Annotated in this window: 69 protein-coding genes and 1 pseudogene (1 of these 70 only partly in view); 14 read left to right on the forward strand and 56 right to left on the reverse strand. The window is 45.9% G+C overall.

What is annotated here, in order from left to right; translation table 11 throughout:
• Positions 1–509 precede the first annotated feature (509 nt).
• The 7 genes from BLS03_RS20310 to dusA form a co-directional block, all read right to left on the reverse strand.
• Positions 510–1286, reverse strand: coding sequence for a phosphoadenylyl-sulfate reductase (locus BLS03_RS20310; protein ID WP_093278331.1), 777 nt, complete (start codon positions 1284–1286; stop codon positions 510–512).
• Complete coding sequence (gene cysI / locus BLS03_RS20315) at positions 1279–2997, reverse strand: assimilatory sulfite reductase (NADPH) hemoprotein subunit (RefSeq protein ID WP_093278335.1); 1719 nt, start codon at positions 2995–2997, stop codon at positions 1279–1281. Before cysI ends, BLS03_RS20310 begins: the two co-directional genes overlap by 8 nt.
• A complete protein-coding gene (locus BLS03_RS20320; RefSeq protein WP_425445121.1) occupies positions 2997–4832 on the reverse strand; it encodes an assimilatory sulfite reductase (NADPH) flavoprotein subunit in 1836 nt (611 codons plus the stop codon). Before BLS03_RS20320 ends, cysI begins: the two co-directional genes overlap by 1 nt.
• Positions 4833–4955: 123 nt before the next feature.
• Positions 4956–5186 (reverse strand): hypothetical protein, encoded by a 231-nt coding sequence (locus tag BLS03_RS20325; RefSeq protein WP_093278341.1) that lies wholly within the window; start codon positions 5184–5186, stop codon positions 4956–4958.
• A gap of 144 nt (positions 5187–5330) precedes the next feature.
• On the reverse strand, positions 5331–5993 hold the full coding sequence (locus BLS03_RS20330; RefSeq protein WP_093278344.1) for a TIGR04219 family outer membrane beta-barrel protein: 663 nt from the start codon (positions 5991–5993) through the stop codon (positions 5331–5333).
• A 94-nt stretch (positions 5994–6087) separates the two neighbouring features.
• Complete coding sequence (gene pspG / locus BLS03_RS20335; RefSeq protein WP_093278346.1) at positions 6088–6300, reverse strand: envelope stress response protein PspG; 213 nt, start codon at positions 6298–6300, stop codon at positions 6088–6090.
• 159 nt (positions 6301–6459) lie between these two features.
• Positions 6460–7464, reverse strand: a complete 1005-nt coding sequence (gene dusA / locus BLS03_RS20340) for a tRNA dihydrouridine(20/20a) synthase DusA (RefSeq protein WP_093278351.1) — start codon at positions 7462–7464, stop codon at positions 6460–6462.
• Between the two features lie 179 nt (positions 7465–7643).
• Between dusA and BLS03_RS25960 the strand changes: the two genes are divergently transcribed.
• Positions 7644–7832: a S24 family peptidase gene (locus tag BLS03_RS25960; RefSeq protein ID WP_425445122.1), complete on the forward strand. Its 189-nt coding sequence runs from the start codon at positions 7644–7646 to the stop codon at positions 7830–7832.
• A 62-nt stretch (positions 7833–7894) separates the two neighbouring features.
• On the opposite strand, the gene BLS03_RS20350 is transcribed toward BLS03_RS25960, so the two are convergent.
• The 3 genes and pseudogenes from BLS03_RS20350 to BLS03_RS20360 form a co-directional block, all read right to left on the reverse strand.
• Positions 7895–9592: an AIPR family protein gene (locus tag BLS03_RS20350; protein WP_093278354.1), complete on the reverse strand. Its 1698-nt coding sequence runs from the start codon at positions 9590–9592 to the stop codon at positions 7895–7897.
• A 680-nt stretch (positions 9593–10272) separates the two neighbouring features.
• Positions 10273–10508: pseudogene (locus BLS03_RS25965) on the reverse strand (hypothetical protein).
• A 13-nt stretch (positions 10509–10521) separates the two neighbouring features.
• Positions 10522–11244, reverse strand: coding sequence for a 7-cyano-7-deazaguanine synthase (locus tag BLS03_RS20360; protein ID WP_176765652.1), 723 nt, complete (start codon positions 11242–11244; stop codon positions 10522–10524).
• Between the two features lie 429 nt (positions 11245–11673).
• Between BLS03_RS20360 and zur the strand changes: the two genes are divergently transcribed.
• Together zur and BLS03_RS20370 are read left to right on the forward strand one after the other, a co-directional pair.
• Positions 11674–12132, forward strand: a complete 459-nt coding sequence (zur, locus tag BLS03_RS20365) for a zinc uptake transcriptional repressor Zur (protein ID WP_176765654.1) — start codon at positions 11674–11676, stop codon at positions 12130–12132.
• 18 nt (positions 12133–12150) lie between these two features.
• Positions 12151–12612, forward strand: coding sequence for a chemotaxis protein CheX (locus BLS03_RS20370; protein WP_093278360.1), 462 nt, complete (start codon positions 12151–12153; stop codon positions 12610–12612).
• Between the two features lie 69 nt (positions 12613–12681).
• On the opposite strand, the gene BLS03_RS20375 is transcribed toward BLS03_RS20370, so the two are convergent.
• From BLS03_RS20375 to cobA, 3 genes are read right to left on the reverse strand one after another with little or no spacing between them, the layout of a single operon-like run.
• Entirely contained in the window at positions 12682–13239 is a 558-nt protein-coding gene (locus BLS03_RS20375) for an adenylyl-sulfate kinase (RefSeq protein WP_093278362.1), read from the reverse strand.
• Between the two features lie 12 nt (positions 13240–13251).
• Positions 13252–14976 carry an SLC13 family permease gene (locus BLS03_RS20380; RefSeq protein ID WP_093278364.1) on the reverse strand — a complete coding sequence of 575 codons (1725 nt, stop codon included), beginning with the start codon at positions 14974–14976 and terminating at the stop codon, positions 13252–13254.
• 24 nt (positions 14977–15000) lie between these two features.
• Positions 15001–15855 (reverse strand): uroporphyrinogen-III C-methyltransferase, encoded by an 855-nt coding sequence (gene cobA, locus BLS03_RS20385; RefSeq protein WP_093278483.1) that lies wholly within the window; start codon positions 15853–15855, stop codon positions 15001–15003.
• A 268-nt stretch (positions 15856–16123) separates the two neighbouring features.
• Between cobA and cpdB the strand changes: the two genes are divergently transcribed.
• The 3 genes from cpdB (at position 16124) to BLS03_RS20400 (ending at position 19228) form a co-directional block, all read left to right on the forward strand.
• The gene (cpdB, locus tag BLS03_RS20390; protein ID WP_093278366.1) at positions 16124–18085 is read left to right on the forward strand and encodes a 2',3'-cyclic-nucleotide 2'-phosphodiesterase; all 1962 of its coding nucleotides are present in this window, start codon (positions 16124–16126) and stop codon (positions 18083–18085) included.
• 70 nt (positions 18086–18155) lie between these two features.
• Positions 18156–18731, forward strand: a complete 576-nt coding sequence (locus tag BLS03_RS20395; RefSeq protein WP_143015668.1) for a cyclic nucleotide-binding domain-containing protein — start codon at positions 18156–18158, stop codon at positions 18729–18731.
• Between the two features lie 41 nt (positions 18732–18772).
• Complete coding sequence (locus BLS03_RS20400) at positions 18773–19228, forward strand: GNAT family N-acetyltransferase (RefSeq protein ID WP_093278373.1); 456 nt, start codon at positions 18773–18775, stop codon at positions 19226–19228.
• Between the two features lie 11 nt (positions 19229–19239).
• Here BLS03_RS20400 and BLS03_RS20405 read toward each other — a convergent pair whose 3' ends face one another.
• The gene (locus tag BLS03_RS20405; RefSeq protein ID WP_093278375.1) at positions 19240–19800 is read right to left on the reverse strand and encodes a LysM-like peptidoglycan-binding domain-containing protein; all 561 of its coding nucleotides are present in this window, start codon (positions 19798–19800) and stop codon (positions 19240–19242) included.
• 237 nt (positions 19801–20037) lie between these two features.
• Between BLS03_RS20405 and bamJ the strand changes: the two genes are divergently transcribed.
• Positions 20038–20658, forward strand: a complete 621-nt coding sequence (bamJ, locus tag BLS03_RS20410) for a BamJ family beta-barrel-assembly machinery protein (RefSeq protein WP_093278377.1) — start codon at positions 20038–20040, stop codon at positions 20656–20658.
• A gap of 101 nt (positions 20659–20759) precedes the next feature.
• Positions 20760–21260, forward strand: a complete 501-nt coding sequence (locus BLS03_RS20415; protein WP_176765653.1) for a DUF2780 domain-containing protein — start codon at positions 20760–20762, stop codon at positions 21258–21260.
• 69 nt (positions 21261–21329) lie between these two features.
• On the opposite strand, the gene rplQ is transcribed toward BLS03_RS20415, so the two are convergent.
• The 37 genes from rplQ to kefG form a co-directional block, all read right to left on the reverse strand.
• Positions 21330–21710 carry a 50S ribosomal protein L17 gene (gene rplQ, locus BLS03_RS20420; RefSeq protein ID WP_093278381.1) on the reverse strand — a complete coding sequence of 127 codons (381 nt, stop codon included), beginning with the start codon at positions 21708–21710 and terminating at the stop codon, positions 21330–21332.
• A gap of 26 nt (positions 21711–21736) precedes the next feature.
• Entirely contained in the window at positions 21737–22729 is a 993-nt protein-coding gene (locus tag BLS03_RS20425) for a DNA-directed RNA polymerase subunit alpha (protein ID WP_093278383.1), read from the reverse strand.
• Positions 22730–22753: 24 nt separating this feature from the next.
• The gene (gene rpsD, locus BLS03_RS20430; RefSeq protein ID WP_093278385.1) at positions 22754–23374 is read right to left on the reverse strand and encodes a 30S ribosomal protein S4; all 621 of its coding nucleotides are present in this window, start codon (positions 23372–23374) and stop codon (positions 22754–22756) included.
• A gap of 27 nt (positions 23375–23401) precedes the next feature.
• Entirely contained in the window at positions 23402–23791 is a 390-nt protein-coding gene (gene rpsK / locus BLS03_RS20435) for a 30S ribosomal protein S11 (RefSeq protein ID WP_001118870.1), read from the reverse strand.
• An 18-nt stretch (positions 23792–23809) separates the two neighbouring features.
• Positions 23810–24166, reverse strand: a complete 357-nt coding sequence (gene rpsM / locus BLS03_RS20440; protein ID WP_093278387.1) for a 30S ribosomal protein S13 — start codon at positions 24164–24166, stop codon at positions 23810–23812.
• A 148-nt stretch (positions 24167–24314) separates the two neighbouring features.
• Positions 24315–24428 (reverse strand): 50S ribosomal protein L36, encoded by a 114-nt coding sequence (rpmJ, locus tag BLS03_RS20445; protein ID WP_000868186.1) that lies wholly within the window; start codon positions 24426–24428, stop codon positions 24315–24317.
• 39 nt (positions 24429–24467) lie between these two features.
• Positions 24468–25802 (reverse strand): preprotein translocase subunit SecY, encoded by a 1335-nt coding sequence (gene secY, locus BLS03_RS20450; protein ID WP_093278389.1) that lies wholly within the window; start codon positions 25800–25802, stop codon positions 24468–24470.
• 20 nt (positions 25803–25822) lie between these two features.
• Positions 25823–26257: a 50S ribosomal protein L15 gene (gene rplO / locus BLS03_RS20455; protein WP_093278391.1), complete on the reverse strand. Its 435-nt coding sequence runs from the start codon at positions 26255–26257 to the stop codon at positions 25823–25825.
• Between the two features lie 5 nt (positions 26258–26262).
• On the reverse strand, positions 26263–26439 hold the full coding sequence (gene rpmD / locus BLS03_RS20460) for a 50S ribosomal protein L30 (RefSeq protein WP_005379565.1): 177 nt from the start codon (positions 26437–26439) through the stop codon (positions 26263–26265).
• A 7-nt stretch (positions 26440–26446) separates the two neighbouring features.
• Complete coding sequence (gene rpsE / locus BLS03_RS20465) at positions 26447–26947, reverse strand: 30S ribosomal protein S5 (RefSeq protein WP_093278393.1); 501 nt, start codon at positions 26945–26947, stop codon at positions 26447–26449.
• A 14-nt stretch (positions 26948–26961) separates the two neighbouring features.
• Positions 26962–27315 (reverse strand): 50S ribosomal protein L18, encoded by a 354-nt coding sequence (gene rplR, locus BLS03_RS20470; RefSeq protein WP_093278395.1) that lies wholly within the window; start codon positions 27313–27315, stop codon positions 26962–26964.
• A 9-nt stretch (positions 27316–27324) separates the two neighbouring features.
• Positions 27325–27858: a 50S ribosomal protein L6 gene (rplF, locus tag BLS03_RS20475; RefSeq protein WP_093278397.1), complete on the reverse strand. Its 534-nt coding sequence runs from the start codon at positions 27856–27858 to the stop codon at positions 27325–27327.
• A gap of 10 nt (positions 27859–27868) precedes the next feature.
• Complete coding sequence (gene rpsH, locus BLS03_RS20480; RefSeq protein WP_093278399.1) at positions 27869–28261, reverse strand: 30S ribosomal protein S8; 393 nt, start codon at positions 28259–28261, stop codon at positions 27869–27871.
• A 29-nt stretch (positions 28262–28290) separates the two neighbouring features.
• Positions 28291–28596 carry a 30S ribosomal protein S14 gene (rpsN, locus tag BLS03_RS20485; RefSeq protein WP_093278401.1) on the reverse strand — a complete coding sequence of 102 codons (306 nt, stop codon included), beginning with the start codon at positions 28594–28596 and terminating at the stop codon, positions 28291–28293.
• 17 nt (positions 28597–28613) lie between these two features.
• A complete protein-coding gene (gene rplE / locus BLS03_RS20490; RefSeq protein WP_093278403.1) occupies positions 28614–29153 on the reverse strand; it encodes a 50S ribosomal protein L5 in 540 nt (179 codons plus the stop codon).
• A 14-nt stretch (positions 29154–29167) separates the two neighbouring features.
• Positions 29168–29482 carry a 50S ribosomal protein L24 gene (gene rplX, locus BLS03_RS20495; protein ID WP_093278405.1) on the reverse strand — a complete coding sequence of 105 codons (315 nt, stop codon included), beginning with the start codon at positions 29480–29482 and terminating at the stop codon, positions 29168–29170.
• A gap of 13 nt (positions 29483–29495) precedes the next feature.
• Positions 29496–29867 carry a 50S ribosomal protein L14 gene (gene rplN, locus BLS03_RS20500; protein WP_021704470.1) on the reverse strand — a complete coding sequence of 124 codons (372 nt, stop codon included), beginning with the start codon at positions 29865–29867 and terminating at the stop codon, positions 29496–29498.
• Between the two features lie 161 nt (positions 29868–30028).
• Positions 30029–30283: a 30S ribosomal protein S17 gene (gene rpsQ, locus BLS03_RS20505; RefSeq protein WP_093278407.1), complete on the reverse strand. Its 255-nt coding sequence runs from the start codon at positions 30281–30283 to the stop codon at positions 30029–30031.
• The gene (rpmC, locus tag BLS03_RS20510; protein WP_093278409.1) at positions 30283–30474 is read right to left on the reverse strand and encodes a 50S ribosomal protein L29; all 192 of its coding nucleotides are present in this window, start codon (positions 30472–30474) and stop codon (positions 30283–30285) included. The genes rpsQ and rpmC overlap by 1 nt, the downstream gene beginning before the upstream one ends.
• Positions 30474–30884, reverse strand: a complete 411-nt coding sequence (gene rplP / locus BLS03_RS20515) for a 50S ribosomal protein L16 (protein ID WP_093278411.1) — start codon at positions 30882–30884, stop codon at positions 30474–30476. Before rplP ends, rpmC begins: the two co-directional genes overlap by 1 nt.
• Positions 30885–30895: 11 nt before the next feature.
• Positions 30896–31594, reverse strand: coding sequence for a 30S ribosomal protein S3 (gene rpsC / locus BLS03_RS20520; protein ID WP_038864899.1), 699 nt, complete (start codon positions 31592–31594; stop codon positions 30896–30898).
• Positions 31595–31613: 19 nt separating this feature from the next.
• Complete coding sequence (gene rplV, locus BLS03_RS20525; RefSeq protein ID WP_014230666.1) at positions 31614–31946, reverse strand: 50S ribosomal protein L22; 333 nt, start codon at positions 31944–31946, stop codon at positions 31614–31616.
• 11 nt (positions 31947–31957) lie between these two features.
• Entirely contained in the window at positions 31958–32236 is a 279-nt protein-coding gene (gene rpsS / locus BLS03_RS20530; protein WP_010318762.1) for a 30S ribosomal protein S19, read from the reverse strand.
• Positions 32237–32256: 20 nt separating this feature from the next.
• A complete protein-coding gene (gene rplB, locus BLS03_RS20535) occupies positions 32257–33081 on the reverse strand; it encodes a 50S ribosomal protein L2 (protein WP_093278413.1) in 825 nt (274 codons plus the stop codon).
• A 16-nt stretch (positions 33082–33097) separates the two neighbouring features.
• A complete protein-coding gene (gene rplW / locus BLS03_RS20540) occupies positions 33098–33400 on the reverse strand; it encodes a 50S ribosomal protein L23 (protein ID WP_093278415.1) in 303 nt (100 codons plus the stop codon).
• Positions 33397–33999, reverse strand: a complete 603-nt coding sequence (gene rplD, locus BLS03_RS20545) for a 50S ribosomal protein L4 (protein ID WP_093278417.1) — start codon at positions 33997–33999, stop codon at positions 33397–33399. Before rplD ends, rplW begins: the two co-directional genes overlap by 4 nt.
• 16 nt (positions 34000–34015) lie before the next feature.
• The gene (gene rplC / locus BLS03_RS20550) at positions 34016–34645 is read right to left on the reverse strand and encodes a 50S ribosomal protein L3 (protein ID WP_093278418.1); all 630 of its coding nucleotides are present in this window, start codon (positions 34643–34645) and stop codon (positions 34016–34018) included.
• A gap of 14 nt (positions 34646–34659) precedes the next feature.
• Positions 34660–34971: a 30S ribosomal protein S10 gene (gene rpsJ / locus BLS03_RS20555; protein ID WP_001181007.1), complete on the reverse strand. Its 312-nt coding sequence runs from the start codon at positions 34969–34971 to the stop codon at positions 34660–34662.
• A 412-nt stretch (positions 34972–35383) separates the two neighbouring features.
• On the reverse strand, positions 35384–36124 hold the full coding sequence (gene rlmB, locus BLS03_RS20560; RefSeq protein WP_093278420.1) for a 23S rRNA (guanosine(2251)-2'-O)-methyltransferase RlmB: 741 nt from the start codon (positions 36122–36124) through the stop codon (positions 35384–35386).
• Between the two features lie 17 nt (positions 36125–36141).
• Positions 36142–38583, reverse strand: a complete 2442-nt coding sequence (gene rnr, locus BLS03_RS20565) for a ribonuclease R (RefSeq protein ID WP_093278422.1) — start codon at positions 38581–38583, stop codon at positions 36142–36144.
• Positions 38584–38759: 176 nt separating this feature from the next.
• Entirely contained in the window at positions 38760–39395 is a 636-nt protein-coding gene (motX, locus tag BLS03_RS20570) for a flagellar protein MotX (RefSeq protein WP_093278424.1), read from the reverse strand.
• Positions 39396–39599: 204 nt separating this feature from the next.
• Positions 39600–40916: an adenylosuccinate synthase gene (locus BLS03_RS20575; protein ID WP_093278426.1), complete on the reverse strand. Its 1317-nt coding sequence runs from the start codon at positions 40914–40916 to the stop codon at positions 39600–39602.
• A 137-nt stretch (positions 40917–41053) separates the two neighbouring features.
• The gene (locus BLS03_RS20580) at positions 41054–41995 is read right to left on the reverse strand and encodes an isoaspartyl peptidase/L-asparaginase family protein (protein WP_093278428.1); all 942 of its coding nucleotides are present in this window, start codon (positions 41993–41995) and stop codon (positions 41054–41056) included.
• A 182-nt stretch (positions 41996–42177) separates the two neighbouring features.
• The gene (slyD, locus tag BLS03_RS20585; protein WP_093278429.1) at positions 42178–42741 is read right to left on the reverse strand and encodes a peptidylprolyl isomerase; all 564 of its coding nucleotides are present in this window, start codon (positions 42739–42741) and stop codon (positions 42178–42180) included.
• 87 nt (positions 42742–42828) lie between these two features.
• Positions 42829–43026, reverse strand: a complete 198-nt coding sequence (locus BLS03_RS20590; RefSeq protein WP_093278431.1) for a YheV family putative zinc ribbon protein — start codon at positions 43024–43026, stop codon at positions 42829–42831.
• 16 nt (positions 43027–43042) lie between these two features.
• On the reverse strand, positions 43043–44839 hold the full coding sequence (gene kefB / locus BLS03_RS20595) for a glutathione-regulated potassium-efflux system protein KefB (protein WP_093278432.1): 1797 nt from the start codon (positions 44837–44839) through the stop codon (positions 43043–43045).
• A gap of 1 nt (position 44840) precedes the next feature.
• Complete coding sequence (kefG, locus tag BLS03_RS20600) at positions 44841–45401, reverse strand: glutathione-regulated potassium-efflux system ancillary protein KefG (RefSeq protein ID WP_093278435.1); 561 nt, start codon at positions 45399–45401, stop codon at positions 44841–44843.
• Positions 45402–45546: 145 nt separating this feature from the next.
• On the opposite strand from kefG, the gene BLS03_RS20605 reads away from it, so the two are divergent.
• From BLS03_RS20605 to crp, 6 genes are all read left to right on the forward strand, one after another.
• Entirely contained in the window at positions 45547–47469 is a 1923-nt protein-coding gene (locus BLS03_RS20605; RefSeq protein ID WP_093278437.1) for an ABC transporter ATP-binding protein, read from the forward strand.
• Positions 47466–47957 carry a TIGR02444 family protein gene (locus BLS03_RS20610; protein WP_093278439.1) on the forward strand — a complete coding sequence of 164 codons (492 nt, stop codon included), beginning with the start codon at positions 47466–47468 and terminating at the stop codon, positions 47955–47957. The genes BLS03_RS20605 and BLS03_RS20610 overlap by 4 nt, the downstream gene beginning before the upstream one ends.
• Complete coding sequence (locus BLS03_RS20615) at positions 47954–48928, forward strand: hydrolase (RefSeq protein WP_093278441.1); 975 nt, start codon at positions 47954–47956, stop codon at positions 48926–48928. The genes BLS03_RS20610 and BLS03_RS20615 overlap by 4 nt, the downstream gene beginning before the upstream one ends.
• A 41-nt stretch (positions 48929–48969) precedes the next feature.
• Complete coding sequence (locus tag BLS03_RS20620; protein WP_093278443.1) at positions 48970–49179, forward strand: YheU family protein; 210 nt, start codon at positions 48970–48972, stop codon at positions 49177–49179.
• A 178-nt stretch (positions 49180–49357) separates the two neighbouring features.
• Complete coding sequence (locus BLS03_RS20625; RefSeq protein ID WP_093278445.1) at positions 49358–50227, forward strand: phosphoribulokinase; 870 nt, start codon at positions 49358–49360, stop codon at positions 50225–50227.
• 241 nt (positions 50228–50468) lie between these two features.
• A complete protein-coding gene (gene crp / locus BLS03_RS20630) occupies positions 50469–51101 on the forward strand; it encodes a cAMP-activated global transcriptional regulator CRP (protein WP_004410522.1) in 633 nt (210 codons plus the stop codon).
• 73 nt (positions 51102–51174) lie between these two features.
• On the opposite strand, the gene BLS03_RS20635 is transcribed toward crp, so the two are convergent.
• From BLS03_RS20635 to kduI, 5 genes are all read right to left on the reverse strand, one after another.
• Positions 51175–51942 carry an IclR family transcriptional regulator gene (locus BLS03_RS20635; protein WP_093278446.1) on the reverse strand — a complete coding sequence of 256 codons (768 nt, stop codon included), beginning with the start codon at positions 51940–51942 and terminating at the stop codon, positions 51175–51177.
• Between the two features lie 144 nt (positions 51943–52086).
• Entirely contained in the window at positions 52087–53388 is a 1302-nt protein-coding gene (locus BLS03_RS20640) for a TRAP transporter large permease (protein WP_425445123.1), read from the reverse strand.
• Between the two features lie 15 nt (positions 53389–53403).
• Positions 53404–53934, reverse strand: coding sequence for a TRAP transporter small permease (locus BLS03_RS20645; protein ID WP_093278450.1), 531 nt, complete (start codon positions 53932–53934; stop codon positions 53404–53406).
• Positions 53935–53993: 59 nt separating this feature from the next.
• Positions 53994–54983 (reverse strand): TRAP transporter substrate-binding protein, encoded by a 990-nt coding sequence (locus BLS03_RS20650; protein ID WP_093278452.1) that lies wholly within the window; start codon positions 54981–54983, stop codon positions 53994–53996.
• Positions 54984–55035: 52 nt separating this feature from the next.
• Positions 55036–55407, reverse strand: the 3' end of a protein-coding gene (gene kduI, locus BLS03_RS20655; protein ID WP_093278453.1) for a 5-dehydro-4-deoxy-D-glucuronate isomerase. The gene runs 468 nt beyond the window's last position; only the last 372 of its 840 coding nucleotides appear in the window; its start codon lies off the right edge, out of view; the stop codon is at positions 55036–55038.

Raw genomic sequence — 55407 nt, forward strand, 5'->3', positions numbered from 1 at the left:
GTTCATTGAAACCAATTTGAAACCGAAGTTTCTAATTTGATTATCATCAACGAGTGCCCACACAGATTGATAGGTTTATATTGTTAAAGAGCTTTCTTCTTTGTGACCGGAGTCACTTCGGAAGAGGCGGCCATTCTAGCGAGATAATCTTCAGTGTCAAACACTTTTTGCTTTTTATTTTACTTTTTCGAAAGTAAAGGCAATTGACTATTTCGTTTTGCTATTTGACCTGTCTGACTGGCTTAAACTCTTGTGAGCCCTTGCCCTGTCGACGAGGTGGCATTATAGAGATCGTAATCACATTGGCAAGGGAAAAATTAGAAAAATTGCAAAAATAACGTCTAACCGCGCAATAAGCGTCCAAAGCGTTATTTATTCAACTTTACCCCAATAATAGAAACAAGATACTCACAGACTTATCCACAATTGGTATAAAAATAAAAGGCCGCTTTAATAGCGACCTCTCTCTTTACACAGATTCTAATCCAATCTTGCTCTATATAAGAGGATCAAATCCCTGATCCATGTTGCTCACCGTCATCTTCATGAAGACCACACTCTCGTTTCAAGCCAAAGAAACGGGTTTCTTCTTCACTCATACCCGGCTCCCACTTTCTCGTCGTGTGGGTATCACCAACAGATAGATAGCCTTCATCCCAAAGCGGATGATATTTCAGTCCGTGCTCTTCTAAGTAATAGTGGACGTCTTTATTCGTCCAATCGATAACTGGCAGAAACTTAAACACACCATTTTGAACAGACAATACCGGTAAGTTTTCTCGAGACTTCGATTGCTCGCGGCGTAAACCAGAGAACCATGTTCCGACTTGCAGCTCATTTAGAGCCTGACGCATAGGTTCAACTTTATTGATCTTGTTGTATTTCTCGATCCCTTCTAAACCTTGCTCCCACAGTTTTCCATAACGCGCTTCTTGCCAATTTGGACTTTGCTGCGCTCGGTACACTTTGAGATTGAGATTTAGCTGTTCAGTCAACTCATCAATAAAGCGATACGTTTCTGCAAACAGATACCCAGTGTCAGTCAGGATCACTGGCATATCCGGCTGCACTTGTGTAACCAAGTGAAGCATTACCGCGGCTTGAATACCGAAACTGCTCGATACGGCATGTTGGCCTTCCAGATTTTCTATTGCCCATTTGACGCGCTCTTGGGCAGTCATTTCCTCAAGCTCTGAGTTTATCTCTGCAAGATGGAGCGCTTGCTCCGTCTTTGTCATTGAAAGCAACTCTTTAAGCTGAGGTTTAACAGCTACAGAATTATGCATGGAAATCCCTTTTGGAGATCACGACTTCTTCGATGATCCCAGTTCTAATAGTGAAATCACCAAATGCTTCTTCTGGTTGACGCTCAGTTGCCCAGCGGCCTACCAGTTGATCGATCTCTTCTAAGATCTGCGCATCGGTAATATTCTCTTTGTACATTTTTGGCACGCGAGTACCAGCTCGGTTACCACCTAAATGAAGGTTGTAACGTCCTGGCGCTTTCCCTACTAGACCGATTTCAGCCAGCATGGCGCGGCCACACCCGTTTGGACATCCTGTGACACGAAGAATGATGTTCTCTTCTTTTGGCAAATCGTGTTTCTCAAGAATTTGCTCAACGTCAGTAACAAATTGCGGCAGAAAACGTTCAGCTTCAGCCATGGCAAGTGGACACGTAGGAAAAGCAACACACGCCATCGAGTTTTTACGCTGCTCACTGACGGAGTCGTCCATCAAACCATGATCACGAGCGATTTTTTCAATCGCTTCTTTCTGTTCTGTAGGTACACCAGCAACGATAAGGTTCTGGTTGGCGGTCATGCGAAAATCACCTTGGTGAATTTTGGCAATTTCAGCCACGCCGGTTTTAAGCGGTTTGCCAGGGTAATCAAGCAAACGACCATTCTCGATAAACAGTGCTAAGTGGTGCTTACCATCGATGCCTTCAACCCAACCGATGCGATCGCCGCGGCTAGTAAACTCATACGGACGTGATGCTTCAAAAGCAATGCCAGCACGTTTCTCTACTTCGGCTTTAAATACATCAATACCGACACGGTCGAGAGTGTATTTGGTTTTCGCGTTCTTACGATTTGAACGGTTACCCCAATCCCGCTGCGTCGTCACCACGGCTGCAGCCACATCTAGCGTTTTTTCTAGAGGAATAAAGCCAAAGTCATCGGCGCGGCGCGGGTATGTCGAAGTATCACCGTGAGTCATTGCCAAACCACCGCCAACTAAAACGTTAAAACCCACCAGCTTGCCATTGTCAGCAATCGCAACGAAGTTAAGATCATTTGCATGAACATCGATATCGTTATGCGGTGGAATGACTACCGTGGTTTTGAACTTACGCGGCAGATAAGTGCTACCCAAGATTGGCTCTTCATCTGTGGTTTCAACTTTTTCACCGTCTAGCCAAATCTCTGCGTAAGCGCGAGTTTTGGGTAGCAGATGTTCACTGATTTTTGCCGCCCACTCATAGGCTTCTTGGTGTAGCTCTGACTCTACTGGGTTTGAGGTACACAATACGTTACGGTTCACGTCACCAGCGGTTGCGATAGAATCAATGCCAATGCTATTGAGGGTTTGGTGCATCAATTTAATATTTGGTTTCAATACGCCGTGAAATTGGAATGTTTGACGCGTCGTTAAACGAATACTGCCGTAGAGTGAGTGTTCGGTTGCAAACTTATCGATCGCTAGCCATTGCTCTGGCTTGATGATGCCACCAGGCATACGAGCTCGAAGCATGACATTATGCAGCGGCTCCAACTTCTGTTTGGTACGCTCCGCACGAATATCGCGGTCATCCTGCTGATACATACCGTGAAAACGGATCAGCTGGAAGTTGTCTGCGGTAAAGCCACCAGTGATGCGATCTTGCAGATCTTGCTCGATCGTGCCGCGTAGAAAGTTGCTCTCTTTCTTTAGGCGTTCGTTATCGGAAAGTGGACCAAGCACTTGCCCTAATACTTCTTGCTGTTCACTCATTAGTACACATCCCTTTGATAACGTTTTTCTTTACGTAAGCTATTAATAAATTCTTCTGCATCTTCGCGAGCTAAATTGCCCTGCGCGACAGTCACTTCGATAAGCGCTTCATGTACATCTTTGGCCATGCGCGTCGCATCACCACATACATAGATGTAGGCGCCGTCTTGAATCCACTGCCAAACTTGCTCGGCGTTTTCGAGGATTCGCTGTTGAACATACACTTTTTCTGCTTGGTCACGGCTAAATGCCACGTCCAACTTGCTCAACACTCCGGATTTCAAATACTTTTGCCATTCCACTTGATAGAGGAAGTCTTGAGTAAAGGTACGGTCGCCAAAGAACAACCAGTTTTTACCTTCCGCATCTCGGCTTTCACGCTCTTGAATAAAGCTGCGGAACGGTGCAATACCTGTACCTGGGCCAATCATGATAACCGGCGTGTTGTCATCAGCTGGTAATTTGAAGTTGTTGTTGTGCTCGATAAACACTTTCACTTCATCGCCTTCTTCCAAACGATGGGAAAGGAAGCTTGAAGCACCACCAAAGCGCGCTTTGTCACCGTGCTGGTACTCGACCACACCCAAAGTGAGGTGGACTTCATCTTCGACTTCCGCCTGTGATGAAGCAATAGAGTAAAGACGAGGTGTCAATCGGCGCAGCAAACTTACCAATTGCTCTGCACTCAGTTTGGTTTGTTGCTCAGTAAGCACATCCACGACTTGGGTATTGCCTGCGTATTCGCGCAGTGCGTCTTTATCTTCCACCAGCTCCAGTAACTTTTTACTTTGCGATAGCTCAGCAAACTTAGTCACCAGTTGCGGGTTTGCCGCGGTAATTTCATATTTGCAAACCAAAGCACTATGAATAGAGAGGCTTTCACCGTCGACGTCGACACTCTCAACGCCAGACAACCCAACCGCAGCCAAAATTTCATTCGCCAGTTCTGGGCTGTTTTCATACCAAACACCCAACGCATCACCCGGCTGATAGCTAATGCCAGAACCATCAAGATCAATTTCGATATGACGCACGTCTTTGCCAGAGTCACGACCGGTGATTTTCTGGTTAGTCAGCAACGTCGCGGTATAAGGATTCTGCTTAGTATATTGAGAGCCTTCTGACGCTGCGCTTTGGCCAACAGGTAATTGCACAACTTCCGCTTCAGCACCAGCAAGCGCCTGTTTGACTTTTTCAAGTGCCGCAGCGCGCCAAGTTTGCGCATCGGCTTCATAATCAACATCGCAATCAACGCGATCGATAAATGGCGTTGCACCTTGTTTGGCTAAGAACGCATCGAAATCTTTACCGGTTTGACAGAAGAACTCGTAGCTTGAATCACCCAGACCAATCACACCGTATTGCAGGTTTGGCAACTTAGGGGCTTTTTTCGATTGCAAAAATTCATGCAGTTCAAGCGCGTTATCCGGTGCTTCACCTTCACCATTAGTCGAAGCCACGATAATAACGTGGGTTTCTTTAGCTAGGTTCTTGCCTTTGTAATCGCTGGCGTCAAAAAGCTCAGCATGAATACCTGCAGCTTTCGCTTCATGTTCTAACGCTTCAGCAACACCTTTGGCGTTACCTGTTTGCGAGGCATAAATAATCGTTAACTTACCCGCAGGCTGAGCTGACGAGGCAACTTGAGCGTTAGCCACACCCGCCACACCAGTAGGTTGTGCTTGGCTGATTCCCCAGAAATAACCACTGACCCATGCCAGTTGTTGTGGAGAAAGTTGAGAAACCGTTTGTTGCAGCTGGTTTAGCTGCTGATCATTAAGCGGGCTTGCTAGAGCCGGCATTTGTTGTAATTGCGTGTTTCCGGTGGAAGACATGGTCACGACATCCCTTTTCATTGCGTGACGATAGATTAACCACTTCAGTTAATAACAAGAAAGAATAGAAGAGAATGTTTTATAACGATTAGAATTAAAAAGCGCGGTAAGAGTGAGCAGTATTTATTTGTTTTCCACTCTAACTTGTTTGAAACCGACCGCCATGGCCGATTTTGAGGCAAGATCCAGGTCGAGGTATTGACACTCTTCTCCCTGTGAATCCGTTAACAGTACAAAGCCACCTTTGGAGTGGCGAAACTCGACAATCCAACTTCCTTCCAAAGCAGAAGGCTCGATGATGGCTTCGATAAGCAGATTTTCGCGGTACAAATTTCTCAGTTCGTTGATCGTCATAGAATCCCTTATCCCTGTTTCGATCTGTGCTTAATAAGCATGGCTAATTGCTAAAAACTTGCTGAAAAATTTTTGTCTATATAAGAAATAGGTATAAAAAAACGCCACTTTAGAGAGTGACGTTTTAATAACTTCCAGCTGATCTTAAAACTGATATCGCATTCCAACAAACCAACCGTCAACAAAGACATAGGAATCACCGAGCGTCGGTGATGAAAACTTCTCAGATTGTAAGTCGATGACACGATAACCGCCACGCATGACTAGCTCATGCCCCTCTGTTGGCATTCGATACTGGAGCGCGGCAATAAAGTCGGTACTTTTAAAGCCATTGTTATCAGCAAAGTTCACCTCACCGACGATATCTGCTGGCGTATTAGGCACATTAAGCTCAGCAGCCAGAAACCAAGTCATCTCAGTTTCATCAAAATCACTGCGCTGATTGTTGTAGGCATTGCGGTATTCAGTATCCGATAAATTCATCAGCGATACACCAGCGTTAAAATGCATCAGCTCATGATCTAAAACTCGGTAATAAAGAGTCAGGTCGTATTTATCAAAAGCCAAGTAGTTGCTATCTACGGTGGTGTAACGAAACCGAGCGTTTGGCACAAAAGCAAAGTCATTTTCTAGCGTAATGTAGCCACTAGGCGCAGCATCGTGATCACGACGAATTTCGTTAATCTTAGTATCGCCAAACCACATATCAGCACCAACGCTGACTTCAAAATGCTCCGCCGCACAAGCTGGAAAAGCAAGCCACGCTCCCAACGCGCCCGTCATCCACAATATCGACTTTGATTTCATGTACGCTCCTACCTAAACGCGGGATCTACCCAGTTTTTGTTTTGTGCTAGATAGTAGCATCGTTACCAATCTCACTTATTACAAATCCCACGATTTACCTGCGTGGCTGATAGACACATTTTTTGAAAAACCACACACCTAGCACGATCACAATCAACCATGGCAGCAACTTCATAGCCGCGCCGACCATACCGATAATGGCCATAACAAACAAAGCCAAACCTGTAGCAGCAAAAATCGTAAACATGGTTACGCCAGTCACCAGCAAAGTGGCCACAAATACCAAAATAAAGATAATCTCGAACATGATGGTTTCTCCTTGTTATCGCTACTTGTATTGCATGAACCAAGCCAAAAGAATGATCATCATAATTACCTGAAAAATAATATAAAAAAACGGAGCCAGTAAACTTAGCTCCGTTTGATTATTTTTAATTAGGTAAATTTAACCATCTAATGGTGAAATTCACACATCCAGCTCTTGAGGAATTTTTGCCAAAGCTGCTTGGACGACTTCAATACCAGAGCCCGGTTTATGCGCGTTTTCACTGATGTAGCGACGCCATTGGCGTGCGCCTGGCATGTTCTGGAATAACCCCAGCATATGGCGAGTGATGTGACCGAGGTAAGCCCCTTGCGATAACTGTTGCTCAATGTATGGATACATCTCTTCCACGACTTGGCGACGCTTTTTCACTGGCGCATCAGAGCCAAACAACTGCTGGTCAACCTCAGCCAGAATATAAGGGTTTTGATACGCTTCGCGTCCTACCATAACACCATCAAGGTGCTGTAGATGCAATTTGGCTTGTTCAAGCGTAGTAATGCCACCATTAACGGCAATCACCAACTCGGGAAAATCTTTTTTGATCTGATAGGCACGTGGGTAATCAAGTGGTGGGATCTCGCGGTTCTGTTTTGGACTCAAACCGGATAGCCAAGCCTTACGAGCATGGATAGTAAATTGTTCACACCCGCCCTTTTCAGCAACGGTTGAAACAAACTGGGTGAGAAACTCGTAAGAATCTTGCTCATCGATTCCAATACGGGTTTTTACCGTCACTGGAATATCAACCACAGCTTTCATCTCAGCAACACACTCGGCCACCAGCTCAGGCTCAGCCATTAAACATGCGCCAAAACGACCATTTTGAACTCGATCTGACGGGCAGCCAACATTCAAGTTAACTTCATCGTAGCCACGCTCCTGCGCCAATTTCGCACAGTGCGCTAAATCTTGCGGATTAGAGCCGCCAAGCTGAAGTGCCACCGGATGTTCTTCTCGGTTATAAGCAAGAAAATCCCCTTTGCCATGAATAATCGCACCCGTCGTCACCATTTCGGTATAAAGCAGTGTTTGCTGCGATAACAGGCGATGGAAGTAACGACAATGGCGATCTGTCCAATCCAACATAGGTGCTACAGAAAAACGGCAAGGTTCGAATTGCTTGATTTTATCGGGGTTAGACACTGATTTACCTCAATATTTTTTGTTCAGTTATTGCCGTCAATCTCATGGAATTTCCCTAAAATTCGCTTACTTCACGCATTGCGAACTCCGCGGTAAAACGACAGAGTAAAAATTGTGGGCGCATTATACACGGAGAATCCAATACTTTTAAAAGGAAAGCTCTTACTAAATCATTTGGCGTGAAAAGAGTTGAGCAATTCACTGGAGATTCTATTTATGTATTCCGTTATGACGGTCAGTTGATGGTGAAGCGTTTGCAGTTCTCAAAGGACGGATTGGCCATGGTCAGTGATAACGACACTTACAAGGATAGAGCCTTACAAAGTCCGAAATCAACAACAATGATTTTGAGATTATTGGCGAGGTAGTTTGGTCAGGACAAAGGATGTAAAAGCAAGTGAAGGGGTATAACCCCCCTTCACTCAAGCGATCATGAATTAATATAGCTATCCATATTTTCCTTTAATTTATTAATAATCCCTTGCCCTTTAGCGAGTTTATCCCCACCACCTAATCCTTTATAGACACTAACTACAATATCGTAAGACTTTTCCAAAACTTCATCATTAATGTCTTTAGGATTTATTTCAGAAAGAGAACGGAATCCGGGAAATTTATTATTAGCAAGTAAAACAGCACAAAGATAAACAATATAGAATTTAATATTGTTTTTATCAGATGTAATTAACTCATCTTTATTCCTCAGAATGCGCTCTACTTCTTTTCCTATCAATGCAGCCACATAGTAAGATTTAACATCATTATTGTCTTTATTATATAACTTTTGATAAGACTCATTATCTTCAAGCAAAGTAGATGGTCTAGCTCTAGCAAAATCAGGCTTCTGCATCGTAATAGCCATCAAACATTGAGCTAAGAAAGGAATACTCACAATATCACTAGGCTTCTTACCATCATTCTTATAATAATTTTTCCTTCGATCATAAAAGAGACCTCTTGGTTTTAGGTAATCTTCAATATCTCGATGAATAGCATCCGTTGCACGAAGTGAGGCCTTAGGGATAGGAGTTTGACTGTTAGTAGCCCTAATGATTTTGTCTCTGCTAGCTTCATTATCTGGAACTATAACTCTTACAAGTATATTCCTAGAATCTTGATATTCCTTATTTTTTTCAGAGAAGAATCTATAGAGCTCTGTAGATGTTTGAAGCCCATTAACTATTTCAGGGTTGTGTATGATCAACTCTTTTCCACCAGGGGCTGAAACATCACTTGCTAGAACTGTTACCCCATTATTCAGCCACCAAAAATCTTCAGCAGAATCACCTAATTCCAAAGTTTCTTTTATATCAAGATTAACATTACTTCGCCCTTGATAGTCTCGGACATTAGATTCAAAAATATGCCTAATAACTTTTCCATCATCATCTGTAATAAAATCATGATAATTGCGTAAAGCAACCAACGAAATGAAGACTTTACCTTGGGAAGATAATGGGTTCTCAGCCAGTTTCAGAGTAAAGACCTCATTTTCTTTTTTTCTATATATTTCAAGAAGCTTGGTTGCTCCAATGGTATCAAAGGATACTTCAGCTTCAGTTAAAATATCAGAGACATCAGCTTTAAGTTCAGCGATCTGAGCTTCAACATTAGGATGAACATGAATACCTTTACTCACATAATAATACCGAACTTTCAGTTTTGGTTTTTTTGTCAATAATGAAAAATATGTCTCCTTAAAAAGACTGAATTTTGATAGTACTATCTCATTATATCTACCTTTAAAGCTATCAGGATTAAAATCCAAATCTAATAGGTTTTTACTCAATTTCCCTAATTTAAGAACCGCATCTTCACCAAAAGACTTCTCATTTTTACTCTGAATTATTACTAACTCTATGACCGCATTTCTTTTATAATTTTCTGCTACGTTTGAGTCCTCATCGATCAAGTCATCATTAACAAAAACATAAATAGAGTCAGCTCCACCATCAAGAGAAGTCCCACAGATCCCCTTTTCTATTTCATCATAGCTTAAGTCATAATTTCTTAATAATTGAGATGATGTATAAAACTCAAAAAAACTATCTTCCGTTTTATATTCAGAATTGTTTGAATACTCTTGCTGAACAATTTGGTCGATTAATACCTGATCATTTTTAGACATTTAAAATCCAGACAATTAATTAATATATTATTAATATAATATCTAAAATGACAGCCAATATGCAACTGAAAGCACCTGATATGTGATTCATTTAAAATTATATTTGTGTAGAGCTACCTTGGTTTGAAGCTAATCCCCCTATAAAACCTAACCTATTGTTTTAATAGTCTATACGATCCAACCGAGTATGGGAGCGACGGAGAAGCGGCAAGGTTCGAATTGCTTGATTTTATCGGGGTTAGACACTGATTTACCTCAATATTTTTTGTTCAGTTATTGCCGTCAATCTCATGGAATTTCCCTAAAATTCGCTTACTTCACGCATTGCGAACTCCGCGGTAAAACGACAGAGTAAAAATTGTGGGCGCATTATACACAGAGAATCCAAGACTTTTAAAAGGAAAGCTCTTACTAAATCATTTGGCGTGAAAAGAGTGCTCGAACTAGAGAAGCAAGGGGGACTCGGTGTCGATAGGTCAGTACCCTCCGCGTATTACTTGATAAGTACATGAGTGGCCGAGATTTATGGGATAACTCAGGGCGCACCAAACGCTATGTCATCCGTATGCTCAGGGAGTGTGGGAGCCAGCCCTTCACATCGGTTTTGAGGGTGACGCCGACACCTATCCCATTAAATAGGACGCTGACTGCCGCAACAATCAGCGTTTGATACTCGGCCATTAGTCGAATTCTTTACGAAACGTTTCCCAAAGCCCAAGCAACCGACACCGCAGTGCTAACAATGCCGCCATATTGCCCCCCCGTCAGTCGTTACGCTCGCGGTCAGTAGATCAGGGTGACCAGAAGCAAGGGCGATACCCGCACCAACCAGTGCTACGCCTTTTTGGGTTGAGGGTTGATGGAATAAATACAAAAAAATAAGGCCGCTTAAAGCGGCCTGTTCACTAACATTCATGTCAAAAGTAGTCTTAGAAAAATCGGCGTGCGATCTTTCGAACCGTACCAAATACAACTGGAGCCTTACTATAGAGCTTGCCACGAGTGGTAAAGCGATTTTGCATGCCTTCCTCAAGGGAATACTTGCATGGATTGCACAAGCCACAAGGCGTATCGTTGATTGGAGAGAAACAAAACCAGGACATATTCAGTATGTCTAAATCCCCATCTTTCTTACATTCCTCTGCCATGTCGACTTTGGTGTAATTCAAAATCGGATACTTCAAAGAACCAAAGATAAGCTCCTCATCTGAGTCTCGCGCACCATCAGGATTATTCGCTCTTTGAGCCTCTAACTTGTTAACAAAAAACTCAGCTTTGTCATCACGATGAATGCATAACTCTAAATTACTGATCTGCTTTGAAAGCGCCGATAGCCATATATATTGTGTTCCCATAAAGTTCTGCTTTAATAATCGACTATGTGCTTGTTTGTACTTAGGTTCAGCCACTAAAGAATCAATATTGATATACTTAATCTCATTTACCGTGCCGTTAGAGTACTTAGCAGACAAAGCAGCGCGTATTTTCTGCATTTGTTTGATTTCTTTGAGACTTGACTGTCGGCTGGTATCAATAACGTAATACGGTTGAACAATGTTTCCTTGCTTAACGGCCTGAATGACTCGAAAAGACGAATCCCACCCTCCCGTCCAAAGTACGTTGACGCATTCGTTACTACTTTCGTTATTCATTGTAAAATTTCCCCATCCACACATTATGAAATCAAACTCATACTAAAATTCTCATTGTGGGAATCCGCTAAGACTAGTCTGATTTTTCATCTCAATTTCTGAAGTCAGTAAATCTATTTCATCGCGCAAGAACCAAAATTGTTCACGAATCAGTCCAGCGACAAACCTTGCTGATGTTTGAATAGAGCGGCAAGTGGAAGGCGATGTATGATATTGAGGGATTGGTTAGATATAATGTTCTAACTGATGCGATCTTGTCGGTATCGTTTTGGTCGTGAATAGAGTAACGTATAGGATTCTCTTGGTATCAACGACGTACGTGTTTTAATACTATTTTCGAAGGTTGTAATTTGATCTTAATGAGAAAATTATTGTTTCGATACCAACTCTCATACGAAAATAGTATATGATTAACGTAGTCCAATAGTGATGGTGAAAATTTTGGACCAACAGCTAACAAAGCAAATTGAAGACATATGTGCGGCACGCGGAGTCAGGCTGACACCGCAGAGAAAACGTGTATTTGAGCTTATCTGCGCCAGTAAAAAAGCGTCCAGCGCCTATGAACTTTTGGACGAACTTAAGCTGAGTGAACCTCAAGCTAAACCGCCAACAGTCTATAGAGCTCTCGATTTTTTAATGGAGCAAGGGTTCATTCATCGAGTGGAGTCGACCAACAGCTTTATCTCATGTTGTTCCTGTAATGCCCATAAACATTATTCTCACTTACTGATATGTGATCGCTGTGCAAACGTTACCGAGATACAAAATGATAACTTGGTGGCTTTGTTAGAACAGAACGCAGAGAAGCATCAATTTCAAATCACGAATCATGTGATTGAATCTCATGGTGTATGTGCCTCTTGCTCCTCTGAAAAAACACAATAAAGCTAAAGAAGAAGATTTATGCGCGCTGAATTTGTAAACCCATTTTTAGCTTCTTTGATGAATGTGCTAAAAACAATGGCTTCACTTGAGCTGAAACCTCAAAAACCAAGAGTTAAGAAAGACGAAATTGCTCGTGGCGATGTGTCTGGTTTAATTGGTTTGGTCGGCCCAAAGACAAAAGGCTCGATGTCGATTACATTCGATGAAAGCCTAGCCTTGGAAATCATGGAAAATATGTTGGGTGAAAGGCCCAATGGGTTAAATGACGAAGTAACCGACATGGTAGGTGAAATCACCAACATGGTTACGGGTGGCGCAAAACGTATTCTGGCCGAAAGTGGCTTTGACTTTGATATGGCAACCCCAGTGGTGGTTTCCGGTAAAGGTCATACGATTCGCCATAAATGCGAAGGGGCTATTATTATTATGCCGTTTAGCTCTCAATGGGGTAACGCGTTTATCGAAATCTGCTTCGAATAACGTCAGTGTTAACTGTTACTCATTAAAAGCTTCCTTGTGGAAGCTTTTTTGTTTTTAAAACCCGCATTCTTAAACCACAATATTTCTACGTTGAAACTCGGCAAGGCAAGCTTCCACCATTGTGGTTATGCTCTCTTGATCAGAGAGTACGATTTCCGGCTCCGAAGACGATCTAGCCCTAGTTACTCGCCCACTTTGCGTCGGTTCAACATTAGGTTCAACGCCCCTAATCTCCACTTGCAGAAATTCATCACGCTTAAACAGATCGCGCAAATATTGAAATTCAGACTGGCTCTCCAAATTAACGGTCGCTAACACGATTAATTGGGTATCAATAAGCAGTTTGGCTAGATGCCCAATCCGACGTAGATACTCGCGGCAGTCTTGTTCGGAGAAACCCAAGTCACTGCATAAGCCGTGACGTAATGTTTGCTCATCCAGCAGAAAGTAACGACAGCCAAACGCTTTAAGCTTTTGCTCCATCCCGCGAGCAAGCGCTAACTTCTGCTCTTCCCGAGCAGCAGAAAAACACACCAGTATGGGTCGCTCGCTTTTTAATTGGGCTCGAGTCGTTTTATCGACTATTTCTGGCTCCTGAAAAGAACGCTCTGAAAGCTTATCCATCATCGTCACTTTGCTTTAAAAAGGGAAAAAGTACGGAATTAAACTCAGCACTAAAGTGGAATACGTCAGCGACATAGGAATGCCGATGCGCAAATAATCTTTAAGTCGATAATTACCGATGCTGAATACCAAAAGGTTGGTTTGATAGCCGTATGGAGAAATGAAGCTGGCGCTTGCACCGAATAACACCGCCATCACAAAAGGCATAGGATCAACGCCATAACTCATCGCCATGCTATAACCCAGCGGAAATGCCAAGGCTGCCGCGGCATTGTTTGTCACTAACTCGGTGAGAATCAGCGTGAGTAAGTAAGTCGCCACTAACGCGCCATACACACCAAAACCATCAAAAGTGTGCATGAAAAATTGACCGACGCTGGCGGATAATCCACTGGATAACATCAATTGGGCAATCGACAGCGCAGAGCCAACGATGACCATAATATCGATTGGGAAACGCCGTCTCAGTTCGCTGAGCTGAACAATACCAGCGGCAAGTAGCGCCAATAAATACAGAGATAAACCTTTAATCAGTGGCAAAACATCCAGCAGCGATACACCAATTACAGCCACAAAGCCAAGTAAAACCAACAGCGATTTTTTATCATCAAGCCGCGCGCTAGAATCAAGATCGTTAACCTGAACAAACTCTCGGCGCTGAGTTTTACGTTCACTATTAAAGCGCTTACCTGGCACCAAAACGAGAGTATCGCCAGCGCTGAGTACAACACTTCCTAACCCACCTTCAAGACGCTCATGCCCCCGGCGAATCGCGACCACTACCGCATCAAACCGCTCACGAAATCGGCTGGCTTTTAATGTGCTACTACAGATACTTGCCGAAGAACTGACCACCACTTCAATCAAATGCTGACCATTCAAGTGATGCTGTCCAAACAAAGTTAAGCCGTTAATTTCCTGCAGCGTGGCGACGCTCTCTATGTCGCCACAAAATAGCAGCCTGTCCCGAGCCTGGAGCTCAAAATCTGGCTTCACTGAAGCAACAGTCTGGCCATCTCGGATGACTTCGGCCAAAAATAGCTTACGCAGCGCACGCAAATTATTTTCCGCGATAGTCTTACCAACTAACTGAGAGCCGGGTTCTACGCGCGCTTCGAGAAAATAAGGCAGGTCATCTTGACCGCTATCATCGTTATTAGGTAACCAATAACTAAGGGGGATTAAAATAACCAGTCCGCCCGCGAGCACCGCCAAACCAATCAGCGTTGGCGTGAAAAAATGCAAACTTGGCAAGCCCGCATCTTCCACAAAGCTGTTGATGATCAAGTTCGTTGAGGTACCAATTAAGGTTAATGTGCCACCTAAAATAGCGGCATAGGAGAGAGGTAATAATAGCCTTGATGGCGCATGGGTTTGATTACGTTTTACCGCGCCAATCAATGACACCACCACCGCAGTATTATTGGTAAATGACGACAGAAGCGCGGTAGAAAGCCCCAATTTTGCCACTACGCTGCCGAGTCGCTGGCTCGATAAGCTGCGGCTCACCCAACTGATTAAGCGGGTTTTCTCTAAGGCGCAGGAAGCCAGAATCAACAGCACTAAGGTCAAAAGCGAAGGGTTAGTAAAGTTATTGGCCAAATCACTTAATTCTACCGAACCACTAAGAAAAGCAATAAAAGCGGCGCCAAAGAAGATGAAACTCGGTTTTACGCGAGTGAACACTAACATCGCGACGATGCCGAGTAATACCGCTAATACAAATTGCTGTTGCCACATAAGTGAATCCCAATAAGCGATAGATTAAGCGTATTGACGCTCGCCGCACTGCTCTTGATTAAACCACTTAAGCTTTTCAGACAAAGACACCACCTCTCCCACCACTATCAAGGAGGGCGACTGTGCATCTTTTGAGAGTTCAGCGAGCTGTGCTAATTGACCAGTAAACACTTTTTGGCTAGCTTGAGTCCCGCGCTCGATGATCGCTATCGGTGTTGAAGCTTGACGGCCGTGATCGATCAGTTGCTGCTGAATATACTCAGACTTCATCAGCCCCATGTAGATCACGAGTGTTTGCTGGCCACGAGCTAAAGTAGACCAATCCAGATCATCACTTTCCGCTTTTAAATGCCCAGTGATAAACATCGCTGATTGTGCGTAATCACGGTGTGTGAGAGGAATGCCTGCGTAAGCTGTCGCTCCAGCGGCTGCGGTAATGCCCGGCACGACTTGAAAACGCACTCCGGCATCAAACAACACCTCCAGCTCTTCCCCACCACGGCCAAAGATAAACGGATCGCCACCTTTAATGCGTACGACGCGATGGCCTTGCTTGGCAAAATCGACCAATAACTGATTGGTTTTCTCTTGAGGGACGCTGTGATGGCCTGCGCGTTTACCAACACAGACTAAAATAGTATCGGAAGGTACTAAAGCCATGATGTCGTCAGAGACCAAATAGTCGTAGAGCACCACATCGGCTTGCTGCAGAAAACGCAGCGCTTTAACGGTTAACAGATCTGGGTCACCCGGGCCGGCACCGATCAGCGCGACCTCGCCAGGCTGAAGCTGAGCAGGCGAAGAGCCAGAAACAGAAAACAAGCGGGCTTGCCCCTGACGAGAAGTCGGAAATTGCGAAAGAGTATCCTTGGTGGTCATAGCTGCGGTCCAGTCCATATGCTTGTCTGCATTATGGCGCCGTCAACATATTACCTGAAATTCTAAAATTTCATTTTTTATTCTAAATACTGATAAGCATAACGACCACAGCCTAAAAACCCTGTGGGGCAAAAATGGGAATCCGCCATGATAGATGCCGAGCAAAAGTGCGAGAGTTCACAAATTGTCACCTTTGCGAATTCTCCTTACATAACATTTTGTTAAATTGGTTCAGGTACATTCCAACAACTCTCTCGGAGCTTAGATAATGAAACTGGCAGTGAAACCTCTCTCTATAGCCGTGCTTGGCGGCATGCTAACCATGGCTGGAGGCGCGATGGCGCAAACGATCAATCTGCGCATCATTGAAACCACTGACATTCACACGAACGTGATGGATTACGACTATTACAAAGACAAAGCGTCGCTAAAAATAGGCCTCACTCGCGCGGCAACGCTTGTCAAACAAGCTCGAGAGCAAGTGCAAAATAGTGTGCTCGTTGATAACGGTGACTTGATTCAAGGCAGCCCTATGGGCGACTACATGGCATCAAAAGGCATCAAGCCTGGGGAAGTTCATCCGGTGTACAAGGCGATGAACCAATTGGGTTACGAGGTGGGCAATATCGGTAACCACGAATTTAACTATGGACTGAGCTTTTTAAAAGAAACCATTAACGATGCCAATTTCCCTTACATCAACGCCAACGTCTACGACCAAAAAACGGGGCAACATTTCTTCACTCCATATCTAATCAAAGAGTACACAGTACAAGACAGCGACGGTAAATCTCAGCAGATCAAGATCGGTTACATCGGTTTTGTGCCACCTCAAGTCATGGTGTGGGATAAAAAGAACCTTGATGGAAAAGTGTATGTTGAAGATATCAAAGCCACCGCCGAAAAGTATGTTCCTGAAATGAAAGCCAAAGGCGCTGACATCATTGTCGCGATTCCGCACTCTGGTGTTTCATCTGAGCCGTATAAGAAAGGGGCTGAAAACTCTACTTATTATCTCGCCGATGTGAAAGGCATTGACGCTATTACCTTTGGCCATTCACATGCGGTCTTTCCTGGTAAAGGTTTTGACAACATTCAAGGCGTCGATAACCAAAAAGGCACCATCAACGGAATTGCCGCTGTCATGCCAGGCCGCTGGGGCAGCCATGTTGGCGTCATTGATCTCACTCTAGAACAACAACAAGGCAAATGGCACGTCGTTGATGGACATAGTGAGGCGCGACCAATCTTTGATAGTGCGCATAATAAGGCTTTAGTCAATGCCGATGCGGGTATCGTAAAAGCCTTAGAGGCCGATCACAAAGCCACTCGTGATTTTGTCAATCAACCGATTGGCCAAGCAAACGATGTGATGTACAGCTATCTCGCTCTGGTTCAAGACGATCCCACCATTCAAATCGTCAACTTGGCACAAAAAGATTATGTCGAACAGTTTATTCAAGGCGACCCGGATCTTTCGGATCTGCCAGTTCTTTCGGCAGCCGCACCATTTAAAGTCGGCGGACGAAAAAATGATCCCAGCAACTTTACTGAAGTGGAATCTGGCCAGTTGACCTTCCGTAACGCCGCCGACCTGTACTTATATCCAAACACACTGGTGGCGCTGAAAGTTTCAGGTAAGCAAGTTCAAGAGTGGCTCGAATGCAGTGCCGGGCAGTTCAATCAAATTAAAACCGATGTGAGTGAGCCACAATCGCTGCTCGACTGGGATGGCTTTAGAACCTATAACTTCGATGTTATTGATGGTGTTAACTACCAAATCGACGTCACTCAACCGGCCAAATATGACGGAGACTGCCAACTCAAAAACGCAGAAGCTCAGCGTATCGTTAACCTGACTTACCGTGATAAGCCGATCGATCCTGCGCAAACCTTCCTGATTGCAACGAACAACTATCGTGCGTATGGCAACAAATTTGCCGGAACTGGTAGTGACTTTATTGCTTTTGATTCTCCGGATGAAAACCGCGCAGTGGTGGCAAACTACATTACTCGCGTCAGCCAAGAGCAAGGTGAAGTCACGCCGAGTGCTGATAACAACTGGTCATTCGCACCAATCAGCTCGGCGACCAAGCTTGATATTCGCTTTGAAACCTCTCCAAGTGATAAAGCTGCCCAGTTTATTAAAAACAAAGGCCAGTACCCTATGAAGCAGGTTGCCAGCGACGACAGTGGTTTCGCTGTCTACCAAATTGATCTTCAAAAGTAGTAGCAAGTTCACTAAAGTAAAAGCCACGAAATATCGTGGCTTTTTATTTAACCAATCGATTGAGATTTTCATGTACCAACAACAGATAAGCGAGATGCTGCTAAGCAGCGGCTTTAGCCAGCAACAAGCGCAAAAGCTGCTTGAAATAGGCTCCGTTTTGGAGTTACCGACACGCCACGTGCTGACGCATCAAGGGCAATCGATTGAACAGGTATACTTGCTGGTACAAGGGATTTGTTTAGAGCAATGGATTACGCAGCAACACGAGGCTGTGACCAAAACTTGCAGCTGGCCGGGAGAGTGGCTACTGCCCTCCGAGCCGTTAACTGAACAATATATTGCCTCTACACTCGTTGAGACGCTCACCCCATGCCTATTGCTGTGTTTACCGGTTGAGCACCTTATTCGTTGGCGCACACATGTTGAACCTCTCTATCAAAACTTGTTAGAGCAACGCATAAAAGCAGACCACCAAAAAACAATGTTCCAGAAATTATACTCACCTAGTGAACGTTACCATCTGCTTAGTCAGCAATTTGAGAGCGAACTGGACATGCTGAACGTATATCACTTAGCCCAATGCTTAGACACAACTGAACCCCAAATCGAACAAATCTTGCAAGCGCATCAATCGTGCAATGATTAGTTTTCATTCCTTTGTATTTCACCCATTGAGCGTCGACACTAATGATTAACTGGCAACGAATGACTTTTCAACAGCTGACAAATGTTCAGCTTTACCAACTGTTAAAACTGCGAGTGGATGTTTTCGTAGTCGAGCAGAATTGCCCTTACCCTGAGCTGGATAATAAAGATCTCGAGCAAGAGGTTTACCAACTGGTGGGCTTTATTGGCCAAGATATTATCGCCTGCGCTCGTTTACTACCACCCGGAGTCAGTTACCCGAGTGCCAGCATAGGCAGAGTCGCAACGTCAAGTCAGCATCGTGGAGGCGGATTGGGCCATGAACTGCTCAAACAAGCGATTCAGAATTGCCTTGAATTGTGGCCGGCCAGTGACATTGAGATTGGTGCCCAGCAGCACCTTGAGCAGTTCTATCAACGCCACGGCTTTGTAACAACATCAGAAATGTACCTGGAAGATGATATCCCGCACATTGATATGAAACGTTCAACCAAGTAGACGGGCTATTTTTATTTACTACGCCCAAAACCGCCGTCAGATAAACGGAAAAACATCACCGAGTGACTGCCTTTATCGAGTTGAAGAATATCTAAAGACCCATCGGCGGCAAGTTTAAATCTCACTAATTGACCTTTCTTAATATAACTTAAAGGTTTATCAGCACCTTCTACTCTAACGAGTGCATTTAAGTCAGATAACGGAAGGCCGTTATTGCGAAATACCTGCGATAAAGTGTCGCCACTTTTAACTTGGTATTCTTTCCAAGCTTTAGATTTAAGCGCGACTTGGCCGCTAATGGTTTGCTCACTTAAACCTTGTGCGTTAATACTCACTTCTACGCGTTGGTTCAGAGCAGGGGCTGAATCTGAACTCGACGGCGAAGGAAGCGGAACAAACAATAATAACGCGACGACAACCACTAACGCCGTCAGCGCACGTTGATGGAACTTGGGCAATCGCGTCCAGAGCTCACGAACTTTTTGTACGTAAGAATGCCAATCAAATTGCGATAGTTTTTGTTTTACGCTTTGAGTCATATCAGCCTTTGGCTTTTTCCTACGGCGATTCATTCCTACTTAGCCTCCACTTAGTGATTGATTACAAGTATAAAAACAGCGCAAGCTGACGTATAGCGAAATTCCGTTGATTCGGTGAATAAAAAGTAAAATCTCTCATTCATGGGTGACAAAACCCGATCTAAGTCTCATTGCTATCGATGAAAAAAATCAGCCAAGATCGACCGTTTCATCAAGGGTTGAGAACTGGTATCCTGTCCCATTCTATACGTAACACAAAGAGAGACAGTCATGTCTGAAGTAAAATTCGAAACTGTAGAACAAAAAGCAAGCTACGGCATTGGTATCCAAATGGGCCAACAACTAGCGGGCAGCGGCCTTGAAGGTCTAAGCGTTGACGCTATCGCTGCGGGTATCGCTACTGCACTTACTGGTTCAGAGCCAAGCATTGAGATTGACGAAATCAATCAAGCATTGCAAGCGATGCATCAAAAAGCGGAAGAAGCTCGTCAAGAAGCAGCAAAAGCAGCTGCAGCTGACGGCGAAGTATTCCTAAAAGACAACGCTCTACGTCCAGAAGTGACTGTACTTGATTCAGGTCTTCAATACGAAGTATTGACTGAAGGTACTGGTGAAGTTCCAACTTCTGACAAACAAGTACGTGTTCACTACCACGGTCAGCTAACTGACGGTACTGTGTTTGATAGCTCAGTATCACGCGGTCAACCTGCAGAGTTCCCAGTAACTGGCGTTATCAAAGGCTGGGTTGAAGCTCTACAAATGATGCCTGTTGGCTCTAAGTGGAAACTATACATTCCGCACGATCTTGCTTACGGCGAGCGTGGTGCTGGTGCAGCGATCCCTCCATTTGCAGCGCTTGTATTTGAAGTTGAACTTCTAGACATCCTGTAAGAAATTTCGCAAACAATTGACATCAAGCGGCGCATAGCGCCGCTTTTTTTATTTTACAGTACGAGACACATTCAATGCCTGACAAGGAAAGAGAATCTGTCATGAAACCAACCCTATTACGCTCCCTGCTAATTACATCTCTTGTAACCGCCCTACCAATTCAAGCGGCTTCCATCGACTTCAGCAACACAGATCAAACAAGTATCTCCAACGCGATCAACAGCGCTTTAGAACAAGTGCAAGGCAATACAGAGTTAACTAATGATCTCTCGAACCAACTCAATGTAAGTCCGATGCAAGCCGCTGGAGGCGCGGGTGCGCTGCTAGCCTTGGCACAAAATAATCTCGGGCAAAACGAAAATGAGCAACTTGGTGAAATTCTTCCCGGTGTCGACCAATTAACCAGTCTGAATTTATCTGGTACATCAAACTTGCTATCAAGCGTGAACTCATTGAGTGATGTGAATCGGACGTTTTCCGAACTGGGACTAGATACAGAGATGCTAGAGCAATACGCGCCGTTGCTGCTGGAATATTTAAAGCAACACAAAGCAAATCAAGACTTGCTAACGTCACTCAGCGCTCTATGGGGTGTGAAATAGATTCGAAACAGAATACTGCAGATATAAAAAAGCCGAGCATAACGCTCGGCTTTTTCAATAACGAACTGATTACTCAGCAGCTTCTTCAGCAGCTGGGCGATCAACAAGCTCAATGAAAGCCATTGGAGCTTTGTCACCAGCACGGAAGCCAGCTTTTAGGATACGAGTGTAACCGCCCTGACGAGCAGCAAAACGTGGACCTAATTCGTTGAATAGTTTTGCAACGACTTCGTTGTCACGAGTACGAGCAAATGCTAGACGACGGTTAGCAACACTGTCAGTCTTAGCTAGTGTAATCAAAGGCTCAACGACGCGACGTAGCTCTTTTGCTTTTGGCAAAGTAGTCTTGATAACTTCATGACGTACTAGAGAGCTAGCCATGTTGCTGAACATCGCTTTGCGATGACTGCTGTTGCGGTTGAGTTGACGACCACTCTTACGATGGCGCATGACCTAATCCTTCTAACTAGTATCGATTAATCTTCAGCGATAGACGCTGGCGGCCAGTTTTCTAGGCGCATACCCAGAGAAAGGCCACGTGATGCAAGTACGTCTTTAATCTCAGTAAGAGATTTTTTACCAAGGTTTGGCGTTTTAAGTAGCTCAACCTCAGTGCGCTGTACAAGATCACCGATGTAGTGAATCGCTTCTGCTTTCAGACAGTTAGCAGAGCGAACTGTTAGTTCAAGATCGTCTACAGGACGCAGTAGGATCGGATCGAATTCAGGCTTCTCTTCTTTCTCTTCTGGAACTCGTACATCACGAAGATCTACGAATGCATCCAATTGTTCAGCAAGAACTGTTGCTGCACGACGGATAGCTTCCTCAGGTTCTAGAGTACCGTTCGTTTCCATATCGATGACTAGCTTATCTAAGTCAGTACGCTGCTCTACACGAGCTGCTTCAACAGAGTAAGCAATTTTATCTACTGGGCTGTAAGTTGCGTCAACCAGTAGGCGACCAATAGGACGCTCATCTTCTTCGGTATGGATGCGAGCTGAAGCCGGAACATAACCGCGACCACGTTCCACTTTGATACGCATTGCGATCTCAGCGTTGTCATCAGTTAGGTGACAGATTACGTGTTCAGGGTTAGCGATCTCTACATCACCATCATGGGTGATGTCACCTGCAACCACAGGGCCCGAGCCTGATTTGTTCAGCGTAATGTACACTTCATCTTTGCCTTCGGCAACGCGTACAGCTAAACCTTTCAGGTTCAGAAGAATTTCAAGAATATCTTCTTGAACGCCTTCTTTCGTGCTGTATTCGTGTAGAACGCCTTCAATCTCTACTTCCGTTACCGCACAACCCGGCATAGAAGATAGGAGAATACGGCGAAGTGCATTACCCAGAGTATGGCCAAAGCCACGCTCTAACGGCTCAAGAGTTACTTTTGCGTGAGTCGTGCTGATCTGTTCGATGTCAACAAGACGTGGCTTAAGAAATTCTGTTACAGAACCCTGCATTGTGTCCTCTCTTTAGTTTAAACCTTACTTAGAGTAAAGCTCGACGATCAATTGTTCGTTGATGTCAGCTGATAGATCAGAACGTTCAGGCATACGCTTGAAAGTACCTTCCATCTTACCGGCATCTACTTCAATCCAAGTTGGTTTTTCGCGTTGTTCTGCAACTTCTAGAGCTGCTTTGATACGAGCTTGAGTTTTAGCTTTCTCACGAATAGAAACAACGTCATTAGCCGCAACTTTGAAAGAAGGAACGTTTACAACTTTACCGTTAACTAGGATAGCTTTGTGGCTAACTAGTTGGCGTGCTTCTGCGCGAGTTGCGCCGTAGCCCATGCGGTAAACTACGTTATCAAGACGACCTTCAAGAAGTTGAAGTAGGTTTTCACCAGTGTTGCCTTTTAGACGAGCTGCTTCTTTGTAGTAGTTACGGAATTGTTTTTCTAGTACGCCGTACATACGACGAACTTTTTGCTTCTCGCGAAGCTGAACGCCGTACTCAGATAGACGACCGCGACGAGCGCCGTGTACACCTGGGGCGTTATCAATTTTACACTTGGTATCGATCGCGCGAACACCAGACTTAAGGAACAAGTCAGTGCCTTCACGACGGCTAAGCTTCAGCTTAGGACCCAAATATCTTGCCATGATCTTTCTCCAATTATCCCAGAAACGTTAAACGCGACGTTTCTTAGGTGGACGACAACCGTTATGAGGGATAGGAGTCGCGTCAACAATGTTTGTGATGCGGAAACCAGCAGCGTTCAGTGCGCGAACAGTAGATTCACGACCTGGACCTGGACCCTTAACCATAACCTCTAGGTTCTTTAGGCCATATTCTTTAGCCATTTCAGCACAACGCTCAGCAGCAACTTGCGCAGCGAACGGAGTAGACTTACGAGAACCACGGAAACCGGAACCACCCGCTGTAGCCCAAGCTAGAGCGTTACCTTGACGGTCTGTGATAGTAACGATTGTGTTATTGAAAGATGCATGGATGTGCGCTACGCCATCTGCAACTTGCTTGCGTACGCGCTTACGAGCGCGAGTTGGTTGTTTAGCCATTGTACTCTACCTTCCCGATTATTTCTTGATCGGCTTACGCGGACCCTTACGGGTGCGAGCGTTGGTTTTAGTACGCTGTCCACGTAGTGGTAGACTGCGACGATGACGAAGACCACGGTAACAACCAAGGTCCATAAGACGCTTGATGTTCATAGATACTTCACGACGTAGATCACCCTCTACAGTGTACTTAGCTACACCATCACGCAGTTGATCGATCTGCTCTTCAGTTAGTTCACTGATCTTAACATCTTCAGCAATACCCGCTGTAGCTAGAATAGCTTGTGAGCGAGTTTTACCGATACCGTAGATCGCAGTTAGAGCGATTACAGCGTGTTTCTGATCAGGAATGTTAATGCCTGCTATACGGGCCACTATTCACTCCTAGTACTTTAAATAAAGAAATCCACCACAACAAAGCCCGTTGAGGATACGTTGCGGTTGCTACTTCTTTTGCACGCAAAAGGTAGGCCGAGGAATATACTCGACACTACCTTATATTTCAAGTAAAAATTTCTGCTGATTAGCCTTGGCGCTGCTTGTGCTTTGGCTCACTGCAAATCACGCGAACGACACCGTTACGCTTGATTACTTTACAGTTACGGCAGATTTTTTTAACGGAAGCACGAACTTTCATTGCTAAACTCCGTAAATGGAATCTGATGCTCGGGTCGTATTAACGACCGTAGCCTTTCAGATTTGCCTTTTTCAACACAGAATCATACTGTTGTGACATCATATGAGTCTGTACCTGTGCCATAAAGTCCATAATCACGACCACTACGATAAGTAGTGATGTACCGCCGAAGTAGAAACGTACGTTCCACGCGACCATCATGAACTCTGGAATCAGACAGATAAAGGTAATGTACAACGCACCCGCTAGGGTTAAACGCGTCATCACTTTATCAATATATTTGGCTGTCTGCTCACCTGGGCGGATTCCGGGTACGAATGCACCAGACTTCTTCAAATTATCTGCTGTTTCACGCGGGTTAAATACTAACGCCGTGTAGAAGAAACAGAAGAAAATAATCGCTGCTGCATAAAGCATTACATACAAAGGCTGACCTGGGCTAAGAGCCAAAGACACATCAGTTAACCAACCGAATGTGCTGCTCTCACCGTTCTGGCCGAACCATTGAGCCAATGTTCCTGGGAACAAGATAATACTAGATGCAAAAATCGCTGGGATCACGCCCGCCATGTTAATTTTCAATGGCAGGTGTGTACTTTGCGCTGCAAAAACCTTACGACCTTGTTGACGCTTCGCGTAGTTAACAACGATACGACGTTGACCACGCTCCATGAAAACAACGAAATAGATAACTGCGAACGCAACTACCGCGATAAGTAGCAGAAGAAGCACATGCAATTCACCTTGACGCGCTTGCTCGATTGTTTGACCGATTGCTTTAGGCAATCCAGCAACAATACCTGCAAAAATAAGTAACGAAATACCGTTACCAATTCCTCGCTCTGTGATTTGTTCACCTAACCACATTAAGAACATGGTACCAGTTACTAAACTCACGGTTGCAATCAGCGTAAACATGGTTTGGTTGATAACAACCAGATTGTCGACCATGTTTGGTAAGCCAGTTGCAATACCAATTGCTTGGAATGTTGCAAGTACAAGCGTGCCGTAGCGTGTATATTGGCTGATCTTACGACGGCCTGCTTCACCCTCTTTTTTGAGCTCCGCTAACGCTGGATGAACTACAGTCAACAATTGGACAACAATAGATGCCGAAATATACGGCATGATGCCCAATGCGAATATAGATGCACGCGAAAGAGCACCACCAGAGAACATGTTAAACATTTCAATGATGGTACCTTTTTGCTGTTCGAACAAATCGGCAAGTACAGCAGCGTCAATACCAGGAATCGGCACAAAAGAGCCTGCTCGGAAAACTAAAAGTGCACCTAATACGAATAATAAGCGCGACTTCAATTCACTCAAGCCGCTTTGAGCACTACGAAAATCTTGTCCTGGTTTCTTAGCCATCTGTACCTCAATCCTCGAGATTATTCCTCGATTTTACCGCCTGCAGCTTCGATTGCAGCTTTAGCGCCTTTAGTTACGCGTAGACCTTTAACAGTCACTGCTTTGCTGATTTCACCTGAAAGAACAACTTTAACAAATTCGATGTTCTTAGTGACAACGTTAGCAGCTTTAAGGCTGTTTAGATCAACAACATCACCTGTTACTTTCGCTAGCTCAGCTAGACGAACTTCAGCAGACACTAGGCTCTTACGAGAAGTGAAACCGAATTTAGGTAGACGTTGTTTCAAAGGCATTTGACCACCTTCGAAACCTGGACGGACTTTACCGCCAGAACGCGACTTTTGACCTTTGTGGCCACGGCCACCAGTTTTACCAAGGCCTGAACCGATACCGCGACCTACACGCTTCTTAGAAGGTTTAGAACCCGCAGCCGGTGATAGAGTATTCAAACGCATTCTGATTACTCCTCAACTTTAACCATGTAGTAAACTTTGTTGATCATTCCGCGAATACACGGAGTATCTTCAAGTTCAACTGTGTGGTTGATTTTACGAAGGCCCAGACCGCGCAAAGTAGCTTTGTGCTTCGGTAGGCGACCAATTGAGCTTTTAGTTTGAGTTACTTTAATAGTTGCCATGGTGTTCTTACTCCGAAATAGATTCAACAGTTAGACCACGTTTAGCAGCAACCATTTCTGGTGACTTAACGCTACCTAGTGCATCGATCGTTGCACGAACGATGTTGATAGGGTTCGTAGAACCGTATGCTTTAGATAGTACGTTGTGTACACCAGCAACTTCTAGTACTGCACGCATCGCACCACCTGCGATAACACCAGTACCTTCTGCAGCAGGCTGCATGTAAACTTTAGAGCCCGAATGGCGACCTTTCACTGGGTGGTGAAGAGTGCCTTCGTTAAGCGCGATAGTAGTCATGTTACGACGCGCTTTTTCCATTGCTTTTTGAATCGCAGCAGGTACTTCACGGGCTTTACCGTAACCGAAACCTACACGACCGTTACCGTCACCAACTACAGTTAGTGCAGTAAAGCTCATGATTCGACCACCTTTAACCGTTTTAGAAACACGGTTAACAGCGATTAGCTTTTCTTGCAAATCATTAGCTTGTTGTTGTTCTTTAGCCATCTTCCAACCCTACCTTAGAATTTCAGACCAGCTTCGCGAGCAGATTCTGCTAGCGCCGCTACTCGACCGTGGTATTGGAAACCAGAACGATCAAATGCAACAGCAGTAACGCCTTTTTCAAGCGCGCGCTCAGCAATAGCTTTACCTACCGCTTTAGCTGCATCGATGTTACCAGTGTATTTCACTTGCTCACGGATCGCTTTTTCTACAGTAGAAGCTTGAGCGATAACCTCAGAGCCGTTTGATGCGATAACCTGAGCGTACACGTGACGCGGAGTACGGTGTACTACTAGGCGAGTTGCACCCAGTTCAGCAATCTTACGACGTGCGCGTGTAGCACGACGGATGCGAGATGCTTTCTTATCCATAGTGTTACCTTACTTCTTCTTAGCTTCTTTAGTACGCACATTTTCATCTGCGTAACGAACGCCTTTGCCTTTATAAGGCTCTGGCTCACGATAAGAACGAATGTCAGCAGCAACTTGACCAACTAGTTGTTTGTCACAACCAGTTAAAACGATCTCAGTTTGGCTTGGACATTCAGCTTTGATACCCGCTGGCAACTCGTGCTCAACTGGGTGAGAGAAGCCTAGAGTTAAAGCTACAGAGTTGCCTTTGATAGCAGCACGGTAACCAACACCCTTAAGAACTAGCTTCTTAGTAAAGCCTTCAGTAACACCCACAACCATGTTGTTCACTAGTGCACGAGCAGTACCTGCTTGTGACCATGCGTTAACAACACCTTCGCGTGGACCGAAAGTCAGGTTATTTTCTTCCTGAGCAATAACTACTGCGTTGTTAAGAACGCTAGATAGTTCGCCTTTCGCACCTTTTACAGTGACTTCTTGGCCATTCAGTTTCACCTCTACGCCAGCTGGAATAGCGACAGGTGCTTTAGCAACACGAGACATATTCTACTCCTTACGCTACGTAGCAAAGAATTTCACCACCAAGGCCTGCTTTACGTGCAGCACGGTCAGACATAAGACCTTTGGAAGTTGAAACGATGGCAACACCAAGACCGCCCATCACAGATGGAAGCTCGTCTTTTTTCTTATAGACGCGCAGACCTGGACGAGAAACACGCTTTAGTTGCTCGATTACTGGTTTTGCTTGGAAGTACTTAAGAGTAACTTCTAGCTCAGGTTTTACTTCGCCTTCAACAGCGAAATCAGTGATGTAACCTTCAGCTTTTAATAGTGCAGCAATTGCAACTTTAAGCTTTGAAGAAGGCATCTTAACAGCAACTTTATCTGCTGCCTGACCGTTACGAATGCGGGTCAGCATATCCGAAATCGGATCTTGCATGCTCATATGTATTACTCCAAATGATTAAGTGGCAATTACCAGCTAGCCTTACGAAGTCCAGGAATCTCGCCTTTCATGCAAGCTTCACGAACTTTGATACGGCTTAGACCGAATTTACGTAGGTAACCGTGTGGACGACCAGTTTGGTTGCAACGGTTGCGCTGACGTGACGCACTTGAATCACGAGGAAGAGTTTGCAGTTTAAGAACTGCGTTCCAACGGTCTTCTTCAGATGCATTAACATCGCTGATAGTAGCTTTTAGCGCAGCACGCTTCTCAGCGAACTTAGCTACAAGCTTCGCACGCTTAGCTTCACGTGCTTTCATTGAATTTTTAGCCATAACAGTAACCCTTCACCTTACTTACGGAATGGGAAGTTAAAGGCAGCCAGCAGAGCACGGCCTTCCTCATCAGTACCAGCAGACGTCGTAATAGTGATGTCTAGACCGCGTACTCGATCAACTTTATCAAAGTCGATTTCCGGGAAGATGATTTGCTCGCGAACGCCCATGCTGTAGTTACCGCGACCGTCAAAAGACTTAGCGCTAACACCACGGAAGTCACGTACACGTGGAAGTGCAATAGAGATTAAACGCTCTAAGAAATCCCACATACGTTCGCCACGTAAGGTTACTTTACAACCAATTGGGTAGCCTTCACGAATTTTGAAACCTGCTACAGATTTACGCGCTTTAGTAACAAGTGGCTTTTGACCAGAGATCGTTGCCATGTCCGCTGCTGCGTTTTCTAGAAGTTTCTTATCGTTAATTGCTTCACCAACGCCCATGTTTAGGGTGATTTTCTCAATCCTAGGGACTTGCATGACGCTTGTGTAGCTGAATTGTTTGGTCAATTCAGCGACTACAGACGACTTGTAGTAATCATGCAGTTTCGCCATAGTAGAACTCCAAATTACTTAATTGTTTCGCCGTTAGACTTGAAGAAACGCACTTTTTTGCCTTCTTCAAAACGGAAACCGATACGGTCCGCTTTACCAGTTGCTGCGTTGAAAATTGCAACGTTAGAAACATCGATTGCTGCTTCTTGCTCAACGATACCGCCTTGGATACCTAGAGCTGGAACAGGTTTCTGGTGTTTCTTAACTAAGTTGATACCTTCAACGATAACTTTACCAGTTGCGAGAACCTTGTTTACTTTACCTTTCTTGCCTTTATCTTTACCGGCAAGAACGATCACTTCGTCATTACGACGGATTTTAGCTGCCATCTTTACGTGCTCCTTACAGAACTTCTGGAGCCAGTGAGACAATCTTCATGAATTTCGCATTACGAAGTTCACGAGTCACTGGACCAAAGATACGTGTACCGACTGGTTGCTCTGTCGTGTTGTTCAACAGTACGCAAGCATTTCGGTCGAAGCGAATGACAGAACCGTCCGGACGACGTACGCCTTTACGGGTGCGAACTACCACCGCCTTCAGTACATCACCTTTTTTAACTTTACCGCGTGGAATTGCTTCCTTAACAGTAACTTTAATGATGTCACCGATGTGTGCATAACGACGGTGAGAGCCACCCAGAACCTTAATACACATTACGCTGCGAGCGCCTGAGTTATCAGCTGCGTCCAGCATACTTTGCATTTGGATCATGTTAGTGCTCCGCTAAATATTAAAACTAGACCCATCTCGGGTCGGGCTGCCTCTTTAAAAGGGACGCGAATTGTACCACCCTTTTTCGAGATTGGGTAGTCAAAAAATAAACGGCCCCAAAAAAGTCTTGGAGCCGCTTCTTTACCGTAGAGAAACCGAGATTAAATCTTCGCTTTTTCTACTACGCGTACCAAAGTCCAAGATTTTTTCTTAGACAGTGGACGGCATTCACTGATCTCAACAGTGTCGCCAATGCCACACTCGTTGTTTTCATCGTGGGCATGTAGCTTAGTCGTTTTACGTACAAACTTCCCGTAGATAGGGTGTTTTACGAAACGCTCGATAGCAACAACAATAGACTTGTCCATTTTATCGCTAACTACACGGCCTAATTGAGTACGAATTTTGTCACTCATTATGCGCCTGCCTTCTCAGTCAAAACAGTTTTCACACGTGCGATATCGCGGCGTACAGCTTTCAGAGTATGAGTTTGCTGTAGTTGACCAGTTGCAGCTTGCATACGCAAGTTGAACTGTTCACGTAGCAAATTCAATAGTTCTGCATTAAGCTCTTCAACGCTCTTATCGCGTAGATCTTGTGCTTTCATCACATCACCTGCTTAGTTACAAAAGTAGTTTTGAATGGCAGTTTACGAGCCGCTAGGCGGAACGCTTCACGTGCCAACTCTTCAGGTACACCGTCCATTTCGTACATAACCTTACCAGGTTGGATTTGGGCTACCCAGTACTCAACGTTACCTTTACCCTTACCTTGACGAACTTCTAGTGGTTTTTCTGTGATAGGTTTGTCTGGGAATACACGAATCCAGATTTTACCTTGACGCTTAACGTGACGTGTCATTGCACGACGTGCCGCTTCGATCTGGCGAGCAGTAAGACGGCCACGGCCAACAGCTTTTAAGCCGTATGTACCGAAACTTACGTCTGTACCTTTTGCTAGACCACGGTTGCGACCAGTATGAACCTTACGGAACTTAGTACGTTTAGGTTGTAGCATCTGTCGACTCCTTACTTACGGCCTTTGCGCTGCTTCTTAGGCTTGTCGCCTTTAGGCTCTACAGCGTTAGCTGCTGGCATACCGCCTAGGATCTCACCTTTGAAGATCCAAGTTTTAATGCCGATTACACCGTATTGAGTGTGAGCCGAAGAAGTTGCGTAATCAATGTCAGCACGTAGAGTGTGTAGAGGCACACGGCCTTCACGGTACCACTCAGAACGTGCAATTTCAGCGCCGCCTAGACGACCGCTTACTTCCACTTTGATGCCTTTAGCACCTAGACGCATTGCGTTTTGTACCGCGCGCTTCATAGCACGACGGAACATAACACGACGCTCTAGCTGAGACGCGATGCTGTCACCCACAAGTTGTGCGTCCAGCTCAGGCTTACGTACTTCAGCGATGTTGATTTGCGCTGGTACACCTGCAATTTTCGCAACAGCTGTGCGTAGTTTTTCTACATCTTCACCTTTCTTACCGATAACAACGCCTGGACGAGCAGTGTGAATAGTCACACGGATGCTCTTAGCAGGACGCTCGATAACGATGCGTGATAAAGATGCTTTTTGTAGTTCCTTAGTAAGGAACTGACGTACCTTGAAGTCGCCGTCTAGGTTGTCAGCGAAATCTTTGGTGTTAGCAAACCATGTAGCATTCCAAGGCTTAACGATGCCTAGACGAATACCATTTGGATGTACTTTTTGACCCATTGCTTACTCTCCTAGTCTCTTAGCGATCTGCTACAACAACAGTGATGTGGCTTGAACGCTTCAAGATACGATCCGCACGACCTTTTGCACGAGGCATAATACGCTTCATGGTTGGGCCTTCATCTACGAAGATTTTAGCGACATTCAGATCGTCAATATCAGCACCTTCGTTGTGCTCCGCGTTCGCGATTGCTGACTCAAGAACTTTCTTAACTAGTTCAGCAGCTTTTTTGTTGCTGAAAGTTAGGATTTCTAGAGCTTGGTCAACAGATTTTCCACGAATTTGATCCGCAACTAAGCGAGCTTTCTGAGGCGAAATGCGAGCAAAGTTATGTTTAGCAATAGCTTCCATTTATTTACTCCTTAGCGCTTCTTAGCTTTCTTATCCGCAGCGTGGCCACGGTAAGTGCGTGTTGGTGCGAATTCACCCAGTTTGTGACCAATCATTTCATCGGTAACGAAAACTGGAACGTGCTGACGACCATTATGGACAGCGATGGTCAAACCAATCATTGATGGAATGATCATTGAACGACGGGACCAAGTCTTAATAGGCTTTTTGTCTCCGCTTTCCACCGCTTTCTCTACCTTCTTCAGCAAGTGTAGGTCAATAAATGGACCTTTCTTGAGAGAACGTGGCATGGCTTATCCTCTTATATAGATTACTTATTACGACGACGTACGATGTACTTGTCAGTGCGTTTGTTCTTACGGGTTTTGAAGCCTTTAGTTGGCATACCCCAAGGAGATACTGGGTGACGACCACCAGAAGTACGGCCTTCACCACCACCGTGTGGGTGGTCTACTGGGTTCATTACCACACCGCGAACGGTTGGACGAACACCGCGCCAGCGGTTAGCACCAGCTTTACCTAGTTCACGTAGCATGTGCTCTGAGTTACCTACTTCACCGATTGTTGCACGGCCTTCAGCAAGAACTTTGCGCATTTCGCCAGAACGTAGACGGATAGTTACGTAAGAACCATCACGAGCTACAAGCTGTGCGTATGCACCTGCAGAACGAGCTAGCTGAGCACCTTTACCAGGTTTTAGCTCAACGTTGTGAATAGTTGAACCTACAGGGATGTTACGCATTGGCAAAGCGTTACCCGCTTTGATAGGCGCATCAACACCAGACTGGATTGAATCACCAGCTTGGATACCTTTAGGTGCGATGATGTAACGACGCTCACCGTCTGCGTAAAGCACAAGTGCAATATTCGCGCTACGGTTTGGATCGTATTCAATACGCTCAACTTTCGCTGGGATGCCGTCTTTAGTACGTTTGAAGTCAATTACACGGTAGTGTTGCTTATGACCACCACCGATGTGACGTACTGTGATACGACCGTTGTTGTTACGACCGCCGTTCTTAGCGTTCTTCTCTAGAAGAGGCGCGTAAGGCTTACCTTTGTATAGGTCAGCGTTAACAACTTTAACAACGTGACGACGACCAGCCGAAGTCGGCTTACATTTAACAATAGCCATTTTTCAACTACTCCTGTTATTCCGCGCCGCCAACGAAGTCAAGGTCTTGACCTTCTTTCAAAGTAACGTACGCTTTCTTAACGTCTGAACGACGACCTTGGCGTAGACCTTGACGTTTGGTCTTACCCTTATTGATAAGGGTGTTTACAGACTTAACTTCAACTTCAAATAGCTTTTCTACAGCTGCTTTGATCTCTTTCTTAGTTGCATCTTTAGCTACTTTAAACACGATAGTGTTTGCTTTTTCAGCAGCCATAGTTGCTTTTTCAGAGATGTGCGGAGCACGTAGAACTTTTAGGATACGCTCTTCAGTGATCATGCTAGCATCTCCTCAACTTGCTTAACTGCATCAGCAGTCATTAGAACCTTGTCAAATGCGATTAGGCTTACTGGGTCGATACCAGCAACATCACGCACGTCAACTTTGTATAGGTTGCGAGCAGCTAAGAATAGATTCTCGTCTACTTCACCAGTCACGATAAGAACATCGCTTAGCTCAAGATCTTTAAGCTTAGAAACAAGTTCTTTTGTTTTTGGTGCTTCTACTGAGAAGTTATCAACAACGATTAGACGCTCTTGACGAACTAGCTCAGAGAAAATGCTTTTCATAGCACCGCGGTACATTTTTTTGTTTACTTTTTGGCTGTGATCTTGTGGTTTCGCAGCAAAAGTAACACCACCTGTACGCCAGATTGGGCTACGAATTGTACCAGCACGCGCACGGCCAGTACCTTTTTGACGCCATGGCTTAGCGCCACCGCCAGAAACTTCTGAACGTGTTTTTTGAGCACGAGTACCTTGACGAGCACCTGCTGCGTACGCAACAACTACTTGGTGAACAAGAGCTTCGTTGAACTCACGTCCGAAAGTAGTTTCGGAAACAGTTAGTGCATCAGCACCTTTAACCATCAATTCCATTACTTACTCCTAGACGTTATGCTTTCACAGCTGGTTTAACGATGACGTTACCGCCAGTTGAGCCAGGTACTGCACCTTTGATAAGAAGCAGATTGCGTTCAGCGTCAACACGTACGATCTCTAGGTTTTGAGTCGTTACACGCTCAGCACCCATGTGACCAGCCATTTTCTTGCCTTTGAACACGCGACCTGGAGTTTGACATTGGCCAATTGAACCCGGTGCACGGTGAGACAAAGAGTTACCGTGAGTCATATCTTGGGTACGGAAGTTCCAACGCTTAACAGCGCCTTGGAAACCTTTACCTTTAGATGTACCAGTAACGTCTACTTTTTTAGTTTCGTTGAATAGTTCAACAGTTAGTTCAGCACCAACTTCAAACTCTTCGCCGTTTTCTAAACGGAATTCCCAAAGACCGCGGCCTGCTTCAACACCTGCTTTCGCAAAGTGACCAGCTTCTGGCTTAGTTACACGGTTAGCTTTCTTAGCACCAGCAGTTACCTGGATTGCTGCGTAGCCGTCATTTTCAAGAGTTTTAACTTGAGAAACACGGTTCGCTTCAACCTCAACAACTGTTACTGGGATAGAAACGCCTTCTTCGGTAAATACGCGGGTCATACCCACTTTACGTCCGACTAGACCAATCATATTCTAATCTCCCCTTAACCTAGGCTAATTTGTACATCAACGCCCGCAGCAAGGTCTAGACGCATCAGTGCATCAACAGTTTTATCTGTTGGTTCAACGATGTCGATTAGACGTTTGTGAGTACGGATTTCGTACTGATCACGAGCATCTTTGTTAACGTGTGGAGAGATAAGAACTGTGAAACGCTCTTTACGAGTAGGTAGTGGGATTGGACCACGAACCTGTGCGCCAGTGCGCTTAGCTGTTTCAACGATTTCCGCAGTTGAAGCATCGATTAGTTTGTAATCGAAAGCTTTAAGGCGGATACGAATACGTTGGTTCTGCATGAGACAGAGCTCCAAATTAATAAATTACACAAACAATATCGCCACTCAAACACGCCTGAGGCGAGAGAATGCCGATTGATTTATGTGAAACCGTAGCATCCAAGATTAGGACGCATTGTCAGCTAATAGGTGATTAACCTGTTCTATCAATAAAGATAGAGAGCTAAATTTTTATTAACTGCGAACATAAGCTGAGTTTACATTACCCGATAAACACTAGGTTTTACGGCTCCTCGCTGCTCATTGGTTCACAACTGGCTTAACCAGTGCGCTGCATTATACAGATCACGGTTTCACATGCAAGCACTGGGCGAAAAATAAACGAATTATATTTGTCGCTGATTTTTACACGGCAAATAAAAAGCCATTCAGCAATACTGAATGGCTTAAAAGCTTTTTACTAAGGCTTTTATTATTTCGCGATACGCTGGCGAACCGCTTCAAATAAGCACACACCTGATGCCACTGAAACGTTCAAGCTTGAAACACTGCCTGCCATTGGAATCTTGATTAAGTCATCGCAAGTCTCGCGGGTTAAACGGCGCATACCATCCCCCTCTGCGCCCATAACGATAGCCAGCGGCCCGGTCAACTTTGCTTGATAAATATCATGGGTCGCTTCACCCGCAGTACCAACAAACCAGATATTCTTCTCTTGTAGCGCGCGCATGGTACGCGCCAGGTTTGTCACACGAACCAGAGGCACGGTTTCTGCGGCGCCACACGCCACTTTACTGACCGTTGCGGTCATCGGTGCGGACTTATCTTTTGGCACGATCACCGCCGCGACACCTGCAGCATCGGCGTTACGTAAGCATGCACCTAAGTTATGTGGGTCAGTGACACCATCGAGAATTAACAACAAAGGCGACTCATGCTTAGCCAAAATAGCGTCTAGATCATGTTCATTTAACGGCTTGGCAGGTTTCACTCGCGCAATCACACCTTGATGGTTGGCGCCGCGCGCTTTGTCATCCAACGCTTTACGTCCCATCTGTTGAATCGAAACGCCCAGCGCCTGCAATTCATTTAAAATCGGCATTAAGCGATCATCTTGGCGCCCTTTTAGCACCATCGCTTCGATAAAGCGTTCTGGTTCTCGTTCTAATACGGCTTTCACTGCGTGAATGCCGTAGATAAATTCATTACTCATTCATTCAACTCGTCTTGTTACTGCGCGTTCTTACTGGGCTTGGCTTTTTTTGGTTTACTGCCCGGCTTCTTTTTGCGCGCTTTGGTGACTTTCGGCTTTTTGTTGTCTTCGTTTTGAGGCCTTACGGTTGGCTCAATATCGGGAGACGATTTAGCGCCATTTTTACTTGAAGCGCGCTTTTTCGCCTTCGCTTTTTGCTGTGCTTCCACCGCGCGTTTTTTGGCAGTCTTACCTTGGCCGCGTAGCTTACGACTTGTGCCAACTAATTCAAAGTCTATTTGGCGATCGTCTAAGTTAACCGCCAAGACTTTCACTTTGACCGCATCGCCCAAGCGATAAATCAAACCAAAGCTTTCGCCGATAAGTCTTTGACCAATCGGATCAAACTGATAATAATCGTTCTGCAAGTTGGATATATGCACTAAACCATCAATGTGCAGATCTGTTAAGCGCACAAAGAAGCCAAAGCCAGTAACATTGGCAATCACACCATCAAGCTCTTCACCGACGTGATCTTGCATGTATTCGCACTTGAGCCAATCTGCCACTTCACGAGTCGCATCATCAGCTCGGCGTTCAGTCATCGAGCACTGCTCGCCAAACACATCCATGTCATCGAATGAATAGTGATAACCACCTGTTGGCGTCCAACGATCTTGATTACGGCCTTCATGTTTAGCAATCAAGTATTTAATCGCACGATGGAGCAGCAAGTCAGGATAACGACGAATTGGCGAGGTAAAGTGCGCGTAGCGTTTTAGTGCCAACCCAAAGTGTCCTGCATTGTCGGCACTGTAGATAGCTTGCTTCATTGAGCGCAATAGCATGGTTTGAATCAGTTCTTTATCTTGGCGCTCACCAATTTGACGAACCAAGGTCGCGTAATCCGTCGGCGATGGCTCTAACCCACCGCCTAAGTTCAAGCCAAGTTCACCAAGGAAATCGCGAAAACCTTGCAGCTTCAGTTCCCCTGGCGTTTCATGGATTCGGTATAGCGCCGGCTCTTTGGCTTTTTCAACAAATGATGCTGAGGCGATATTGGCCAAAATCATACATTCTTCGATGATCTTATGGGCATCATTACGAATCACAGGTTCAATACGGTCGATCTTACGTTCGGCATTGAAAATGAATTTGGTTTCAACCGTTTCAAACTCAATCGCGCCGCGTTGGTCGCGTGCATGCTTGAGTACCTTGTACATCTTGTGCAGCTCTTCAAGATGACCAATTAACGGCTGATAACGTTCGCGTAGCTCTTGATCACCATCAAGAATGCTACCGACTTTGTTATAAGTCAGGCGTGCATGGGAATTCATCACTGCTTCGTAGTGTTTGTAACCGGAAAGCTTACCGGTTTCAGATATGGTCATTTCACACACCATACACAAACGGTCAACTTGAGGGTTAAGCGAACACAAACCGTTAGACAGAACTTCTGGCAGCATAGGCACGACTTGCGATGGGAAATATACCGAGTTACCTCGGTTAATCGCTTCTTTATCGAGAGCGGTATCGGGTCTTACATAGTAACTGACATCTGCAATCGCAACCCATAGGCGCCAGCCGCCGCCTTTTTTGGCTTCACAGTAAACAGCATCATCAAAATCTCGTGCATCTTCGCCATCAATCGTCACCAGCGGCAAAGTTCGTAAATCGACGCGACCGACTTTCGCCTCTTCAGGCACTTCTTCCCCAAGTCCCTGAATCTGCTTCTCGACCGCTTCTGGCCATTCGTGAGGAATTTGATGGGTACGAATCGCGATTTGTGTCTCCATACCCGGCGCCATACTTTCGCCAAGCACTTCGACAACTTTACCCATCATGCCGCGCGAGCGTGCGCCGCGGTCAGTAATTTCAATCACCACCACATTGCCCATACGAGCACCAGCACGCGCATCGTTAGGGATCAGAATGTCTTGGGAAATACGGGAATCGTCGGCTACGACATACGCGTAACCTTGTTCGAGGAAAAAGCGTCCAACGATTTGCGATTTACGCTCTTCCAATACGCGGACTAGACGACCTTCTTTACGACCACGTTTGCTGTTGTCAGTCGGCTGCACCAAAACGTAATCGCCATGAATAAGCGTACGCATTTGATGATGAGGCAACATAATGTCGTCATCTTTACCAAGACTGCCGTCCGGGCGCACCCAGCCGTGACCATCTTTATGCCCAATCACATAGCCTTTAATCATTTCAAGCTTTTCTGGCAAGGCGTAGCATTGGCGACGAGTAAAGACTAACTGACCGTCGCGCTCCATGGCGCGTAAACGGCGGCGAAGTCCTTCGTATTGTTCCTCACCTTTGAGCTGTAGCGCTTCAAAAAGATCGTTACGATTCATCGGCACACCCGCTTTACCAAGGAAATCTAAAATAAACTCTCGGCTCGGGACTGGGTTTTCATAGTTCTGGGATTCACGCTCCGCAAACGGATCGCTGGGAATGTTGTCTGACATAAATACGCCTGTTAACAGGGGAAGATTTAAACTTAGTATATCTGACTCACAGCCTAAGCTACAGAATTGCTTTATAAAAGCGCCGTTAACTTGGTGAAAGATTAGACACGAGACAGCGGAAACAATAAAGCCCACCGAACGGAGTGGGCTTTAACAGCAAGCTTGAGATTGAGGAATTACCAAGCGGTATCAACACGCTTGGCGCGCGCAATAATATTTTGTGGCATGCGCTGTTCTAGCCCCTGACGCAGGCGAGAAATGCGCTTGTGCTGACGCTTATCCGCCGTGACTGAGTTGTACAGCCAGCGATAAGCATCTTCATAATCCAGTGGGCTACCGTAATCACGCAATAGCAATTCAGCCAGATGAATACGCGCGTTTAGATTGCCCATCGCCGCCGCTTCACGCAAGTAAGGAATCGCACGTTCTTTATCTTGTTGAACCAAAGTTCCGTGTGAGTAATAACGCCCGAGTTGCTCAAGTGCAACGGGCAAACCTTGGTGCGCGGCGTTTTCCATGTAATACAAACCAAGTTCAACATCTTGGTCGACACACACGCCCCACGCTAACATATCACCGTAGAGAAATTCATAAGACGGCAAGTTAATCCGCGTTGCACGAGCAACGATATCTTCTACCAACTGGCAGTGATCCGCTTTGACTCTTTCTAAATGCTTATTTTCTTCAATCAGTTTTATCAGCTCAGCTTCTGTATAGATAGGCACTGGCTCTCCAACATCGGCCACATTGGCATGACAGAGAGCAGAGGTCAGTGCAAACAATAACGAAGCAGCCACCGTTCGTAGCTTCATATTGTTACTCTTTCAAATCTGGCGCCTTTCCTTAAAGTGGCAGGCTCGATAAAGTTATCGGCAATCGATGCCAACTCTTTAGCCGCTTTTTGCCATATCACTGGCAAAGGCTTGCCGTCACTTGTTCAACATAGCAGCAAATTGAGCATAAAAAAACCGGCCTACTGGCCGGTCTTTGATATTCAATAAAACCTGAATCAGGAATTAAGATTCAAATGGGTGAACCTTAATGATGGTTTCGTTACGGTCTGGGCCAGTAGAGATAATATCAATTGGCACGCCGGTTAGCTCTTCAATACGTTTGATGTAATCAAGCGCAGCTTGAGGAAGATCTTCCAGTGATTTAGCACCGAAAGTATTTTCACTCCAACCAGGCATGGTTTCGTAGATTGGGGTTACGGTTTCAAACGCATCTGCAGCCATTGGTGAGACTTTCAGAATGCTGCCATCTGCGGTTTTGTAACCAGTACAGATTTTTAGCTCTTCAATACCATCAAGCACATCAAGCTTAGTTAAGCAGAAACCAGTGACTGAGTTAATTTGAATCGCACGGCGCATAGCCACAGCATCAAACCAACCAGTACGGCGTAAACGACCCGTTGTCGCACCAAATTCATGACCTTTAGTACCCAAATGCTTACCGACTGGATCTTGTTTTTCTAGACCGTCGTATAGCTCAGTTGGGAATGGGCCTGAACCCACGCGAGTACAGTACGCTTTAGCAATACCAAGGATATAACCGATATGACGCGGACCAAAACCAGAACCTGCAGCAACACCACCAGCGGTTGTGTTAGAAGAGGTCACGTATGGGTAAGTACCGTGGTCGATATCTAGCATGGTACCTTGCGCGCCTTCAAACATGATTTTGTCGCCGCGTTTACGTGCTGCATCAAGTTCGTCAGTGACGTCGATGACCATTGAAGTCAGCAAATCAGCATAGCCCATTGCTTGCTCAAGCACTGATTCATAGCTAACTTCTTCTGCTTTGTAGAAGTTAACCAATTGGAAGTTATGGAATTCCATGACTTCTTTCAATTTTTCTGCAAACGCTTCTTTATCAAAAAGATCGCCAACACGAAGACCGCGACGAGCGACTTTATCTTCGTATGCAGGACCGATACCACGGCCAGTGGTACCAATCGCCTTTTTACCACGAGCGGCTTCGCGCGCTTGGTCTAAAGCAATGTGGTACGGCAAAATTAGAGGACAAGCTTCAGAAATGAAAAGACGTTCACGCACCGGAATGCCACGCTCTTCAAGAGGTTTCATTTCATTGATTAGGGCTTCTGGTGAAAGAACTACACCGTTACCGATAACACATTTAACGTTATCGCGAAGAATACCTGATGGAATTAAGTGAAGAACGGTTTTTTCACCGTCAATGACTAGAGTGTGTCCTGCGTTGTGTCCGCCTTGGTAGCGAACCACGTATTTTGCATCTTCCGTTAAAAGGTCAACAATTTTACCTTTACCTTCGTCACCCCACTGGGTGCCTAGAACGACTACGTTATTACCCATCTTTCCAAGTCTGATTGCTAGTTAAAAATGGATTCTAGCACCGATAAGCAATCGATGCAGTCATTTTTTAAGCATAAAAACGCAATCGAATGGTAACAATCTGTTTGGACAATATCTCGTGCTGTTCTAGGCCAATATTATTCGTCAGCGTAGATTTTTATACTTAATTCACCAGAGGTATCAATAGATGCTCGATACATTCCACTGCTGTTCATCGCAAAGTGAATTTGACCACTGCCATCCACGGCAATCAGTCCACCTTCGCCGCCCATATCCTTCAATTCGCCATTAATCACCGTATCACAAGCAGTTACGAGATCTTGCTTGAGATAACGCATTCGCGCCGCGATATCACCGGCCACGGTTTGACGAATAAAATACTCGCCCATTCCCGTGGTTGAGACCGCGACGTTACCGTTTTCAGCATAAGTACCGGAGCCGATCACAGCGGAATCCCCGACTCGACCATACTTTTTATTGGTGATGCCGCCAGTGCTAGTCGCAGCGGCCAAATTACCATGTTGATCGAGAGCCACCGCGCCAACGGTGCCGAATTTACGGTCGTCAGGGAATTTAGATTCCGAAAGCGCAAATGCGCCTTTTTCTTTCATGGTCTGCAATTGTTCATAGCGGCGGTCGGTATAGAAATAGTCTTGCTCGGTATAGTCGTAGCCGTTTTCAAACGCGAACTCTTCTGCGCCTTCGCCAATCAGAAACACATGATCGCTTTTACGCATCACATCGCGAGCCAAACAGACCGGATTTTTGATATGACGTACACCTGCAATCGCTCCGGCATCTTTCTCTTTGCCGTGCATCACTGATGCATCCATTTCAACGATTTCCTTGTGAGTAAAGACCGAACCTTTACCGGCATTAAATAGCGGAGAATCTTCCAACACTTCTACTGCAGCGACGGTGGCATCCAGCGCATCTCCGCCCTGTTGCAATATACGATGTCCAGCTTGTACCGATGCTTCCAACGCAGCCAAAATGGCGCTTTTCAACTCAGCAGTCATCTGCTCGCGAACTATGGTTCCGGCGCCGCCGTGAATCGCAATAGAAAATGGTTTGCTCATCGATTTCCCTCCATGTGTGAACTTATCGAGAATGCGGTCATCGCTTTTCGCTTGTCAAGTGACTTGTTAGCCTACCCATCACTAACCGCCTGTCATACGTTTCCGTCTGGTACAAAAAAACGCAACCTGCCGAAGCCGATTGCGCTTTTTACTAGGGTGAATTCACCCTCAATTAAGCGAGATTACTGGCAACCGCCACCACCGCAACAACCACCTTCGTGGTCGTGATCATGGCCGTGGCCGCCACAGCAACCGTCACCATGGTCATGATCATGGCCATGTGCTTGGTGAACGTGACCGTGCTCGATCTCTTCTTTTGTTGCTTCACGTACCGCGACGACTTCAACATCAAACGTCAAAGTTTGACCAGCAAGCATATGGTTACCATCAACCACAACTTCTTCGCCGTCAACTTCAGTGATTTCTACTGGGATTGGGCCTTGGTCAGTATCGGCAAGGAAACGCATACCTACTTCAAGCGTATCAACACCTTGGAACACGTTAGCAGGAACGCGTTGTACTAGGTCATCGCTGTGCTCACCGTATGCTTCTTCAGGGCCAACAGTCACAGAGAATTTGTCACCTGCTTTTTGACCTTCAAGGGCTTTCTCAAGACCAGGGATCAGATTGTTGTTACCGTGTAGGTAATCGAGTGGCGCGTCTACTGTTGATTGGTCAACAACCACACCGTCTTCCATCTTCACTTGGTAGGCAAGACTTACGACTACGTTATTTTCAATTTTCATATTTGCTCCGAGGCATCTGGCTTGAGAGTAATACTCAAGATCAATGTATTTAGCTGCGTATTATGAAGAAGCGTCAGCGAAACTCAATCAGTCTGGCTTAAAAATTCCGATCATTTGTTGCTCAGCGTGATGAGTTTTTTCAACAGACTGGGGTTTACGCTGTTCGCTATAATCGCAGTCGACGCATTCGACCAACTCGATATTATTTTCGATCCACCAGCGCAGCGTATCGTGCTGCTGACATTTGGGACAACTGGCTCCAGCAATGAATCTCTTCTTGGTCACTTTGGGTTCCTACATCCTAATTCCAGTAATGCTTTGATTGTTGGTCGCTTTCCATTTCTCGACCAAAAATCTCTTCCAGCTCTTTACGTGCTTCTTTGGCGCGCAGAGCCAGCTTTTTATCCTCATTATGCTGAGGAATGAGTTCTTTAAGCATAGCATTATCAAGCTTGCGAAAATGTGCTTCGGCGCGCTTCGCTTGATATGGGTGCATACCAAGTTCCACCAAAGCTTGACGGCCGAGATCCAAAGCACCGAGGTAAGTTTCACGCGAATAATGGCTCACTCCGTAGCTAAGCAGTTGATATGCTTCAACACGGCTGCGAGCACGAGCTAAGAGTTTCAAGTGAGGAAAATGCTGCTGGCATAGCTCAACAATTTTGATGATTTCATCGGGGGAGTCAGTACAAATCACCAGAGCTTCGGCTTCATCGGCACCCGCCGCACGCAGCAGATCCAACTGAGTGGCATCACCATAAAACACCTTGTAGCCATATTTACGCAGCAGACGAATTTGGCTGGCATCACTTTCCAAAATAGTCAGTTTGATTTTGTTGGCGTACATAAGCCGCCCGACAATCTGGCCAAAGCGGCCAAAACCCGCAATGATGACGCGCGGCTGATTATTGGGAATCGGGCTTTCGACTTGCTCACTTTTATCACTGTTGAGTCCGCGAGCATACCAGCGGTTTTGGATGAGCAGCAGCAGTGGCGTGGTCACCATCGATAAACTCACCACCACCAACAGCAGTTCCGTTTGCGATTTTTCCAGCAGCCCTTGTCCACTAGCGGCGGTGAAAATGACGAAGGCAAATTCGCCGCCTTGGCTAAGAATCGCCGCCATGCGACTGCGCGCTTTCGAGTGGGTTCCCGCCACTCGAGCCAGCACATATAGCACCACGCCTTTCATCACCACTAACCCAAGCACGGCGAGCACAATCATCAGCGGCTTTTCGATAATTAAGCCGAGGTTAACCGCCATACCGATAGCGATAAAAAACAAGCCGAGCAGCAATCCTTTAAACGGGTCGATCGCAATTTCCAACTCGTGTCGATATTCGCTTTCAGCCAGTAACACTCCTGCTAAAAAAGTCCCCAGTGCCATCGAAAGGCCAAGTTGTTCCATCAAAAGCGCAATGCCAATCACCATCAACAGAGCCGTCACGGTAAACAGTTCGCGCACGCCAGTGGCTATCACATAGCGAAACAGCGGGCGCAATAAAAAGTGACCGCCAACCATCAAACCTATTACGCCAGCAAGCATCCACACCGCATCAAGCCAATTACCTCCGGCGCTTCCTGCCAGTAGTGGCATAAATGCCAGCATAGGGATCACGGCAATATCTTGAAACAGCAATACAGCAAAACCTGAATGACCGGTTTCAGTTCTCGCTAAGCCCTGCTCTTCAATTACTCGCAGAGCGATGGCGGTTGACGATAACGCCAGCCCCATACCAATCACGAGGCTGACCTGCCAAGCAAATCCCATCAAATTCACCGCGCTGGCGATCATCGCAGTAGTGACGACCACTTGCGCGCCGCCAAGGCCAATGATTGGCCCACGCATCTGCCACAGCTTTTTCGGGTTAAGTTCCAGACCGATGAGAAACAGCAGCAGCACCACACCAAACTCGGCGAAATGAAGAATCGCTTCGACGTCGTTAATCAGCCCAAGCCCCCACGGACCAATCACCACGCCAGCCAGTAAGTAACCGATCACCGACCCAAGTCCAAGACGCTGCGCAATTGGCACTGCAACTACCGCAGCGGTAAGAAACACCATGGCGATAACGAGAAAATCGTTGCCTGTCTGCATGCTAATCTCCTAACTCGCTAAGCGGATTACATAGCCATTGATAGTAACTATGAGCGTGCTGGGCGCGTTGTTGGTCAGACACATTACGCGCCCAGTACAACACCAGAGGTTCAACCCAAGTCATGCGGCACAGTGCCGCGGTCAACTCAAAAGGCTGCAAAATCTGCTCAAGTGGGTACTTGTTATACCCCTCTTCGCCAAATGCCTCTTCTCGCCCACCTGTGGTGATCACACTGCGCCAAATCTTGTCTTGCAACGCACTGCCTCCGCCAAACGCAAAACCTTTGCTGATCACTCTATCCAGCCACTCTTTGAGCAGTGCTGGGCAGGAATACATATAAAGCGGGTGTTGAAACACAATCACGTCATGTTCAAGCAGTTTTTGGTGTTCGGCATGAACATCAATAAAGAAGTCGGGGTAACAACCGTAAAGGTCGTGAATGGTGACGTGTTGAAGTGTTTTGATTTGGTCAATCAAAACGCGGTTGACGATCGAGCTATTCGGCTCAGGGTGAGCATAAATCACCAAAATCTTTGGCAAAGCTGTGTGCGTGTCTGTCATTCCGTAATTAGCCACCCTATCAATAAATTCAATCTTGGTTATCAGTTTGTTATACGTTTTTGCAGCCCATAACGCAATGATCGACTTTTGTCGCCAATCCCCCTACTATGCGGGACGATAAGCGGAAACCAAAAGCACAAAGAATATGATTACCTTCTCTGACATCCAATTACTGCGTGGTGGCACGCCATTACTCGACCAAGCCAGCGCCACCATTCATCCCGGCGACAAAGTCGGTCTCGTGGGCAAAAACGGTTGTGGTAAGTCTACCCTGTTTGCATTAATGAAAGATGAACTAAGCATCGATGCCGGTTCTTTCAGTTTACCAACTCAGTGGGAATTGGCTTGGGTTGCACAGGAAACGCCTGCTCTTGAGCGTAGCGCAATCGAATATGTTATTGACGGTGATCGTGAATATCGTGATCTAGAAAGCCAGCTGGCGAGCGCCGAGCAACAAGACAACGGCACGTTAGTAGCGGAGCTACACGGCAAAATTGAAACCATTGGTGGCTACAGTATTCGCGCTCGTGCCGCTGAACTGCTTGACGGCCTTGGTTTTAGCCAAGAGCAAATGAGCTGGGATCTGACCCAATTCTCCGGGGGTTGGCGCATGCGCTTAAACCTTGCGCAAGCGCTATTGTGCCGCTCCGACCTGTTACTGCTTGATGAACCGACCAACCACTTGGATTTGGACGCCGTGATGTGGCTAGAACGCTGGCTACAAACTTATCCGGGCACACTAGTGCTGATTTCCCATGACCGCGATTTCCTCGACCCAATCGTTGGCCGCATCATTCACGTCGAAAATCAGCAGCTCAACGAATACACCGGTAACTACTCATCGTTTGAAGAGCAACGTGCGCAAAAGATGATCTTGCAACAAGCGCAGTTTGAGAAGCAGCAAAAGCAAATGGCGCATATGCAAAGCTACATTGACCGCTTCCGTTATAAAGCCTCCAAGGCGCGCCAAGCGCAAAGCCGTATTAAAGCGCTAGAACGCCTTGAGAAAGTGCTACCGGCTCAGTTTGATAACCCATTTAGCTTTGAGTTTCGTGAGCCTTCCGCACTGCCTAACCCGATCTTGATGATGGATGAAGTCAGCGCAGGCTACGGCGACCATTTAATTTTGGAAAAAATTCGCCTTAACTTGGTTCCGGGCAGCCGTATCGGTTTGCTGGGGCGCAACGGCGCGGGTAAATCGACGCTGATCAAACTGCTATCGGGCGACTTAGCCGCAGCATCCGGCACATTTAATTATTCGCAAGGGGTGAAAATCGGTTACTTCGCTCAGCATCAATTAGAAACCCTGCATCCGGAAGAGACGCCGCTGCAGCATATGATGCAGGTAGCTCCGGACAAAAACGAGCTTGAATTACGTAACTACCTAGGCAGCTTTGGTTTTCAAGGTGATAAAGCGCTGGAGAAAGTAGCGCCGTTTTCTGGTGGTGAAAAAGCCCGTTTGGTGCTGGCGCTTATCGTATGGCAAAAACCCAACTTATTGCTGCTCGACGAACCGACTAACCACCTCGACTTAGATATGCGCCAAGCTCTGACTATGGCTTTGCAAACCTTTGAAGGCGCAATGGTTATCGTCAGCCACGACCGCTATCTACTGCGCGCTACCGCGGATGATTTGTATCTGGTGCACGATCGCCAAGTGGCGCCATTTAGCGGTGATTTAACCGACTATTACAAATGGCTTACCGAACAGCAAAAAGCGCAGCGTAAAGAAGCCCAAGCCCAGCAACCTGCTAAAGACAGCAGCAACAGCGCTGCCGGGCGAAAAGAACAAAAACGTCGCGAAGCAGAATTTCGTATGCAGACCGCGCCAATTCGTAAGTTGATCACCAAACTTGAAGCGCAAATGGATAAACTCAACCAAAAATTAGCCGAAGCGGAATCGCAGCTTGTTGATAACAGCCTGTATGAAGTGGAAAATAAGGCTAAACTAAATGAGGTGTTAACTCAGCAAGCCAACGCTAAAGCTGAGTTAGAAGAGGTCGAAATGGAATGGATGACCCAGCAAGAGACCCTCGAATCCATGGAACAGGAGTTCAATGCCGAATGAGTGATAAGCAGGTGAATATTTCTTTAACTCTTGAGCGCTTATGGCAGTTCAGCCTGCAGTATTACGGCGTTCAAGAAGTCAAAGAAGCATGCTTAAAGCTTCAAAATCAGTTTCACGGTAATGTTAATTTACTCATGCTCTTGAAGTGGCTTGATGAACAGCAAGTCACCTTCAAAGACCAAGAGTGGCTTCAAGTCGAAGCATGTCTTGGTCGCTCGGAAGCGCTGCTAAATAGTTATCGTGAACTAAGAAAAAAGCTTAAGTTACACCTGCCTGACACTCTGTATCGAGAGTCGCTACAATTTGAACTGCAACTTGAACGTCAACAGCAGTCCGATTTAGTCGATTGCCTTAATCAGTTGCCGCTGATCCCAAACCATGACGACGCTCTCACCCTACGTTATTGCCGACAGTTGGGAGGCGAACATTTATACCCAGCGTTTTGTACTCCCGTTCCTCATAATCGTAATCGTGAAGCAGATTTATGACCCAATTTATCGCCGCGACAGGCTTAACCAATCCTCACTTGCAAACTTTGGCTCCGCGCTTTATTCGTAAAAAAGCGCTGTTTGAACCGGTGTGGCAAACCATTGATACGCCTGATGGTGACTTCCTAGACTTGGCATGGAGCGAAGATTGGCAAACCGAAGCGGCTCAATCTAAGCCACTGTTTATTCTGTTTCATGGTCTGGAAGGCAGCTTTTATAGCCCGTATGCCAATGGTTTAATGAACGCGTTCGCCAAACAGGGCTGGCTGGCGGTAATGATGCATTTTCGTGGCTGTAGCGGTAAACCGAATCGACTCGCACGCGCCTACCACTCTGGCGAAGTTGAAGATGCTCGGCTATTTCTCGAACATGTTCACCAGCACTTTCCACAGCAACGCAAAGTGGCTGCTGGCATTTCCCTTGGCGGCAATATGCTCGCCAACTATTTAGCTGAGTACGCCGAGAAACCGCTACTTGATGCGGCAACCGTTATCTCCGCGCCATTAGATTTATCCGCCTGTTCTCAGCGTATCGAGCTGGGTTTTTCTAAAATCTATCGCTCGTATTTGATGCGCTCAATGAAGCACAACGCGTTGCGTAAGCATCGATTATTGCAAGGCGAAATCGGCATTTCTTATCAAAGCATCAAACGTATGACGCGCATGCATGAGTTCGATGATTTGATTACTGCGCCGCTACACGGCTTTAAAGATGCGCAAGATTACTATCAGCAATGCTCGGCCATTCATCGCTTAAAGTCGATTCGTTTGCCAACTCAGTTTATTCACGCCAAAGACGACCCGTTTATGACCGACGCGGTGATCCCTAAGTTCGTGTTGCCAAGTAATATCGACTATCGCTTGTTTGATAACGGCGGCCATGTCGGCTTTTTATCTGGCAGTGCATTTAAGCCCTGTTTCTGGCTAGAGCAAGCACTGCCCGCTTACTATCAGAGCTTAAAAACGGCATAATAGCCGCAAAGCTTATTGCATCATAAAAGAACGAGGTATTTATGATTGTGCCATGGCAGGATATTGCGCCCGAAACGTTGGACAATTTGATTCGTGAATTTGTCTTGCGTGAAGGAACCGATTACGGCGACGCGGAAACGACATTAGAAAGTAAGATTGAGCAGGTGAAAGCTCAGCTCAAAGCCAATAAAGCGGTTGTGGTCTACTCGGAGTTACACGAGTCGGTTGATATTCAGACCAATCGTTTCTAATCTCCCCACTCCTGCGCATTCTGCCCGCTTACGACTCTCAGTCACTTTACCGCTAACCACCCGGTGACACACCATGACTTCATGCTATAGTGACTGAATTAAAAATGACCGAAATTACTTGTTTAAGCCAAGTTTCACTGGGCTTTTCAGGACAGTATTTATTTAGACAGGGTTTGTCATGTCAGCAAAACATCCGATCATTGCGGTGACGGGTTCGTCCGGAGCCGGTACCACCACCACCTCAGAAGCGTTTCGCAAAATGTTCAATATGATGAACATCAAACCCGCTTGGGTTGAGGGGGATAGCTTTCACCGTTTTACGCGCCCAGAAATGGATGTCGAAATTCGTAAAGCACGCGAGCAAGGTAGACACATCAGCTATTTCGGCCCTGCAGCCAATGATTTTCAGTCCTTAGCGGAATTCTTTCGCAAATATGGTCACGAAGGGGTTGGACAAATTCGCCGTTACCTACACACCTTTGACGAAGCCGTGCCATATAACCAAATGCCCGGTACTTTCACGCCGTGGCAAGAACTACCAAGCGATACCGATGTCTTGTTCTACGAAGGACTGCATGGCGGAGTGGTCGATGGAGAAGTGAATGTTTCCCAGCATGTCGACTTTCTTATCGGCATGGTGCCGATTGTTAACTTAGAGTGGATTCAAAAGTTCGTTCGCGATACGCGTGATCGCGGTCACTCCCGTGAAGCGGTGATGGACTCGATTGTTCGCTCAATGGATGACTACCTAAATTACATCACACCGCAGTTCTCACGCACCCATATTAACTTTCAACGCGTTCCAACCGTGGACACGTCAAACCCTCTTAATGCCAAAGGGATTCCAAGTTTGGACGAAAGTTTCGTCGTGATTCGCCTCAGAGGGATTAAAAATGTTGACTATCCCTATCTACTTGCGATGATTGATGGGTCGTTCATGTCACGTCACAACACCATCGTCGTCCCTGGCGGCAAGATGAGTTTTGCCATGGAGCTAATCGTGAGACCGCTCCTACAGCAGTTAATCGAGACAGGCAAAATCGGGTAAATAAGTCCACGTAACGTGATTAGTTTTCATACCGTGATCATGTGCACATTTTTGCGTAGGTTTATAGGTATATCACCCGATTAAAATCAAGAAATCGTTTTCTAAAAAGGATACTATTTCTAACTGAAACACAAGATAGCTTGCAGCATTTATTAAGTGCTCTTATCCTAGGAAGCTTGTATAAAAGCTTCGCTAAAATATGGAAAGTGGCAAGCGTACCCTGCAGAGGAAGTGAGATATTATGGTTCTAGGTAAACCTCAAACCGACCCAACATTAGAGTGGTTTCTTTCACACTGTCATATTCATAAGTACCCATCAAAAAGCACGCTGATCCACGCGGGCGAAAAAGCAGAGACTTTGTACTACATCGTAAAAGGTTCTGTTGCGGTACTGATTAAAGATGAAGAAGGTAAAGAGATGATTCTTTCTTACCTTAACCAAGGTGACTTCATCGGTGAACTCGGCTTATTCGAAGAAGACCAAGAACGTACAGCTTGGGTTCGCGCAAAATCACCATGTGAAGTGGCAGAAATTTCATTTAAGAAATTCCGTCAGTTGATTCAAGTGAATCCAGACATCCTAATGCGCCTTTCTGCGCAAATGGCAAGCCGCCTACAAGTGACTAGCCAAAAAGTGGGTGACTTAGCGTTCCTTGACGTAACTGGTCGTATTGCACAAACGCTACTTAACCTAGCGAAACAACCAGATGCAATGACTCACCCAGACGGCATGCAGATTAAGATCACTCGTCAAGAGATCGGTCAAATCGTTGGCTGTTCACGTGAAACAGTGGGTCGTATTCTGAAAATGCTTGAAGAGCAAAACTTGATTTCAGCGCACGGTAAAACCATCGTGGTTTACGGTACTCGCTAAGATAAGCATCTCGCTTAGCAAAAAAGCCACCTTACGGTGGCTTTTTTATTACCTGTAGATCACCAATCTCACGTTAAGCGAGGTTTTGGCTTAAGCATTTCGCTACCGCCAGCAGCTCTTGCTTGGTGTGCTCAATGTCTTCAATGTGGTGATGAACCGTGCGAGAGTTAAGTGTCATGTAAGGAATGGTCAGCACTGCCAACACATCACCCTGCACACCCCAGATCGGCACACTAATATTGGTCACCCCGGAAATCTGCGGGCTGTCGCCGACGTAGTAACCTTGTGCTTGAGTCTTTTCCACATGGCTCAGAGCATGCGTGATTTCCTCTTCGGTTGCATCAACACACTCAAGCACCGTTTGACGTTGCTCCGCTGAACTAAAACTCAGATACACGATCCCCGAGCCCGACGAGCAAATATCAATCTTAGACCCTAAACGCAGACTGAAACCCATTTTGTATGGGCTTTCTTCGCGGGCAATCACCACCATTTCACCATTTTTATACCGGCTTAAATGACACGATTGATTGACCTTACTGCACAGTTCATCCAGCAGCGGCGCAGCGCGCTTTAACAGCTGAGCAATCGGCGGATGTTGATTTGAAAGTGCAAACATTTTCAGCGTCAGCGAGTAGCTTGAGCTGAGCGGTTCCAACTCGATGTACTGCTTTTCCACCAGCACCGACAGCATGCGAAAGATCTCGTTCACACTACGGTTCAAACTGTCAGCAATCTGCTTTTTGGTCAAAGGCTCACCGTGGGCGGCCAATAACTCAAGAATATCGAGCCCTTTCTCTAACGCAGGTGCGCGATATTCGGTTTTTTTACTCGGTTCCATAGACAAGTATCATTCCACAACTTTGAGCTTAGATTACACTAGTCTGACTGCGCGATCATTGTTTGACGTTGATAACTAAGAAGTTGAAATACAAAATAACCTCGATCGAAATCGAGGTTATTGAAAGTGAATCACGCTGATGTGCTACTTGATTAGCCCCATGGCCTCAGGCAGAGTCATGGAAATGGCCGGAACGTAAGTCACCAACATCAAGACACCAACGATCACCACAAAGAATGGCAACAAGGTTTTGATTACCGCATCAATACTGATGCCGCTGACCTTACAGCCGGTAAACAGAATCGGCCCAACGGGTGGCGTGATGGTGCCAAGCGACAAGTTAAACACCAACAGAATACCAAACTGCACCGGATCCATGCCCAGACCCATACAGATAGGTAGGAAGATCGGAGTAAAGATCAGTACCGCTGGAGTTGGGTCCATAAAAGTACCAACAAACAACAGTACCACGTTGATGATCAGCAGAATGATGATTGGGTTATCGGTCAGTGACAATAAGAAATCTGCAATCATGCCTGGAATCTGGGTAAATGCCATCACCCACGACATAATCGATGACGTCGCCAACATAAAGATCACTATGGCCGACATCTTCGCCGTTTGCAGGAAGATATCCGGCAACTTACGAAAATCCAGCGAACGGTAACATAAGCTCAGGAATAACGAGTAAACCACCGCAATCGCCGACGCTTCTGTTGCGGTAAATACACCGCCCAAAATGCCGCCGATCACCACGATAATCAGTGATAAGCTTGGAATCGCTTCCATTGACACTTTTACGCACTCTGCAAGTGTCATACGGTTTTTTGCGATGTAACCACGACGTTTAGCCATGATACCCGCCACCGTCATCACACCAAGCCCCCACAAAATGCCCGGAATGTAGCCGCCCATAAATAGCGCCGAAACCGACACACTGCCCGCCACTGTCGCGTAAACGATCAGAGTATTACTCGGCGGAATCAACATGCCCGTTGGTGCCGAGGCGATATTCACCGCGGTGCTGAACGCTTTATCGTAGCCTTCTTTTTTCTGAATTGGCGACATGATACCGCCAACGGCTGCAGCTGAAGCCACGCCTGAACCACTGATCGAGCCAAACAGCATATTTGACACAACGTTAGTTTGCGCGAGTGAACCTGGAAAGAACCCACTGACGATTTTAGAAAAGTTGATCAGCCGTATTGCGATACCACCATTGTTCATGATGTTACCGGCCAGAATAAAAAACGGAATCGCCAGCAGTGCAAAGGAATCCAAACCGACAAACATACGCTGCGCCGAGGTAACCATGGCACCTTGGCCTGGCAAAATCATCATCATAGCAGCGAACGAAGAGATACCGACACTGATCGCTATCGGCGCACCGATAACCAGAAAAAAGACCACACCTGAAAACATGATTAAGGCAGCGGTTAAAGCCATGTCCATACCTTACTCCTAGTTGCCAGTAGACGAATGCAATTGCTTCAAACGTGAAGCCAGCTGCAGTTCGTTATATAAGAAATAGAACACCATCAGAGCACCACTTAGCGGAATCGCTGCGTAAATCACTCCCATTGGAATTTGCAGAGCAGAATCTAACTGCCACATTTGTCTCACTGCGCTGTTGTAGCCGCCAAAGATCATGATCGCTAAGGCGAACACTACAGTGACCAGCTCTATCAGCATTTCGACAAAAATTTGTGCTTTGGCAGAAAACTTCTCTTTTACAAAGGAAATCGCCATATGTTCTTTCAAACCAAACACATAGGCACTGCCGATCAGAATTAGCCAAATAAACAGATAACGCGATAACACTTCGCTCACCGCACTTGGACTATTGAATAGATATCTGACTACCACTTGGTAGGTAACCAGAATGGTCATGGCAGCGACAATCGAGATACAGACGCCAGCCACTAGCTTATCGACCCACTTTTTGAGCGTAGCGAACGCTCTCAGCAAGCCACTTTGTTCATTGCTCAACATAACTTTCAAACCTTAGTCAGGCCGAGGCATTCACCTCGACCATTGACGTTCACACGCGATTACTGCAGAGCGGTGATTTTTTCAAACAACGCTTTTTGCGCAGGCGTTTCAACTAACGCCTCTTGTAAGCCATGACAAGCTTCTTGGAATGGTTTGATGTCAACTTCAGTAAAGGTTGCACCTTTGTCTTGCGCCACTTTCTTAGCTTGTTCAATTTGAGCATTCCACAACTTGAACTCTTCTGGCGTACTCTCTTTCGCTAAACGTTTGATGGTTGCTTGATCATCGGCTGACATCGAGTTTAGGAAGTAGCTACTGATGACCACCAAGTCTGGCACCATCAGATGACGAGTTGCTGAGAAGTAAGGTGCTACTTCGTACTGCTTAAGATCGGAATAAGTGATTTCGTTGTTTTCCGCACCATCCAAAACGCCTTGTTGTACTGCGGTATATACTTCACCTTGGCTCATTGGTACGCCTGTACCCCCCATACAAGACAGCATTTTGATCATGGTGTCTGACTGCATCACACGGATTTTCTTACCTTTCATATCCGCAACCGATGTCACTGCGCCGCCTTTGGTGTACATGCTACGTGCGCCTGCGGTGTATGCGGTCAGTACTTCAAAACCGTATTTTTTAGTTGAGTTGAACAGCTCATCTAACGCGCCAGAAGTGAAGACTTTTTCTTGGTGCTCAGAGCCGGTGTAAACATAAGGCATACCAATAACGCGGAATGTTTTGTCGTAGTTCTCCACCAGTGGGTTGGCGACAACTGCCATTTGGATTGCGCCATTTTGAACCAGTTCAAGGGCCGCACGTTGGTCGCCCAATAGCTCGTTTGGATAAATGGTTAATTTGTAACGACCGTCAGTTTCTTGCGCTAACTTGTCACCAAAATCTTTTAGAGCCAGATACTGCGGGTGTTTATCAGATTGGTTAAACGCCGCTTTAATTTCTGTTGCCGCGCTAACTAGTGATGAATAACTCAGCGCACCACCGACAACTGTCGCGATTGTGGCAAGCTTTAGGGCAGATTGTTTAAACATGAAAAAGTCTCCGTAGGGTACAAATATAATTATTGTTTTGGTGCAAGATGGATTAACGAATCGCGTTCATATCAACGAAATCCATATCATCAAAAGTCTGGTTCTCGCCGAGCATGCCCCACACAAAGCTGTAGTTTTGTGTGCCGCACCCCGAGTGAATCGACCAACTTGGTGACAGCACCAACTGCTTGTCACGCACGATAATATGGCGGGTTTCGCTCGGCTCGCCCATGAAGTGGAATACCACTTGTTCAGGCTTCACATTGAAATATAAGTAAGCTTCCATACGGCGCTCATGAGTGTGTGCCGGCATGGTGTTCCAAACACTGCCAGGTTTAAGATGGGTAACGCCCATACACAGCTGACAAGTTGGTAAAACGTCTGGGTGTAAGTACTGGGTAATCACGCGGTCATTGGCGTTATC

The organism is Vibrio xiamenensis (genome assembly GCF_900100015.1).
Taxonomy (GTDB): Bacteria; Pseudomonadota; Gammaproteobacteria; order Enterobacterales; family Vibrionaceae; genus Vibrio; species Vibrio xiamenensis.

Bases quoted from the DNA above. Each gene is read 5' to 3' on its own strand.
- BLS03_RS20615 (WP_093278441.1), top strand. From the start codon at position 47,954: ATGACCCAATTTATCGCCGCGACAGGCTTAACCAATCCTCACTTGCAA.
- BLS03_RS20350 (WP_093278354.1), bottom strand. From the start codon at position 9,592: ATGTCTAAAAATGATCAGGTATTAATCGACCAAATTGTTCAGCAAGAG.
- BLS03_RS20395 (WP_143015668.1), top strand. From the start codon at position 18,156: ATGTACCAACAACAGATAAGCGAGATGCTGCTAAGCAGCGGCTTTAGC.
- rplO (WP_093278391.1), bottom strand. From the start codon at position 26,257: ATGCGTTTGAATACTCTATCACCGGCTGCGGGTTCTAAACCTTCTAAG.
- zur (WP_176765654.1), top strand. From the start codon at position 11,674: ATGGTGAAAATTTTGGACCAACAGCTAACAAAGCAAATTGAAGACATA.
- BLS03_RS20400 (WP_093278373.1), top strand. From the start codon at position 18,773: ATGATTAACTGGCAACGAATGACTTTTCAACAGCTGACAAATGTTCAG.
- rpsS (WP_010318762.1), bottom strand. From the start codon at position 32,236: ATGCCACGTTCTCTCAAGAAAGGTCCATTTATTGACCTACACTTGCTG.
- rpsJ (WP_001181007.1), bottom strand. From the start codon at position 34,971: ATGCAGAACCAACGTATTCGTATCCGCCTTAAAGCTTTCGATTACAAA.
- BLS03_RS20330 (WP_093278344.1), bottom strand. From the start codon at position 5,993: ATGAAATCAAAGTCGATATTGTGGATGACGGGCGCGTTGGGAGCGTGG.
- kefB (WP_093278432.1), bottom strand. From the start codon at position 44,839: ATGCAGACAGGCAACGATTTTCTCGTTATCGCCATGGTGTTTCTTACC.
- rplD (WP_093278417.1), bottom strand. From the start codon at position 33,999: ATGGAATTGATGGTTAAAGGTGCTGATGCACTAACTGTTTCCGAAACT.
- rlmB (WP_093278420.1), bottom strand. From the start codon at position 36,124: ATGAGTAATGAATTTATCTACGGCATTCACGCAGTGAAAGCCGTATTA.
- BLS03_RS20625 (WP_093278445.1), top strand. From the start codon at position 49,358: ATGTCAGCAAAACATCCGATCATTGCGGTGACGGGTTCGTCCGGAGCC.
- rplR (WP_093278395.1), bottom strand. From the start codon at position 27,315: ATGGATAAGAAAGCATCTCGCATCCGTCGTGCTACACGCGCACGTCGT.
- BLS03_RS20405 (WP_093278375.1), bottom strand. From the start codon at position 19,800: ATGAATCGCCGTAGGAAAAAGCCAAAGGCTGATATGACTCAAAGCGTA.
- BLS03_RS20610 (WP_093278439.1), top strand. From the start codon at position 47,466: ATGAGTGATAAGCAGGTGAATATTTCTTTAACTCTTGAGCGCTTATGG.
- BLS03_RS20320 (WP_425445121.1), bottom strand. From the start codon at position 4,832: ATGTCTTCCACCGGAAACACGCAATTACAACAAATGCCGGCTCTAGCA.
- cobA (WP_093278483.1), bottom strand. From the start codon at position 15,855: ATGACCACCAAGGATACTCTTTCGCAATTTCCGACTTCTCGTCAGGGG.
- rpsE (WP_093278393.1), bottom strand. From the start codon at position 26,947: ATGGCTAAAGAACAACAACAAGCTAATGATTTGCAAGAAAAGCTAATC.
- BLS03_RS20575 (WP_093278426.1), bottom strand. From the start codon at position 40,916: ATGGGTAATAACGTAGTCGTTCTAGGCACCCAGTGGGGTGACGAAGGT.
- rplC (WP_093278418.1), bottom strand. From the start codon at position 34,645: ATGATTGGTCTAGTCGGACGTAAAGTGGGTATGACCCGCGTATTTACC.
- BLS03_RS20360 (WP_176765652.1), bottom strand. From the start codon at position 11,244: ATGAATAACGAAAGTAGTAACGAATGCGTCAACGTACTTTGGACGGGA.
- crp (WP_004410522.1), top strand. From the start codon at position 50,469: ATGGTTCTAGGTAAACCTCAAACCGACCCAACATTAGAGTGGTTTCTT.
- slyD (WP_093278429.1), bottom strand. From the start codon at position 42,741: ATGAAAATTGAAAATAACGTAGTCGTAAGTCTTGCCTACCAAGTGAAG.
- cpdB (WP_093278366.1), top strand. From the start codon at position 16,124: ATGAAACTGGCAGTGAAACCTCTCTCTATAGCCGTGCTTGGCGGCATG.
- rpmJ (WP_000868186.1), bottom strand. From the start codon at position 24,428: ATGAAAGTTCGTGCTTCCGTTAAAAAAATCTGCCGTAACTGTAAAGTA.
- BLS03_RS20645 (WP_093278450.1), bottom strand. From the start codon at position 53,934: ATGTTGAGCAATGAACAAAGTGGCTTGCTGAGAGCGTTCGCTACGCTC.
- BLS03_RS20425 (WP_093278383.1), bottom strand. From the start codon at position 22,729: ATGCAGGGTTCTGTAACAGAATTTCTTAAGCCACGTCTTGTTGACATC.
- BLS03_RS20375 (WP_093278362.1), bottom strand. From the start codon at position 13,239: ATGATGGATAAGCTTTCAGAGCGTTCTTTTCAGGAGCCAGAAATAGTC.
- BLS03_RS20325 (WP_093278341.1), bottom strand. From the start codon at position 5,186: ATGACGATCAACGAACTGAGAAATTTGTACCGCGAAAATCTGCTTATC.
- rpsK (WP_001118870.1), bottom strand. From the start codon at position 23,791: ATGGCTAAACAACCAACTCGCGCTCGTAAGCGCGTACGCAAGCAAGTT.
- rplW (WP_093278415.1), bottom strand. From the start codon at position 33,400: ATGATCACTGAAGAGCGTATCCTAAAAGTTCTACGTGCTCCGCACATC.
- secY (WP_093278389.1), bottom strand. From the start codon at position 25,802: ATGGCTAAGAAACCAGGACAAGATTTTCGTAGTGCTCAAAGCGGCTTG.
- BLS03_RS20380 (WP_093278364.1), bottom strand. From the start codon at position 14,976: ATGTGGCAACAGCAATTTGTATTAGCGGTATTACTCGGCATCGTCGCG.
- rplB (WP_093278413.1), bottom strand. From the start codon at position 33,081: ATGGCTATTGTTAAATGTAAGCCGACTTCGGCTGGTCGTCGTCACGTT.
- rplQ (WP_093278381.1), bottom strand. From the start codon at position 21,710: ATGCGCCATCGTAAGAGTGGTCGTCAACTCAACCGCAACAGCAGTCAT.
- BLS03_RS20370 (WP_093278360.1), top strand. From the start codon at position 12,151: ATGCGCGCTGAATTTGTAAACCCATTTTTAGCTTCTTTGATGAATGTG.
- rpmC (WP_093278409.1), bottom strand. From the start codon at position 30,474: ATGAAAGCACAAGATCTACGCGATAAGAGCGTTGAAGAGCTTAATGCA.
- rplF (WP_093278397.1), bottom strand. From the start codon at position 27,858: ATGTCTCGTGTTGCTAAAGCACCTGTCGCTATTCCAGCTGGCGTAGAG.
- rpsN (WP_093278401.1), bottom strand. From the start codon at position 28,596: ATGGCTAAAAATTCAATGAAAGCACGTGAAGCTAAGCGTGCGAAGCTT.
- kefG (WP_093278435.1), bottom strand. From the start codon at position 45,401: ATGACAGACACGCACACAGCTTTGCCAAAGATTTTGGTGATTTATGCT.
- rpsH (WP_093278399.1), bottom strand. From the start codon at position 28,261: ATGAGCATGCAAGATCCGATTTCGGATATGCTGACCCGCATTCGTAAC.
- rnr (WP_093278422.1), bottom strand. From the start codon at position 38,583: ATGTCAGACAACATTCCCAGCGATCCGTTTGCGGAGCGTGAATCCCAG.
- BLS03_RS20310 (WP_093278331.1), bottom strand. From the start codon at position 1,286: ATGCATAATTCTGTAGCTGTTAAACCTCAGCTTAAAGAGTTGCTTTCA.
- rplV (WP_014230666.1), bottom strand. From the start codon at position 31,946: ATGGAAGCTATTGCTAAACATAACTTTGCTCGCATTTCGCCTCAGAAA.
- rplN (WP_021704470.1), bottom strand. From the start codon at position 29,867: ATGATCCAAATGCAAAGTATGCTGGACGCAGCTGATAACTCAGGCGCT.
- cysI (WP_093278335.1), bottom strand. From the start codon at position 2,997: ATGAGTGAACAGCAAGAAGTATTAGGGCAAGTGCTTGGTCCACTTTCC.
- BLS03_RS20635 (WP_093278446.1), bottom strand. From the start codon at position 51,942: ATGGAACCGAGTAAAAAAACCGAATATCGCGCACCTGCGTTAGAGAAA.
- rpsQ (WP_093278407.1), bottom strand. From the start codon at position 30,283: ATGAGTGACAAAATTCGTACTCAATTAGGCCGTGTAGTTAGCGATAAA.
- bamJ (WP_093278377.1), top strand. From the start codon at position 20,038: ATGTCTGAAGTAAAATTCGAAACTGTAGAACAAAAAGCAAGCTACGGC.
- BLS03_RS20580 (WP_093278428.1), bottom strand. From the start codon at position 41,995: ATGAGCAAACCATTTTCTATTGCGATTCACGGCGGCGCCGGAACCATA.
- rpsD (WP_093278385.1), bottom strand. From the start codon at position 23,374: ATGGCAAGATATTTGGGTCCTAAGCTGAAGCTTAGCCGTCGTGAAGGC.
- rpmD (WP_005379565.1), bottom strand. From the start codon at position 26,439: ATGGCAACTATTAAAGTAACTCAAACTAAAAGCTCAATTGGTCGCCTA.
- BLS03_RS20415 (WP_176765653.1), top strand. From the start codon at position 20,760: ATGAAACCAACCCTATTACGCTCCCTGCTAATTACATCTCTTGTAACC.
- rplP (WP_093278411.1), bottom strand. From the start codon at position 30,884: ATGCTACAACCTAAACGTACTAAGTTCCGTAAGGTTCATACTGGTCGC.
- pspG (WP_093278346.1), bottom strand. From the start codon at position 6,300: ATGTTCGAGATTATCTTTATTTTGGTATTTGTGGCCACTTTGCTGGTG.
- BLS03_RS20605 (WP_093278437.1), top strand. From the start codon at position 45,547: ATGATTACCTTCTCTGACATCCAATTACTGCGTGGTGGCACGCCATTA.
- BLS03_RS20640 (WP_425445123.1), bottom strand. From the start codon at position 53,388: ATGGCTTTAACCGCTGCCTTAATCATGTTTTCAGGTGTGGTCTTTTTT.
- rplE (WP_093278403.1), bottom strand. From the start codon at position 29,153: ATGGCGAAACTGCATGATTACTACAAGTCGTCTGTAGTCGCTGAATTG.
- motX (WP_093278424.1), bottom strand. From the start codon at position 39,395: ATGAAGCTACGAACGGTGGCTGCTTCGTTATTGTTTGCACTGACCTCT.
- BLS03_RS20650 (WP_093278452.1), bottom strand. From the start codon at position 54,983: ATGTTTAAACAATCTGCCCTAAAGCTTGCCACAATCGCGACAGTTGTC.
- BLS03_RS20620 (WP_093278443.1), top strand. From the start codon at position 48,970: ATGATTGTGCCATGGCAGGATATTGCGCCCGAAACGTTGGACAATTTG.
- rplX (WP_093278405.1), bottom strand. From the start codon at position 29,482: ATGGCAGCTAAAATCCGTCGTAATGACGAAGTGATCGTTCTTGCCGGT.
- rpsC (WP_038864899.1), bottom strand. From the start codon at position 31,594: ATGGGTCAAAAAGTACATCCAAATGGTATTCGTCTAGGCATCGTTAAG.